At 62.0% G+C, this 56,953-nt stretch carries 51 protein-coding genes and 3 pseudogenes (1 of these 54 cut by a window edge); 18 read left to right on the top strand and 36 right to left on the bottom strand.

The features are described from left to right. Together ACQ4V8_RS11760 and ACQ4V8_RS11755 are read left to right on the top strand one after the other, a co-directional pair. Positions 1-726, top strand: partial view of a PHA/PHB synthase family protein gene (locus tag ACQ4V8_RS11760; protein WP_436571508.1) — the 3' end only. 1,092 nt of this gene lie to the left of the window's left edge; the window shows 726 of its 1,818 coding nt (coding positions 1,093-1,818); the start codon falls outside the window, past its left edge; its stop codon occupies positions 724-726. A gap of 31 nt (positions 727-757) precedes the next feature. Continuing rightward, complete coding sequence (locus tag ACQ4V8_RS11755) at positions 758-1,603, top strand: universal stress protein (RefSeq protein ID WP_010398629.1); 846 nt, start codon at positions 758-760, stop codon at positions 1,601-1,603. A 19-nt stretch (positions 1,604-1,622) separates the two neighbouring features. On the opposite strand, the gene ACQ4V8_RS11750 is transcribed toward ACQ4V8_RS11755, so the two are convergent. Both ACQ4V8_RS11750 and ACQ4V8_RS11745 read right to left on the bottom strand, forming a co-directional pair. Continuing rightward, positions 1,623-3,002 (bottom strand): ATP-binding protein, encoded by a 1,380-nt coding sequence (locus ACQ4V8_RS11750; protein ID WP_010398631.1) that lies wholly within the window; start codon positions 3,000-3,002, stop codon positions 1,623-1,625. Continuing rightward, positions 2,999-3,703 (bottom strand): response regulator, encoded by a 705-nt coding sequence (locus tag ACQ4V8_RS11745; RefSeq protein WP_436571507.1) that lies wholly within the window; start codon positions 3,701-3,703, stop codon positions 2,999-3,001. Before ACQ4V8_RS11745 ends, ACQ4V8_RS11750 begins: the two co-directional genes overlap by 4 nt. A gap of 172 nt (positions 3,704-3,875) precedes the next feature. Between ACQ4V8_RS11745 and ACQ4V8_RS11740 the strand changes: the two genes are divergently transcribed. The 5 genes from ACQ4V8_RS11740 to ACQ4V8_RS11720 are packed head-to-tail and all read left to right on the top strand — an operon-like array spanning position 3,876 to position 10,247. Then, positions 3,876-5,009 (top strand): efflux RND transporter periplasmic adaptor subunit, encoded by a 1,134-nt coding sequence (locus ACQ4V8_RS11740; protein WP_070347064.1) that lies wholly within the window; start codon positions 3,876-3,878, stop codon positions 5,007-5,009. After that, complete coding sequence (locus ACQ4V8_RS11735; RefSeq protein ID WP_010398636.1) at positions 5,009-8,113, top strand: efflux RND transporter permease subunit; 3,105 nt, start codon at positions 5,009-5,011, stop codon at positions 8,111-8,113. Before ACQ4V8_RS11740 ends, ACQ4V8_RS11735 begins: the two co-directional genes overlap by 1 nt. After that, positions 8,100-8,426, top strand: coding sequence for a DUF3240 family protein (locus ACQ4V8_RS11730; RefSeq protein WP_070347066.1), 327 nt, complete (start codon positions 8,100-8,102; stop codon positions 8,424-8,426). Before ACQ4V8_RS11735 ends, ACQ4V8_RS11730 begins: the two co-directional genes overlap by 14 nt. After that, entirely contained in the window at positions 8,423-9,655 is a 1,233-nt protein-coding gene (locus ACQ4V8_RS11725) for a TolC family protein (protein ID WP_436571506.1), read from the top strand. The genes ACQ4V8_RS11730 and ACQ4V8_RS11725 overlap by 4 nt, the downstream gene beginning before the upstream one ends. 49 nt (positions 9,656-9,704) lie before the next feature. Beyond that, complete coding sequence (locus ACQ4V8_RS11720; RefSeq protein WP_070347068.1) at positions 9,705-10,247, top strand: cytochrome b; 543 nt, start codon at positions 9,705-9,707, stop codon at positions 10,245-10,247. A gap of 9 nt (positions 10,248-10,256) precedes the next feature. Here the strand turns inward: ACQ4V8_RS11720 and ACQ4V8_RS11715 are convergent, their stop codons facing one another. From ACQ4V8_RS11715 to ACQ4V8_RS11700, 4 genes are all read right to left on the bottom strand, one after another. Continuing rightward, positions 10,257-11,243, bottom strand: coding sequence for a magnesium and cobalt transport protein CorA (locus ACQ4V8_RS11715; protein ID WP_436571505.1), 987 nt, complete (start codon positions 11,241-11,243; stop codon positions 10,257-10,259). A 106-nt stretch (positions 11,244-11,349) separates the two neighbouring features. Then, on the bottom strand, positions 11,350-13,875 hold the full coding sequence (locus ACQ4V8_RS11710; RefSeq protein ID WP_436571504.1) for an ATP-binding protein: 2,526 nt from the start codon (positions 13,873-13,875) through the stop codon (positions 11,350-11,352). Between the two features lie 10 nt (positions 13,876-13,885). Continuing rightward, entirely contained in the window at positions 13,886-14,914 is a 1,029-nt protein-coding gene (locus ACQ4V8_RS11705) for an ABC transporter substrate-binding protein (RefSeq protein ID WP_010398666.1), read from the bottom strand. Next, positions 14,911-16,548: a response regulator gene (locus ACQ4V8_RS11700; RefSeq protein ID WP_436571503.1), complete on the bottom strand. Its 1,638-nt coding sequence runs from the start codon at positions 16,546-16,548 to the stop codon at positions 14,911-14,913. Before ACQ4V8_RS11700 ends, ACQ4V8_RS11705 begins: the two co-directional genes overlap by 4 nt. A 244-nt stretch (positions 16,549-16,792) precedes the next feature. Here ACQ4V8_RS11700 and ACQ4V8_RS11695 point away from each other — a divergent pair, with 244 nt between their 5' ends. Together ACQ4V8_RS11695 and ACQ4V8_RS11690 are read left to right on the top strand one after the other, a co-directional pair. Then, positions 16,793-17,809: a M14 family zinc carboxypeptidase gene (locus ACQ4V8_RS11695; RefSeq protein ID WP_070347072.1), complete on the top strand. Its 1,017-nt coding sequence runs from the start codon at positions 16,793-16,795 to the stop codon at positions 17,807-17,809. Beyond that, positions 17,806-18,606, top strand: coding sequence for an alpha/beta fold hydrolase (locus tag ACQ4V8_RS11690; RefSeq protein WP_010398673.1), 801 nt, complete (start codon positions 17,806-17,808; stop codon positions 18,604-18,606). The genes ACQ4V8_RS11695 and ACQ4V8_RS11690 overlap by 4 nt, the downstream gene beginning before the upstream one ends. 152 nt (positions 18,607-18,758) lie before the next feature. Here ACQ4V8_RS11690 and ACQ4V8_RS11685 read toward each other — a convergent pair whose 3' ends face one another. The 5 genes from ACQ4V8_RS11685 to ACQ4V8_RS11665 all read right to left on the bottom strand — a co-directional run bounded on the left by ACQ4V8_RS11685 (position 18,759) and on the right by ACQ4V8_RS11665 (position 30,022). Further along, positions 18,759-20,453: a ShlB/FhaC/HecB family hemolysin secretion/activation protein gene (locus ACQ4V8_RS11685; RefSeq protein WP_436571502.1), complete on the bottom strand. Its 1,695-nt coding sequence runs from the start codon at positions 20,451-20,453 to the stop codon at positions 18,759-18,761. Between the two features lie 7 nt (positions 20,454-20,460). Then, positions 20,461-26,622, bottom strand: coding sequence for a YDG domain-containing protein (locus ACQ4V8_RS11680; RefSeq protein ID WP_436571501.1), 6,162 nt, complete (start codon positions 26,620-26,622; stop codon positions 20,461-20,463). A gap of 71 nt (positions 26,623-26,693) precedes the next feature. After that, positions 26,694-27,638, bottom strand: coding sequence for a tetratricopeptide repeat protein (locus tag ACQ4V8_RS11675; RefSeq protein WP_280720958.1), 945 nt, complete (start codon positions 27,636-27,638; stop codon positions 26,694-26,696). 165 nt (positions 27,639-27,803) lie between these two features. Next, positions 27,804-28,652 (bottom strand): phage tail protein, encoded by an 849-nt coding sequence (locus tag ACQ4V8_RS11670; protein WP_029496450.1) that lies wholly within the window; start codon positions 28,650-28,652, stop codon positions 27,804-27,806. Positions 28,653-29,119: 467 nt separating this feature from the next. Continuing rightward, on the bottom strand, positions 29,120-30,022 hold the full coding sequence (locus ACQ4V8_RS11665) for a LysR family transcriptional regulator (protein WP_436571567.1): 903 nt from the start codon (positions 30,020-30,022) through the stop codon (positions 29,120-29,122). 87 nt (positions 30,023-30,109) lie between these two features. On the opposite strand from ACQ4V8_RS11665, the gene ACQ4V8_RS11660 reads away from it, so the two are divergent. Next, positions 30,110-31,171: an NAD(P)H-dependent flavin oxidoreductase gene (locus tag ACQ4V8_RS11660; RefSeq protein ID WP_436571500.1), complete on the top strand. Its 1,062-nt coding sequence runs from the start codon at positions 30,110-30,112 to the stop codon at positions 31,169-31,171. A 54-nt stretch (positions 31,172-31,225) separates the two neighbouring features. On the opposite strand, the gene ACQ4V8_RS11655 is transcribed toward ACQ4V8_RS11660, so the two are convergent. The 7 genes and pseudogenes from ACQ4V8_RS11655 to ACQ4V8_RS11625 form a co-directional block, all read right to left on the bottom strand. Next, positions 31,226-31,744, bottom strand: coding sequence for a GNAT family N-acetyltransferase (locus ACQ4V8_RS11655; protein ID WP_436571499.1), 519 nt, complete (start codon positions 31,742-31,744; stop codon positions 31,226-31,228). Between the two features lie 10 nt (positions 31,745-31,754). Then, a pseudogene (locus ACQ4V8_RS11650) lies at positions 31,755-31,898 on the bottom strand (xylanase); the annotation flags it as partial. After that, positions 31,882-32,382, bottom strand: coding sequence for an alpha/beta hydrolase (locus tag ACQ4V8_RS11645; RefSeq protein ID WP_436571498.1), 501 nt, complete (start codon positions 32,380-32,382; stop codon positions 31,882-31,884). The gene ACQ4V8_RS11645 and the pseudogene ACQ4V8_RS11650, both read right to left, overlap by 17 nt. Before the next feature lie 57 nt (positions 32,383-32,439). Further along, the gene (locus tag ACQ4V8_RS11640; RefSeq protein ID WP_261981103.1) at positions 32,440-32,562 is read right to left on the bottom strand and encodes a hypothetical protein; all 123 of its coding nucleotides are present in this window, start codon (positions 32,560-32,562) and stop codon (positions 32,440-32,442) included. 213 nt (positions 32,563-32,775) lie between these two features. Then, on the bottom strand, positions 32,776-33,150 hold the full coding sequence (locus ACQ4V8_RS11635; protein ID WP_436571497.1) for a DUF1579 domain-containing protein: 375 nt from the start codon (positions 33,148-33,150) through the stop codon (positions 32,776-32,778). Positions 33,151-33,205: 55 nt separating this feature from the next. Beyond that, a complete protein-coding gene (locus ACQ4V8_RS11630; protein WP_436571496.1) occupies positions 33,206-34,000 on the bottom strand; it encodes a TOTE conflict system archaeo-eukaryotic primase domain-containing protein in 795 nt (264 codons plus the stop codon). Positions 34,001-34,485: 485 nt separating this feature from the next. Further along, positions 34,486-34,703: pseudogene (locus ACQ4V8_RS11625) on the bottom strand (3-methyl-2-oxobutanoate hydroxymethyltransferase); the annotation flags it as partial. Positions 34,704-34,820: 117 nt separating this feature from the next. On the opposite strand from ACQ4V8_RS11625, the gene ACQ4V8_RS11620 reads away from it, so the two are divergent. From ACQ4V8_RS11620 to ACQ4V8_RS11605, 4 genes are all read left to right on the top strand, one after another. Next, positions 34,821-35,918, top strand: coding sequence for an acyl-CoA dehydrogenase family protein (locus ACQ4V8_RS11620; RefSeq protein ID WP_010398705.1), 1,098 nt, complete (start codon positions 34,821-34,823; stop codon positions 35,916-35,918). A gap of 87 nt (positions 35,919-36,005) precedes the next feature. Then, the gene (locus ACQ4V8_RS11615) at positions 36,006-36,839 is read left to right on the top strand and encodes an HDOD domain-containing protein (RefSeq protein ID WP_436571495.1); all 834 of its coding nucleotides are present in this window, start codon (positions 36,006-36,008) and stop codon (positions 36,837-36,839) included. Between the two features lie 109 nt (positions 36,840-36,948). Continuing rightward, positions 36,949-37,380 carry a hypothetical protein gene (locus ACQ4V8_RS11610; protein WP_070347081.1) on the top strand — a complete coding sequence of 144 codons (432 nt, stop codon included), beginning with the start codon at positions 36,949-36,951 and terminating at the stop codon, positions 37,378-37,380. Positions 37,381-37,388: 8 nt separating this feature from the next. After that, positions 37,389-38,357: a DUF2145 domain-containing protein gene (locus ACQ4V8_RS11605; RefSeq protein WP_436571494.1), complete on the top strand. Its 969-nt coding sequence runs from the start codon at positions 37,389-37,391 to the stop codon at positions 38,355-38,357. A 24-nt stretch (positions 38,358-38,381) separates the two neighbouring features. Here the strand turns inward: ACQ4V8_RS11605 and ACQ4V8_RS11600 are convergent, their stop codons facing one another. Next, a complete protein-coding gene (locus ACQ4V8_RS11600; RefSeq protein ID WP_436571493.1) occupies positions 38,382-39,011 on the bottom strand; it encodes a Rossmann-fold NAD(P)-binding domain-containing protein in 630 nt (209 codons plus the stop codon). A gap of 45 nt (positions 39,012-39,056) precedes the next feature. Further along, positions 39,057-40,337: an arsenic transporter gene (locus ACQ4V8_RS11595; RefSeq protein ID WP_436571492.1), complete on the bottom strand. Its 1,281-nt coding sequence runs from the start codon at positions 40,335-40,337 to the stop codon at positions 39,057-39,059. 245 nt (positions 40,338-40,582) lie between these two features. Between ACQ4V8_RS11595 and ACQ4V8_RS11590 the strand changes: the two genes are divergently transcribed. Next, the gene (locus tag ACQ4V8_RS11590) at positions 40,583-41,221 is read left to right on the top strand and encodes an NAD(P)H-dependent oxidoreductase (RefSeq protein WP_010398712.1); all 639 of its coding nucleotides are present in this window, start codon (positions 40,583-40,585) and stop codon (positions 41,219-41,221) included. Between the two features lie 57 nt (positions 41,222-41,278). Here the strand turns inward: ACQ4V8_RS11590 and ACQ4V8_RS11585 are convergent, their stop codons facing one another. The 6 genes from ACQ4V8_RS11585 to ACQ4V8_RS11560 form a co-directional block, all read right to left on the bottom strand. After that, the gene (locus tag ACQ4V8_RS11585) at positions 41,279-42,346 is read right to left on the bottom strand and encodes an ATP-binding protein (RefSeq protein WP_436571491.1); all 1,068 of its coding nucleotides are present in this window, start codon (positions 42,344-42,346) and stop codon (positions 41,279-41,281) included. 42 nt (positions 42,347-42,388) lie between these two features. Next, a complete protein-coding gene (locus ACQ4V8_RS11580; protein ID WP_436571490.1) occupies positions 42,389-42,595 on the bottom strand; it encodes a hypothetical protein in 207 nt (68 codons plus the stop codon). Then, complete coding sequence (locus ACQ4V8_RS11575) at positions 42,592-43,254, bottom strand: response regulator transcription factor (protein ID WP_029496456.1); 663 nt, start codon at positions 43,252-43,254, stop codon at positions 42,592-42,594. The genes ACQ4V8_RS11580 and ACQ4V8_RS11575 overlap by 4 nt, the downstream gene beginning before the upstream one ends. A gap of 128 nt (positions 43,255-43,382) precedes the next feature. After that, entirely contained in the window at positions 43,383-44,045 is a 663-nt protein-coding gene (locus ACQ4V8_RS11570) for a DUF799 domain-containing protein (protein WP_010398720.1), read from the bottom strand. Beyond that, positions 44,042-44,413 carry a DUF4810 domain-containing protein gene (locus ACQ4V8_RS11565; RefSeq protein ID WP_196855096.1) on the bottom strand — a complete coding sequence of 124 codons (372 nt, stop codon included), beginning with the start codon at positions 44,411-44,413 and terminating at the stop codon, positions 44,042-44,044. The genes ACQ4V8_RS11570 and ACQ4V8_RS11565 overlap by 4 nt, the downstream gene beginning before the upstream one ends. An 8-nt stretch (positions 44,414-44,421) precedes the next feature. Next, positions 44,422-45,096 carry a CsgG/HfaB family protein gene (locus tag ACQ4V8_RS11560; RefSeq protein WP_010398724.1) on the bottom strand — a complete coding sequence of 225 codons (675 nt, stop codon included), beginning with the start codon at positions 45,094-45,096 and terminating at the stop codon, positions 44,422-44,424. A 360-nt stretch (positions 45,097-45,456) separates the two neighbouring features. Here ACQ4V8_RS11560 and ACQ4V8_RS11555 point away from each other — a divergent pair, with 360 nt between their 5' ends. Next, positions 45,457-46,656 (top strand): YbfB/YjiJ family MFS transporter, encoded by a 1,200-nt coding sequence (locus ACQ4V8_RS11555; RefSeq protein ID WP_010398726.1) that lies wholly within the window; start codon positions 45,457-45,459, stop codon positions 46,654-46,656. A 171-nt stretch (positions 46,657-46,827) separates the two neighbouring features. Here the strand turns inward: ACQ4V8_RS11555 and ACQ4V8_RS11550 are convergent, their stop codons facing one another. Then, the gene (locus tag ACQ4V8_RS11550) at positions 46,828-47,529 is read right to left on the bottom strand and encodes an aspartate/glutamate racemase family protein (protein ID WP_436571489.1); all 702 of its coding nucleotides are present in this window, start codon (positions 47,527-47,529) and stop codon (positions 46,828-46,830) included. A gap of 221 nt (positions 47,530-47,750) precedes the next feature. Between ACQ4V8_RS11550 and ACQ4V8_RS11545 the strand changes: the two genes are divergently transcribed. Continuing rightward, positions 47,751-48,437, top strand: coding sequence for a helix-turn-helix domain-containing protein (locus ACQ4V8_RS11545; protein WP_280720963.1), 687 nt, complete (start codon positions 47,751-47,753; stop codon positions 48,435-48,437). Positions 48,438-48,741: 304 nt separating this feature from the next. On the opposite strand, the gene ACQ4V8_RS11540 is transcribed toward ACQ4V8_RS11545, so the two are convergent. Then, positions 48,742-48,996, bottom strand: coding sequence for a TIGR03643 family protein (locus ACQ4V8_RS11540; protein WP_010398732.1), 255 nt, complete (start codon positions 48,994-48,996; stop codon positions 48,742-48,744). 130 nt (positions 48,997-49,126) lie between these two features. Further along, a complete protein-coding gene (locus ACQ4V8_RS11535) occupies positions 49,127-49,258 on the bottom strand; it encodes a hypothetical protein (protein WP_280721208.1) in 132 nt (43 codons plus the stop codon). 324 nt (positions 49,259-49,582) lie between these two features. Here ACQ4V8_RS11535 and ACQ4V8_RS11530 point away from each other — a divergent pair, with 324 nt between their 5' ends. After that, complete coding sequence (locus tag ACQ4V8_RS11530; RefSeq protein ID WP_436571488.1) at positions 49,583-50,566, top strand: IS5 family transposase; 984 nt, start codon at positions 49,583-49,585, stop codon at positions 50,564-50,566. A 105-nt stretch (positions 50,567-50,671) separates the two neighbouring features. On the opposite strand, the gene ACQ4V8_RS11525 is transcribed toward ACQ4V8_RS11530, so the two are convergent. From ACQ4V8_RS11525 to ACQ4V8_RS11495, 7 genes and pseudogenes are all read right to left on the bottom strand, one after another. Then, a complete protein-coding gene (locus tag ACQ4V8_RS11525) occupies positions 50,672-51,028 on the bottom strand; it encodes a flagellar hook-basal body complex protein (protein ID WP_010398749.1) in 357 nt (118 codons plus the stop codon). 558 nt (positions 51,029-51,586) lie between these two features. Further along, positions 51,587-52,749: pseudogene (locus tag ACQ4V8_RS11520) on the bottom strand (IS3 family transposase). A 144-nt stretch (positions 52,750-52,893) separates the two neighbouring features. Continuing rightward, complete coding sequence (locus ACQ4V8_RS11515; protein WP_010398758.1) at positions 52,894-53,199, bottom strand: hypothetical protein; 306 nt, start codon at positions 53,197-53,199, stop codon at positions 52,894-52,896. A gap of 10 nt (positions 53,200-53,209) precedes the next feature. Beyond that, positions 53,210-54,340 carry a zinc-binding metallopeptidase gene (locus ACQ4V8_RS11510; RefSeq protein WP_436571487.1) on the bottom strand — a complete coding sequence of 377 codons (1,131 nt, stop codon included), beginning with the start codon at positions 54,338-54,340 and terminating at the stop codon, positions 53,210-53,212. 15 nt (positions 54,341-54,355) lie between these two features. Beyond that, a complete protein-coding gene (locus ACQ4V8_RS11505) occupies positions 54,356-54,910 on the bottom strand; it encodes a hypothetical protein (RefSeq protein WP_010398773.1) in 555 nt (184 codons plus the stop codon). After that, positions 54,910-55,986: a hypothetical protein gene (locus ACQ4V8_RS11500; protein ID WP_436571486.1), complete on the bottom strand. Its 1,077-nt coding sequence runs from the start codon at positions 55,984-55,986 to the stop codon at positions 54,910-54,912. The genes ACQ4V8_RS11505 and ACQ4V8_RS11500 overlap by 1 nt, the downstream gene beginning before the upstream one ends. 15 nt (positions 55,987-56,001) lie before the next feature. Then, positions 56,002-56,556 (bottom strand): hypothetical protein, encoded by a 555-nt coding sequence (locus tag ACQ4V8_RS11495; protein ID WP_010398773.1) that lies wholly within the window; start codon positions 56,554-56,556, stop codon positions 56,002-56,004. Between the last annotated feature and the right edge of the window lie 397 nt (positions 56,557-56,953).

The raw sequence follows: 56,953 nt of genomic DNA, 5'->3' as shown, positions 1-56,953 counted from the left end.
GCCAGCCTCACCATGCTCGCCTCGCAGGTGGACTTCAAGGAACCGGGCGAACTGTCGCTATTCATCGACGAGAGCCAGGTGAGCTTTCTCGAAGCGTCCATGTGGAAACAAGGTTACCTCGATACGCGGCAGATGGCGGGCGCCTTCCAGCTGTTGCGCTCAAACGACCTGATCTGGTCGCGCCGGCTGCGCCATTACCTGCTGGGCATCGAGGAGCAGGACAGCGACCTGATGGCTTGGAATGCGGACGCCACGCGCATGCCCTGCAACATGCATGCGCAATACCTGCGCCGTTTGTTCTTGCACAATGACCTGGCCGAAGGCCGCTACCGCACTGCAGGGCGCCACATCGCCCTGCCCGACATCGATGCGCCCATCTTTGCCGTCGGCACGCTGACGGACCACGTGGCGCCATGGCGCTCGGTCTACAAACTGCAGTTGCTGACCGATACGGACGTCACTTTCCTGCTGACCTCGGGCGGCCATAACGCGGGCGTGGTCTCGCCACCAGGCCAGGCGCACCGCAGCTACCAATTGGCCACGCAGCGTCATGACGCGCCCTACCTCGACGCGGACAGCTGGCAACGCGACGTGCCGCGCCACGACGGTTCCTGGTGGCCCGCATGGCAAGCCTGGCTGGCAGAACGCTCGGGCACGCAGGTGGCGCCGCCGGCCATGGGGCCCGACCTGGCTGATGCGCCGGGCACGTATGTGCTGCAAACCTGATTACCGATACCTGACATCCGAGGAAAACACCATGCCCTACACTACCCTGCTGGTCCACGTAGACAATTCGCGCCACAGCGCCCAACGCATCCGCCTGGCCGTGCGCCTGGCCATCGCCGAAGGCGCCCACCTGATCGGCTCTGCCATGAGCGGCCTCTCGCGCTACGCGTACGGCGGCGGCGTCAACGCGCTGCAATTCGCGCCGGCGCAGATGCAGGTGCTGCGCACCCAGGCCAGCGAGGCCTTGCACGAGTTCGAACGCATCGCCTGCGAAGAGGGCCTCGGTAGCTACGAAACGCGCTTTGTCGACGATGATGCGCAAGGCGCGCTGCTGCTGCAGGCGCGCTATTGCGACTTGCTGATCCTGGGCCAGACCGACGCGCAAGATACGCCATCGCGCGTCATCGCCGGTACGCCCGAATACCTGATGCTCCATTGCGGCCGGCCTGTGCTGATGGTGCCGCATGCAGCCGATGCTGCGCCAGCGGGCACCGCGCAGCATCCGCTGCTGGCCTGGAACGGCAGCGCCGAAGCGCTGCGCGCCATCACCGATGCACTGCCGCTGCTGCAAGGCGCGCAGCAGGTGACCCTGGCGGTCGTCAATTCGCATGCCCAGCCCGACGCGCATGGCGAGCAGCCGGGCGCTGACCTGGCCCTGTACCTGGCACGCCACGGCGTCAACGTCGAGGTGTTGCAGCACGACACAGCGCCGGGCCAAGACGTGGGCACGGCCCTGCTGGCGATGGCGGCGCAGCGGCGCTGCGACCTGCTGGTGATGGGCTGCTATGGCCACATGCGGCTACGCGAAGCGCTGCTGGGCGGTGTCACGCGCAGCGTGCTGCAAGAGATGACCTTGCCGGTGCTGGTATCGCACTGACAAGGTCGGGCTAGCGTGGCTAACGTGGCGCGGGAAAGCGCAGCGTCACCACCAGGCCCGTGCCATCGGGCCCGGCGTCCAGCTGCACGCTGGCGCCATGCGTTTCGGCGATGCGCCGCACGATCGACAAACCCAGGCCGCTGCCTGGCTGGTGCGCACCAGCGGCGCGGAAAAAGCGTTCGAACACGCGCTCGCGCAAGTGCTCGGCGATGCCCGGTCCCGTGTCACTCACGCACAGCAGCACGCCATCGGCTTCGCTGCGGCAAGACAGCGCCAGCGTGCCACCGGCCGGGGTGTAGCGCATGGCATTGTCCATCAGGTTACGCGCCAGTATCAGGACATGGTCCTGCTGCAAACGACATGGCGCCGTAGCCAGGTCAGCCTGCAACAGCAACTCCTGGCGCTGCGCCTGCGCCATCCAGGCGGGCAGCTGTTCGGCCAGCACGACGGCCAGGTCCAGCACGGGCAGCTCGGGCGACGGCTGCGACTGCGGGTCGAGCCGGGACAGCGTCAGCAACTGTCCCACCAGGCGCGTGGCGCGGTCCACGCTCAGGCCCAGGCCCGTCACAGACTCGCTGCGTTGCGCATCGCTGCGGGCGCGCTGCAAGACCTGCAAATTGGTCTTGATAGCGGCCAGTGGCGTGCGCAATTCATGCGCGGCATCTGCCGTGAAGCGCTGCTCTTGCTCGCGCGTCTGGCGCACGCGCACGAACAGGCGGTTGATCGCCTGCAGCAGCGGCTGCACCTCCATGGGCGCGCCCCTTACGCTGACGTTGGCGAGATCGTCGGGCGTGCGCAGTGCCACTTCATCGGCGCAGCGACGCAAGGCGCGAAACACGCGGTTGATGCTCCACCAGATGGCCAGCGCCGCCATGGCCGCCATGGGCAGTCCGATGGCCAGCAGTTTGAGGGCGAAACGGCTGCTGATTTCCTGGCGATGGCTGGCCGGTTCGGCCACCTGGATCTGCAATTTCCCGCTGTGATTCCAGCTCGTGTAGATACGCCATTGGCCGCCTGCGTTGCTGCGCCAGCTGTAGCCAATCTCGGCTGGCGCGGCGAACGCCTGGTCTGGCGCCCCAGCGTTCTTGTACAGCAGACGGCGCTGCGTATCCCACACCTGGAACAGCAGATACTGGCGATGGTTGCGGTTTTGCGCTACCGGTATCACCAGCGCCGCGCTCACGCCATGTTCCTGCACCTCGTGCTCGGCCAAAGCGAGCAGCAAATGCCCCGTCTCGGCCAGCGACTGGTCGAACAATTCCTGGCTTTCGCGCCCCGCTTCCAGATACACGATGATGGCGCTGAAGCCCCACAGAGTGAATGTCAATCCCAGCAGCACGACCAGCAGGGTGCGCCGCAGCGACCATGCGCCCGCGATACCTGGGATGGCGGGGATCATGGACGCGCCTGCGTATCAGGCATAGCGGGCCTATCGGGCATATCGGGCTTGTCGATACTGTAGCCGATGGCATGCACGGTGCGAATCAGCGCCTTGCCCAGCTTGCGCCGTAAATGGTGGATATGCACCTGCAGCGCATTGCTGTCGATTTCCTCGCCCCAGCTGTAGATACCCTCTTCGAGCTGCACACGGCTCAGTACGCGCCCGCGCTGCTCGACCAGCATCAGCAAGATGCCCAATTCCTTGCCCGTCAGCGGCACCGCCACGCCCGCCCGCAGCACTTGACGTGCCGCGACATCGATGACGATATCGCCATGCACGATTTCTTCGCGCGTACGCCCGGCAGCGCGGCGGCAGGCGCTGCGGATGCGCGCCGCCAGTTCATCGAGGTCGAAGGGCTTGACGATGAAATCGTCCGCGCCCGCGTCCAGGCCGGCGACCCGGTCGGCGATCTGGTCGCGCGCCGTGACGATCAAAATCGCCCCGTCGTAAGCGCTGCGGCGCAGCGCCGCCAGCACCTGCATGCCATCTTCGCCGGGCAAGCCCAGGTCGAGCAGCACGCAAGCGTAGCGATGCAGGCGCACCGCCGTGCGCGCGCTTTCGCCCGACTGCACCCAGTCGACTGCATAGCCGCCCTGCTCCAGCCCCATCTGCGTGGCCCGCCCCAGCTGGGGGTCGTCTTCCGTCAGCAATATGCGCATCGTTTATCTGTCCTGTCGGCTGTCTTGTCTGGAGTTCATATTGGCAGCTTAAGCGCGGGTTGTTAAGAACTTCTTAATATCTGCCGCCCACCATCAGGCCACTCTTCACTTCCCGGAACGCCATCCCATGCATGCTAGCCCCCATCTTAACTGCTGCCGGCCCCACCGAACCATGCTGGCCGTGCTTTGCTGGCCGCTGCTGTCGGCCGCCGCGCCGGCGCCGCAGCAGCTGCACCTGAGCGCACAGCAAATCAGCCGCGCCGGCATCGCCACCGCGTCTGCCCTGAGCGCACTGGCCGCCGACGCGCCGCCGGCCGGCAACGATCAATACCTGTCGGGCACCGTAGTGACGCCGCCCGGCGCGAGTGCCCTGGTCAGCGCCATGCCGGGCGGCGTGGTGCAGGACGTGCATGTGGTCACCTTGCAGCAGGTACGGACCGGTACGCCACTGCTGACGCTATTCAGCCAGCCCTGGCTGGAATGGCAGCGCGACTATCTGGAAAAGTCCAGCGCGGCCAAGCTGGCCGCCGCCAGGCAGGCGCGCGACGAGGGACTGTACAGCGACGGCATCATCGCGCGTGCGCGCCTGGAAGAAAGCCGCGATGCGGCCCAGTTGGCAGCACTGGCGGCGCGCGAGCGCGAACAGGCGCTGCGCAGCGCCGGCCTCGATGGGACGGCGTTGCGACGCCTGCGCGACAGCCATGCGCCGTCGCCCTTGCTGACGGTGCGCGCCAGCCAGGCCGGCACGGTACTCGAATTGCCGGTCCAGCCAGGGCAGCGCGTCGAAGCCGGTGCGCTGCTGGCGCGCACCGCCGCCAGCGGCCCCCTGTGGGTGCAATTGCAAGCCTCGCGCACCCAACTGCCGCTGCTGCGCGTGGGCGACCTGCTGCAGGTGGAGGGCTGCGCCAAGCTGCGCGTGACGGCCATCTCTCCCGTCGTCGACAGCGCCACGCAAAGCGCACAACTACGCGCGCAGCAAGTGGGCCAGGACCCGTGCCTGAAGGTGAACGCCTTTGTCGAAGCGCGACTGCTGCGCGCGGCGCCGCCGTCGGACAGCGTGGCCGTGCCGGCAGCGGCGCTGGTGCAGCGCATGGGCGAGGCGCGGCAAGACTATGTGTTTGTCGCCAATGCCCACGGGTATGCGGCCGTACCCGTGCAAGCGACGCCGGCTGGCGGCGGCATGGTGTGGGTGCGCGGCGCTCTGGCGGCCGGCGACGCGGTGGCCGTGCGCGGCTTGGCGGCACTGAAGGGCAGCTGGAGCGGCCTCGGGCCTGCCTCGCTTTCCGCCAGCCAAGGAGGCAAGTGATGCTGGCCCGTCTGATCGCCTTGTCACTGTCGCAGCGCCTGCTGGTATTGGTGCTGGCCGCCCTGATGACGGCGGCCGGCGTGCAAGCGTTCCTCACGCTGCCGATTGACGCCTTTCCCGATGTCTCCGGCACCCAGGTCAAACTGATCCTGAAGGCGCCCGGCATGACGCCCGAAGAGGTCGAGGCGCGCATCGTCGCCCCCGTCGAGCAGGAACTGCTGGGCATACCACGCCAGGCCGTGCTGCGTTCGCAGTCAAAATATGCGATCGCCGACATCACGCTGGACTTCCAGGAAGGTACCGATGTCTTTTGGGCGCGCCAGCAGGTCAGTGAACGGCTGGCCGGTGTGCTGAAAGACTTGCCAGCGTCCGTCAGCGGCGGTCTGGCGCCCATCACCACGCCGCTTGGTGAAATCTTCATGTTTACCATCGAAGGACCACTGAGCCTGATGGAAAAACGCACGCTGCTGGAATGGACCATCCGTCCCCAGCTGCGCAATATCGCCGGCGTGGCCGACGTCAATTCCTTGGGCGGCATGGTGCGCAGCTTCGAGGTGGTGCCCGACTTGGCCGCCCTGGCCGCGCGCGGCCTGTCGCTGGCCCAGCTGCAGCAAGCGCTCGAAGCGAACAACCGCAGCGACGGCGCGGGTCGCCTGGGCAGCGGTGAAGAGGCGCTGCTGATCCGCAGCGACGCGAGCATCCGCACGCTAGCCGACGTACGCGCCATCGGTATCGATAGGCGCGGCGGCATGGCCGTCACCGTGGGCCAGGTGGCGACCGTGCGCATCGGCGAGTTGACGCGCTACGGCGCTGTGACCCAGGACGGGCGCGGCGAAGCCGTGCAGGCGCTGGTGCTGTCCATGCGCGGCGCGAACGCGCAGCAAGTGGTACGCCAAGTGCGGGCACGACTCGACGCACTCGGCCCAACCCTGCCCAAGGGGACCCGCATCAGCACCTTCTACGACCGCGGCAAGCTGGTGGAGCGGGCCGTGGCCAGCGTCACGGGCGCGCTGGCCGAGGCGACCGTGCTGGTGATCGTGCTGCTGTATGTCTTCCTAGGTAATCTGCGCTCGGCACTGGTGGTGGCCTGCATCCTGCCGCTGGCGGCGCTGGGCACCTTTCTACTCATGCAGGCGTATGGCCTGAGCGCCAACCTGATGTCGCTGGGCGGCCTGGCCATCGCCATCGGCATGCTGGTCGATGCGGCCGTGGTGGTGGTGGAAAACATCGAAGCCCATGGCGCCCACGCACAAGCGGGCGTGCCGCGCCTGCACCGCATCTACCGGGCAGTGCGCGAAGTGGCGCTGCCCGTCAGCGCCGGCATGCTGGTGATCATGATCGTCTTCCTGCCCCTGCTGACCCTGCAAGGCTTGGAAGGCAAGCTGTTCGCGCCCGTGGCGCTCACTATCCTCTTCGCGCTGGCCGCCTCGCTGCTGTTGTCGCTGACCGTCATTCCCGTGCTCGCCTCGCTGCTGCTGCCGGACAGGCACACAGGCGCACCGCGCCTGGTGCAAAAAATGGAAGCGGCCTACCTGGCCCTGCTCGAACGCGCGCTGGGCCGCGAACGCTTGATCGGCACCGTGGCAGTGGCGGCCCTGCTGCTGGCCGCCGGCGTCTTCCTGCAGGTGGGCAAATCGTTCATGCCCACGCTGGACGAAGGCGACATCATCATGCAGATCGAAAAACTGCCATCGGTCAACCTGCAAGAGTCGGCGCGCCTGGACCTGGCCATACAGCGGCGCATCCTGGAACAAGTGCCCGACGTGCGCCGCATCGTGGCGCGCCTGGGATCGGACGAACTGGGGCTCGATCCCATGGGTTTGAACGAAACCGATTCCTTCCTGGTGCTCAAGGCGCGCCAGCAATGGCAGAGTACGGACAAGGAAGCACTGATCAGTGCCCTGCGCGCGGCCACGGCAAGCTTTCCGGGCGTCAATATCAGCTTTACCCAGCCCATCGAGATGCGCACTGCCGAAATGCTGTCCGGCGTACGCGGCGACGTGGCCGTCAAGGTCTACGGTCCCGACAACAAGACACTGGGTGCGCTGGCCGCGCGCATCGTGACCCAGTTGCAAACGCTGGCCGGCAGCGAGGATGTACTGACGACGCAAAACTCGGGCGTGCTGTATCTGCAGGTCGACATCGACCGCGTGGCTGCCGCCCGCCTGGGCTTGTCCGTGGAACAGATTCAGGGCGACCTGCGCACCCTGATCGAGGGCCGTCAGGCCGGCATTGTGATCGAGGGCGGCAAGCGCCTGCCGCTGCTGCTGCGCGGCGGCGAACAGCTGCAGCTGTCGGCCGAGCTGTTGCGCCAGTTGCGCCTGCCGATGGCGAATGGCCCCGCCATCGCCCTGAGCCAGGTGGCCAGCCTGCGCACGGTCGACGGCCCGGTCAAGGTGGAGCGCGAAAACGCCTCGCGCCTGGTGGTGGTGCGCGCCAATGTGCGCGGGCGCGACCTGGTCGGCTTCGTCGATGAAGCGAAGGCGCTGGTGGCGCGGCAAGTGCCGCTGCCGCCCGGCTACCGCATCGCATGGGGTGGCCAGTTCGAGAACCAGCAGCGCGCCGCCGCGCGCCTTGCACTGGTCGTACCGGTCGCGCTGGCGCTGATCTTCCTGCTGCTGTTTTGCACCTTGCGCAGTATCCGGCAAACCCTGCTGGTACTGGTCAATATCCCCTTCGCGCTGACCGGCGGCGTGTATGCACTGGGCCTGACGGGCCAATACCTGTCCGTGCCCGCCTCGGTGGGTTTCATCGCGCTGATGGGCATCGCCGTACTCAATGGTCTGGTCATGATCACCTGCTTCAACGACCTGCACGCACGCGGCGTGCCTCTAGCCCAGTTGGTGCTGCAAGGCGCCGTGCGGCGTTTTCGCCCCGTCATGATGACGGCCTGCATCACCGGCCTGGGCCTGGTGCCGCTGCTGCTGGCCACGGGTCCCGGCTCGGAAATACAAAAGCCATTGGCCATCGTCGTCATCGGCGGCCTGCTCAGCGCCACCGTGCTGACCCTGGTACTGCTGCCCTTGCTGTTCCGCCGCTACGGCGTGGCGCAGCCAACGATCCTTATTGCCCCCCTGACTGGAGCCATCCATGCCGCACCCTAACCACGCACCCTGCGATGCCATGCTGACGCTGGCCATCCCCACGGCGCTCGAAGAAGACGTGCTCGATTTCCTGTTGCTGCACCCGGCCTGGGCGACCGGCTTTTCCGTGCTCGAGGCACAAGGCATGGGCCAAGGCGCGCCCTTCCCCTCCAGCATGGAACAAGTTCGGGGACGCGGACGGCGCAAGCTCGTCATGATCGCCGGCGTCGATGCCGACCTGCGCCTGCTCGTGCAAGCGCTGGCGGTGGCGTTGCCCCAACCCGACATCGCCTACTGGATCAGCCCCTTACTGTGCCACGGGAGACTGGCATGAGGGCGCGCGCCATGGCGCTGCTGCTCGTGGCGGCCGGTGCGCAGGCAGCGCCCGAGACACTCTACGCGCTGCCGCCCGAAGCGCAGGTGCGGCGCGTGCTGGCCAGCTTGCCGTCACTGCGGCAAGGAGCGCTCAATACGCAACTGGCCGGTGCCGAACGCGACAAGCTGATCGCCGGTCCCTATGAATGGACGCTGCGCGCGGGCGCCAGCGGCCGTCGCGCGCCCGGCGGCGAACGCTATCTGGAACAGGAAATGGCGCTGGAAAGGCCGCTGCGCTGGTTCGGCAAGGCGGGCCAGGACCAGGCGCTGGGCGAACAGGGCCTGGCCGTGGCGCGCGCGCTGTATGCGGACGCCTGGCATGAGGCGGGACGTGCCCTGCTGCGCGATTGGTTCGACGCGCTGGGCGAACTGGCCGGCGTGGCGCGCCTGGAAGAGCAACTGGCCGTGACGCAGCAGTTGCAAGCGGCGGCCGCGCGACGCCTGCGGGCCGGCGATGGCGCCGCCCTCGAACTGCTGCAAGCCGATACGGAACAGCAGCGCGTGCTGGCCCTGCTGCAGCAGGCGCGCCAGCGCAGCGAGCAAACGCTCACGCTGCTGGCTGTCAACTACCCCGGTTTGCCCCTCCCACAAGACGCTGCCCTGCCGCTGCCGCTGCCGCAGGCCAGCACCGGCAGCGTGCCGGCCTGGGTCGAGCGCATCGCGCACGACAACCACGAGTTGCAATTGGCCCAGGCAGAAGCCGATCTATACGCCATGCGCGCCAGCCGCCTGGCCAGCGACGCCATGCCCGATCCCACGCTGGCGCTGCGCGCAGCGCGCGAGCGCGATGGCCAGGAGCGGGTCTTCGGCGTCAGCCTGTCGTTTCCCCTGCCCGGCGCCGGACGCGCGGCCGACAAGTCGGGCGCCGCCATCAAGGCCTCGATGGCGCGCGAACGGCTGGCCCAGACGCAACTGCGCGTCACCCTGGCGGCCCGGCGTGCCGCCAGCGATAGCGTGCATAGCCACGCGATATGGGCTACATTGCAGCAGGTGCAACAACAAACCATCGGCCAGGCCGAGCTGATGCAGCGCGCCTACCAGGCGGGCGAAGGTACGCTGAGCGCCGCGCTGGCCGGTCGCCGCCTGGCGCTCGACGCGGCACTGGCGGCGCAAACGGCACAGATCGAGGCGCTGGCGGCCCAAGCGCGCCTGCAGCTCGACGCGCACGCCATCTGGTCCATAGACTGATGCGACGCCAACACGATTCATCCACGCGACTTACTGAGAAAGAAATACCATGCACATCGATAACTTAAGCACACCAGGCTGGCGCTATGCAGCTCCAGCCCGCATTCTGCACTGGCTGATGGCCGTGCTGATCCCTGCCATGCTGGCCCTGGGCTGGTATATGATGGAAATAGAAGACGAGCCGGGCAGCGAGGTGTATTTCAATCTACATAAATCGCTGGGACTGCTACTGTTGCTGCTGCTCGCAGCGCGCGCCGCCTGGCGCCTGGGCCACAGGCCGGCAAGCCTGCCTCCATGCGTGGCCGCGTGGCAAGCGCGCCTGTCGCGCCTGGGTCACGGCCTGCTGTATGCGGGCATGCTGCTGGTGCCGGCGACCGGCCTGGCGGGGGCGCTGCTAAGCCAGAGCGGCGTGGCCTTCTTCGGCCTGGCACTGCCACGCTGGTTTGCGCCCAACCACGCGCTGGCCGAACAATGCTTCGAACTGCATGAACTGGGCGCCTGGACCCTGGCCGGCCTGATCGGACTGCATGTGCTGGCGGGCCTCAAGCATCTGCTGCGCGACAAGGACGGTGTGTTCCAGCGCATGCTGTAGCGCGGCAAGCTACAGCCAGCGCTCGCGCTTCAGGCGCCGGTGTAGCCAGTAGCAGCCGACGATAATGACAACGATCACGGCCGGATAGCTGCCGCGCCACTTCAGTTCGGGCATGAATTCGAAGTTCATGCCATACAGGCTGAAGACCATGGTGGGTACGGCCAGGATGGCGGCCCAGGCGGCCAGGCGCTTGACTACCTCGTTTTGGCGGATCGAGATTTGCCCCAGCGCCACCTGCATGGCCGAATTGACCAGCTCGCGCATCTGCCCCGCCGTGTGCGTGACGCGTTTGACGTGGTCGAGAATGTCGCGGTAGTAGATGCGGTTTTCCTTGGGCACGATATCGCCATGGAAACGGATCAGCTGGGTGCAAATGTCATGCAGCGGGTTGACCGCCGCATCGAGCTTGAGCAGCTCTGTCTTGAGCTGGTAGAAATCCTGCAATTTGTCTTCGCTCAAACTGGGCTGGAACAATTGTGTTTCATAGTGCTGGAATCTGGCCTGCAAATGGTCGATGCAGGGTTGATACTGATCGACGATGAAGTCGATGATGGAATAGAGCACGTAGCCGGGACCGCTGGCCAGTTTTTCGGGTAGGCTTTCTTTGCGCTCACGCAACTTCGCATAGCCGGCCGAGGTGCCATGGCGCACGGTGATGATGAAGCGGGGGCCGAGAAAGACGTGGGTTTCGCCGTACACGATGGCGTCGCCGTCCAGGGTGGCCGTATGCATCACCATGAATAGGGTATCGCCGTACTCTTCCAGCTTGGGCCGCTCATGCGCGCCCTGCGCATCCTCGACGGCCAGCTCATGCAGCCCAAAGACGGACTCCAGCGCGTGCATGGCGATATCGTCGGGGCTGGCCAGGCCTATCCACACGAAACAATCGGGCTCGCCGAGGAAGTCGCCCACCTTGTCGATATCGAAATGGGCGATTTTCTTGCCATCGCGATAGGCTTCGCAATTGACGACGGCGGCGTGGGTGCTCAATTCCATGGTGATGTTCGAACAATGTTGACGATTTGGGGAGGCCAGTATAGCGGAAAGCACGATGCCCACCGCGCGCCGGGCCGGGACGAACATCAGAAGTCGCGGCATGGCCCTAGCCCGTCGACATGACCGCGTTCAAGGCGCGCCGTAATTCTTTCAGGCGGGGTGGCTTGCCCAGCACGCAACTGACGTGTTCGGGATAGTCGCTGTCGGCCGTCAGGCGCTGCCCCCATCCCGTCAGCATGATGATGGGCGTGCTTGGCGAACACTGGCGCACCGCGCTGGCCACCTTGCGCCCGTCCACATGGGGCATACCCAGATCCGTGACGACCACTGCAAAGTGCGCGTGCACATCGCGCGCATCATGCGCAGCCTGGAAGCAATCGATGCCGGCCTGGCCGCCATCGGCGCAGACCACCTCGTGGCCATCGATTCCCAAGATGTCGCGCAAGCACTTGAGCACCATCGGGTCGTCATCCACCACGAGGATACGCAGGCGCGGCGGCACGGCATGGGCCGTCTCAACCACTTCTTCCAGCACGCCAGCGGCGCAGGCGGGAAAAACCAGGCGCACCGTCGTGCCCAGCCCCGGTGCCGTGAGGATGTCGATGCTGGCGCCATGGCGTTCCATCATGCCATACACCATGGCCAGGCCCAGGCCCGTGCCGCGCTCGCCCTTGGTGGTGAAAAACGGTTCCAGGCAGCGCCGGCGCGTATTGTCATCCATGCCGATGCCCGTATCGCTCACCTCGATCTGCACCTGGCGCGCTGCCTGACCGGGCACACCGATGCAGCTGGTGCGCACAGTCAGGCTGCCGCCGTCCGGCATGGCGTCAACGGCATTGAAGACCAGGTTGGTCAGCGCTTCGCGGATTTCGCCCACGCTGCCGGGCAGCATGGGCAGCTCGTCCGCCAACGCCATGTGCAGGGTGATGACGATGCCGCGCTGCAGCGGCATGTCGCTCCAGCGGGCGCGCGTCAGGTCCAGCACCTGCTGCACCACCAGGTTGGCATTGATGGGCGACGGCGCCAGTTGCGGTTCGCGCTGGCGGTAGAATTCGCGCATGCGCGCAACAGTGGTGGCCACGTCGTCGATGGCGCGCTCGATGACTTCCAGGTAATGCCGGCCCTGCGCACTGAGATTGGTTTCCGTCTCCAGCAAGGACTCGGTGTACAGGGCAACGGGGGAAATGGCGTTATTGATGTCGTGCGCGATGCCGCTGGCCATCTGCCCCAGCGCGCGCAGGCGTTCCTGCTGCATCACCGACTGCTGCGTCTGGCGCAAATCGTCATAGGCGCGCTGCAGCGCGCAATAGAGCTGCGTCTGGTTGGCAGCCAGTGCCACGTGCTCGCTCAGCTGGCTGAGGAATTCGCATTCGCCGCTGGTGAAACTGTGGGCGGCATGGCGCGCCACGATGAGGATGCCGAAAACCGTATTTTCAGCCAGCAGCGGCGCCATGACGAGGGCACGCAAGCCCCCTTGCGCCAGCCGCTGCGGAAACGGAAACGCCACCTCGGCGATATCGGCTTCATACACGAGCTTACCGCGCACGCAGCTCGACAAGCCATTTTCGTCGATGGGGATGTGCGCCTGTTCGCCCATCATGAAGGCGTGCGCCAGCGCCTCGCTGCGCACGCCCACGCACGTCACCTGCAGCGCGTGCTGCGAAGGCTGGTACAGGCACATACAGCAGAAATCGACGGGCAGCTGCTCTTCCAGGCTGCGCACCACCACCTGGAAGATGCTGTGCAAGTCCTGCCGCTCGCCGATCGAACGCGTAATGTGCTGCAACAGGTTCAGGCGTTCGAGCTGTTCATGCACCTTGCGCTGGGCCAACTGGCGCTCGGCGATCTGCGTTTCCAGGGCGATATTCGTGTGCCTCAGCTCATCGCGCGAGACGGTGGTGCGGCGCAGCTTTTCCGTCATGCCGTCGAAGGCGCGCGCGAGGTCGCCGATTTCATTCCTGGTGTCGAGGCCGAGCACAAAATCGAGCTTGCCGGCGCCGACGATCAGCGTGCCCTGGCGCAGCCTTTCCAGCGGTCCCGTGACGCTGCTCATGGTGAAATAGATCAAGCCGGCCACCAAGGCGATGATCATGCCGCCACAGAGCATCACGGCGAAGTTGGCCCGCTGCTGCGCATCGAGCACGCCTTGGCGGCTCAGTTCGGACAGTCGCGTCGCATCGGCGATCATGCGCTGTACCTTGCCCATGATCTGGCCGGACAGGCGCGACTCCAGTTCGCCCAGCACCTCGCGCCGCTGCAGGTCCTGCCCCAGCTCGCGGTGATTCGCTACAAACAGTTCGAACAGAGCGCCAACGCCCGTCAGATCGAGCTGCAATTCGCCCAGCAGCGCACGCTCCTCGCCGGTATTGAAAGCGGGCGTGGCCAGCAGGCCCGTAGACAGCGATTCGCTGCGCAATTGCCACTGTGAGCGCGTGCGCGCGCCATGGTGCTGCGCATATTCTATCGACAGGTAACGCAGCGACGTCACCGCTTGCACGATATCGCCTGCGGCCTTGTTCTTCGCCAGTTCGCGCTGCATCGCCATGGTGGTGGAGAACAGCGTGGCGACGACGATGGCTACCAGCACCACGCAAAACAATTGGGCCATCTTGAAGCGGGTGACGATTTTCACGGTGGCTTTCTCAATGAATGACCGTCATGGCCGACGGCGCCACGTCTTCCAGGGCGTCCAGGTAGACGGCATCGAGGAAATTTGGCATGTCGCTGCGTTCGGCCAGCCGGTTCTTGATGGCCCAGCGCGCCTCGTCTTCCAGCGCCAGCAGCAAGCGTTGGTCGAGCACAATGGCAAACTGGTAGTCGTGCCAGGCCGCCTGCAGGCGCGCCGCCTCGCTGGCCGATGCGTTGGAAAACAGGGCGCGCGCGGCCTCAGGCTCGTCGCGGCAAAAGCGCGCACCGGCAAGCAGCGCGCGCAGCACCTTGCGCATCGTCGCCGGGTGATTGCGCACATAATCGCCGGCACCAGCGACGTTGAACAGGCCCGCATACACATCTTCGCCATAAAAGATGGCCGCGTTGCCCGCGATGGCATGGCTCATGCCTGCCAGGAAGGGCTCCCAGCCGGCCGCTGCGTCGACCTCGCCCCGGGCCAGCGCGCCAGCCAGCTGCTCCGGCGCATAGTTGCGCAAGGTAACTTCGCCGGGCAGCAGTTTCTGGCGGTTCAAAAAAGCGTCCAGCGTGAAGTGACCGGAGGTGCCCAGAGTGACGCCGATGCGCTTGCCTTTCAGGCTGGCCGGCGTCGACACGCCGCGGTCCAGCCGCCCCACGATGCCGTGATCGCGCTCGGCCTCGAAGATGCTGGCGATGATGACGACAGACTGCTGATTCAGGCTGGCCAGCACCACGGGAATGTCGGAAACGGTACTCAATTCGGCGCGGCCCTGTAACACGGCTTGCAGCGACGCCTTGCCCGACGAATACGGTTGCAGCAGCGCGTCGATGCCCTCGCGCGCAAAATAGCCGTGTGCGCGTGCGGCCAGCACGGGGCAGCTGCCCACGTACTCGACATTCACGGCCAGGCGCAGCACTTCCACCGGGCCGGACGGCGCGACGGCATGGGCCTTGAGCCGCCAGATGGCTGCGATGGCCAGCGCCAGCAACAGCGCGATGGCCGCCAGCCAGATCATCGGCCGCGCCGGCGCCATGCGGTTCATGCGCTGTGCTGCGCCGTGGCCGACTCCAGCGCGCTGTTGATGGCCTCGGAAAACGCCAGCACGTCGATCGGTTTGATGAGATAGCGGTAGAAACCGGCTGCCAGTCCCTGGCGGATATCGCCCGGCCTGGTCATGGCTGTCAGGGCGATGACGGGAATATGCGCGGTACGCGGATCGGCGCGCAGCAGCTGCATGACTTGCGTGCCGCTGATGTCGGGCAGGTCACTATCCATCAGTATCAGCTGCGGCAGGTGATGGCGCGCCATGTCCAGGCCCGTCTGGCCGTCGCCGGCCGACAGCAGGTCGAGGTCAGGACGAAAATGGATCAGGCCCGCCACCAGCGTCACATTCAGGGGATTGTCTTCCACGTACAGCAGTGTCTTGCGCTCCGGCAGGCACATCGGTTCCTCGACGCGGTGAAATACGGGCAGGCGAGCACTTTCCTGCAGCGGCTGGCGCGCCGGGCAACTGGCGATATCGATCCAGAAGGTGCTGCCACGTCCGGGCGTACTGGCCACGCCTATGCTGGCCTGCATGGCTTCGGCCAGGCGCTTGCTGACCACCAGCCCCAGCCCCGTGCCCTCTTCGTCGCGCACATCGCGCCCGAGGCGGTTATAGGGCTGGAACAGCGCCTCGAGCTGCGCGGCACTCAAGCCACCACCGGTGTCGCGCACGGACAGGCGCAGCTGGTGCGCATCGACGGGCTGGCAATCGACGTGGATCTGGCCCTGTTCGCAGTTGTACTTGACCGCATTCGACAGCAAATTGAGCAGCACCTGCTTGAGGCGCGTGCGGTCGGCCAGTACATGCAGGCCACCCGCTTCCACGAACGTCAGCGTAATGCCGCGCTTGTGCGCCAGCGGTTCCATCATTTTCCAGCATTCGTGGTAAATGTCGGTCAGGCCCACCGCTTCCATCGACAGCGACAGATTACCCGATTCGATCCTGGCGATATCGAGGATATCGTTAATCAGGGTCAACAGATGCCGGCCCGCGCCAAAGATGTGCGAGGCGAAGGTTTTCTTTTCCTGCGCCGTCGAAGGGATGGAATCGGACATCAGCATCTGCGAAAAGCCCAGGACGGCGTTGAGCGGCGTGCGCAGCTCGTGGCTCATGCTGGACAGAAAATTGGTCTTCTCCTGGTTCGCCCGCTCGGCCACTTCGCGGGCCAGCTGCAAATCCTTGTTCATGGCGTCAAGTTCGGCCGTGTGCTGGCGCAGCAGCAATTCCAGGCGCGCATTGGCGATGCGCAGCTGGCGCGTCTCCAGCGCCCGCGCCAGTATCAGCAGAATGCCCGACACCTTGAACGGCTTGACGACATAATCGAGCGCCCCCGCCTTCATGGCCTGCACGGCCGAGGCGATCGTGCCTTCGCCCGTCATGATGATGCAGGCCAAGTCAGGATCGATCTGCCGCGCCGCTTCCACGACGGCGATGCCGTTCATGCCCGGCATCATCAGGTCGACCAGCAGCAGGTCGAACGATTCGATGGCCAGCAACGATAGCACCGCCTCGCCTGAATCGAGCCCCGTCGTGTCATACGCCTGGCCGCGCAAGGTATCGCACAACGCGCGCACGTGCATCAGCTCGTCATCGACGATGAGTATCCGCGGCAGCATTGATGAGCTATTCATGCATTCTCCTGGCGGCATGGCCTTGCAAACCGGGCACTTGCTGCGCACCTACGTTTCGAGCATAGCACTTGAAAATTACTAAAAATACACGCTTTGTCACGTGCAAGGATGCGCGGCCTTCACTGCCAGGCGCTGCAGCAGCTGATCGAGCTGTACAGGGCCAGCAAAAATTTCGCCATGCGCGATGTCTGGCGCGCCAACTATTTCGGCTACACTGGCTATCACTTTCCCTTTCAGACGCCTGATGATCGAAAAGAATCTGCCCGAGCTGGTCATGCTGAAACGCCTCATCGACGAGGGCGGCAGCCATCTGGAAGTTGCCGCGCCCTGCAGCATCGCCATGGATGGGCGCGCGTTTCCCGTGTATTCGATTGCCATGGGCAATCCCAGTCCCGACGTGCCCGTGCTGGGCTTTTTTGGTGGTATCCACGGCCTCGAACGCATCGGCACGCAAGTGCTCCTGTCCTTCCTGGAAAGCCTGATCGCACGCCTGCGCTGGGATGCCACCCTGCACCGGCAGCTCGATACCATGCGCCTGGTATTCATGCCGCTCGTCAATCCGGGCGGCATGTGGCAAGCCACGCGCTGCAATCCACGCGGCGTGGACCTGATGCGCAACGCGCCGCTGAGCGCGCGCGAAACAGTGCCGTTCATGCTCGGTGGCCAGCGCTACAGCGCCCGCCTGCCCTGGTATCGGGGCGCAGCTAGCGGGCCGATGGAGCTGGAAAGCCAGGCCCTGTGTGACCTCGTCGAACGCGAACTGCTGTCGCGCCAGTTCAGCATCGCCCTCGATTGCCATTCCGGTTTCGGCTTGCGCGACCGCATCTGGTTTCCCCACGCGCATACCAAGGTGCCGATCGAACACTTGGCCGAGATCGGCGCGCTGGAAGAACTGTTCAGCCAGAGCTACCCCAACCACAACTATGTGTTCGAGCCGCAAAGCCGGCAATACCGCACGCATGGCGACCTGTGGGACTATCTGTACCTGAACGGCACCAGCTACAGCGGGCGCGTGTTCCTGCCGCTGACGCTGGAAATGGGCTCGTGGCTGTGGGTCAAGAAAAACCCGCGCCAATTGTTCAACCGGGTCAGCATCTTCAACCCCACGGCCGCGCACCGCTTGCAGCGCGTGCTGCGGCGGCACCTGGTGTGGTTCGATTTCCTCATGCGCGCAGCCAGCAGCCACGGCCGCTGGATACCGGAAGGCTTGTTGCGCAAGGCGCAGCGCCGGCGTGCGCTGGCGCAATGGTACGAATCATGACGCCGCCCGCCTGGATTTTATTGCGCGGCCTGATGCGCGAACAGCGCCACTGGGGCGGTTTTCCTGCCCGGCTGGCGCAATCGCTGCCCGGCGCGGCCATCGTCACGCCCGACTTGCCCGGCAATGGCGAGCGGCACGCCATGGACAGCGCCACGCGGGTGGCCGAGATGGTGGAATTTTGCCGCCAGGATTTGTCCGAACGGGGTATCGCGCCGCCCTACCGCCTGCTGGCCCTGTCGCTGGGCGGTATGGTGGCGGTCGAATGGGCGCAGCGCTATCCGCAGGAAGTCGCGTTATGCGTGCTGATCAACACCAGCATGCGCCCGCACAGCCCGTTCTACCGTCGCCTGCGCTGGCAAAACTACGGCGCGCTGCTGCGCCAACTGCTGCTGGGCGACAAAAGTAGCCAGGAAGCGCTGATATTGCGCCTGACGAGCCGCAGGCATGCCCATGGCAATGCCGCGCTGCTGGCCGATTGGCTCAGTTTTCAGCAGCAATACCCGGTCAGCCGCCGCAACGCGCTGCGCCAGCTACTGTCGGCCGCCCGCTACCGCGCCCCGGACCGCCGCCCCGCCATGCCCGTGCTGATCCTGGCCGGCGCGCGCGACCGCCTGGTCGACCACCGCTGCTCGCAGCAACTGGCGCAGGCATGGGACGCCGCCTGCATGCTCCACCCCGACGCCGGCCACGACTTGCCGCTCGACGATGGCGATTGGGTGGCGGACACGCTGGTGCAATGGCTGGGGAAAATGGCCCCACAGCCAGGGGACATCGCGCCCGCTGCTGACAACAACTGAGCGTTGCGCCTTGTATGACTCATGCATCAGAAAAATCCGTGCCAAAAGACATGCATCACGGCTTTTTTCACGCAGGCGCGCCTTCTGCTGGGCGATAGGCTCTCAGCCAAGGATGGCGGCCAAGTCATTTTCTGACCTGGCCGTTTGTCCGATCAGAATGCCTTGCTTACGAGCAGCCAGGCACGCGCCGACGACTGCCGGGACAACAGCACAGGCACCGCGCCCACGCGGGTTGCCACGGAAGCACTCGCGCGCCACAGGTCGGGGCCGACCCAGCTCAGACCGACACCGGCGCCGGACAAGGTCGCACTGTTCACAGTCACGGCCCAAGGCTGGCGGTTGACCTTGACATAAGCATTGTCGATAAACACCTGTGCCTGCCATGATCCTGACAACAGCCGTCCCAACTCATGGCGTATTTCCACACTGGCGGCATAGCCGGTGTCGCCTGAAAGCGCACCGATGTCATAAGCACGGACAGTATAAGGGCCGCCAATGGCCATCTTTTCGGCGGAATCCAGATTGCGGTCTGCCCATTGCCCGGCAAAACTGAGATACAGCGAGTCGCGCGGCGTCAGTCCCTGCAAGCGGGCGAGATTGACATTCCACTTCGAGAATGTACCGCTCGAACGCGCGGTCGCGGCATCCGATGCGGCGGCGGCGGCATCGTCAAAACTGGTACGTCCGCTAGTCCAACTCAGCGATCCTGTGCTCATGCCGCCTGCCAGCAGGCTGTCGCGATAATCAGCGTTGATACTGGCTATCCAGTTACTGAGCTGCCGGTCTGTACGGATGCCGGTGAGATCGACGCGATCATGCAGCGTCTTGGCTTCATATTGCAGTTGGGCATAGAGGTTATATTGCCTGGTACGAATCAATGGATGTCTTACCCACAGGCTGCCGACTGCCGCAGTGCCATTCGCATCAAGGGCGCGGGCAGTGCTGCCGAGCTTGTAACGCAGTGCAGAATATGCGGTGCCGATCCGGGTCCCCTGACCGTTGAGCAGCGTGTCATATGCCGCCCGGAGATAATTCATGCCTTCGCCGGTGGTGGTCATGTTGGCGCTCAGTATGTCACCGGCATGGAATGGATTGACAATATTGATATTGCCGCTCAAGCGCGTGCGGCCGATATAGCGGTTACCGTAGTTATCGAGCGACAAGTTAGCCAGCGTCGCCGGAATGTACCGCGTCTCGATATCGATGTCGGACGTACCGGTGGTCGCTCCCGGTTTGAGTACCGCATTCACGCCCACGCCTGGCACGTCCGACAGCAACAGCAAAGCATTGTTGAGTTCGTCATCGACAATTAACTTTCCTGTAGCGAGCGGCTTCAGAAAGGCCTGGAGTAAATCATCGCTCACCTCGCTTTGATTCTTGAGCCGGACGTTGTCATAGTGCGCCTCGACGACTTGGATAATAACGACGCCGTCGGTAATCGACTGCACCGGAATGATGGCCCGTGTAATTGGAAATCCATGCGCTTGATAGTATGCGGTAATGCGCCCGGCGAGCTCTTCGAGTTGCGCCAGCGTCAGATCTTTACCTTCCTGATCGGCAATCAATGCATGCAGCGTTGCTGTAGCAAACGCAGTGTTGCCTGTGATACGCAATTTGCTCACGTGGAACGGCTGCGAAGGCGGCATGCCGACATCGATTTTCGGCTGCACCTCAAGGATCGGCGCCATCGGTTGCGCCGCCTTGGGAATTGGTGGTTGCAATTGTTGCAGAATCGATCCGGCGTTGGGCGGCACTTGCTGACCAGCGGCTTGGGCCTCCAGCGACGCAAGCAACAACGCAGCGAACAAGGGTTTCATCAGGAAAGGCTGTTTGGATAGGGTATTCATATATTCTTCACTCTTTGCTGCTGGTAGCAACGAGCGGCAATTGCATGCCGCCATTTTGAATTTTCAGTAGCGGCGCGGGCGTGCCAAATCCTGTTGCAGTATTGATTAACGGCAGGCCCATCGTCTCTTTCGAGCGCTCATTACTGTCGCTGTTGCTGCTGCCGGAGTCAGTCATCTGCTGCACCACCAGCGTCGTGGACAGGTTCAATACTTGCGATTGCGCCAAGGCTTGCGGCGGCAGCAAGAACGACTGCATTTGCGTCACGGCGCTTTGAACTTGCTGCGTCGGCGTGTCGGGCACAACGACAGGCCCTCCCGTGATACTGGCGATTGCCTGTGCTTGTCCGGTAACGATGTAATTGCCGATATCGGCACCGCCATAAGTGCTGCTCAGATTGACCGTCTTGCCAACACCAGCGGCGGCGTCGGAAAACTGGCCGGTCGACGCGAGTGTGATGTCATCCGAGCCAAACTTGCCTGCCAGCGTCGCATTGGCGGTGCTGACCGTGGCGGCAGTGCTACCGTCGAAAGCTTTATCGGCTGCAGTGATGCCACTGACCGTCAGCGCTGCACGGGCAATGCTCGCCGTCAGGCCGCTCGGTTGCGTCACCACGTAGTTGCCGGCATCGAGCCCAGCCAGGGTGTAGCCGCTCACGGTCACCGCCTTGTTGGCGCCGGCGTTCTTGTCCGCAAAGCTGCCCACGCCCGCCCCCGTGACCGACACGCTGTCGCTGCCCAGGGCCGCCACGGCGGCCGTGCCGCTCAGGGCCGCGCCGGTGGTGGCGTCATAGGTTTTATCGATGGCGGCGATGCCCGATACGGCCAGGCTGGCCTTGTTGATGGTTGCCGTCAGGCCGCTCGGTTGCGTCACCACGTAGTTGCCGGCATCGAGCCCGGCCAGGGTGTAGCCGCTCACGCTGACCGCCTTGTTGGCGCCGGCGTTCTTGTCCGCAAAGCTGCCCGTTCCGCTGCCGGCCAGCGTCACCGAGTCACCACCGACCAGGCCCGAGTACGCCAAGTTGGTGGTGTTGAGCGTGGCCGTGGTAGTGGCGTCATAAATTTTATCGAGCGCGCTGATGCCGGTCAGCGTGATGCCTTTGGCAGTGACCGTATAGCTGCTGCCGGCCACGCCAATCGCGTTGTAGTTGCTGGCCAGGCCGCCGTTGCTGCTGCTGCCCAGGCTCAGGCCCGTGGCGCTGGCAAGCGCCGCACCGCTTTGCACATTCTTGCTGCTCAAATTCGAGGCGCCGCCGGCGCCCGTAACGCTGAACTGCTGCCCGGCCACGCCGGTCGCCGTCAAGGTGCTGCCCGCCACCGACGTGGCGCCGTCGTAGGTTTTGCTGCCGGACACGATGACATCAGCCTTGTTGATGGTGGCGCTCACGCCGGCCGGCTGCACCACGTCGTAATTGCCGGCGTCAGCGCCAGTGAGCGTATAGCCCGTCACGCTGACCGCCTTGTTGCTGTTGGCATTGGCGTCGGCAAAGCTGCCGGTGCCGGTGCCCGCCACCGACACGATGTCGCTGCCCAGTGCGCTCACGCTGGCCGCGCCGCTCAGGGTCGCGCCCGTGGTGGCGTCATAAGTTTTATTGGCGGCCGCAATGCCCGACACCACCAGGCTGGCCTTGCTGATGCTGGCCGTCAGGTCGGTCGGCTGGATGACCACGTAATTGCCGGCGTCGGCGCCCGACAGCGTATAGCCGCTCACCATCACGGTCTTGTTGACACCGGCGTTCTTGTCCGCAAAGCTGCCCGTGCCGCTGCCTGCCAGCGACACCGAGTCACCGCCGACCAGGCCCGAGTAGCCAACGCTGGCGGTGTTGAGCGCAGCCGTGGTAGTGGCGTCGTAAATTTTATCGAGCGCGCTGATGCCGGTCAGCGTGATGCCTTTGGCAGTGACCGTATAGCTGCTGCCGGCCACGCCAATCGCATTGTAGTTGCTGGCCAGGGCGCCGTTGCTGCTGCTGCCCAGGCTCAGGCCCGTGGCGCTGGCAAGCGCCGCACCGTTTTGCACATTCTTGCTGCTCAAATTCGAGGCGTCGCCGGCGCCCGTAACGCTGAACTGCTGCCCGGCCACGCCGGTCGCCGTCAAGGTGCTGCCCGCCACCGACGTGGCGCCGTCGTAGGTTTTGCTGCCGGACACGATGACATCGGCCTTGTGGATGGTGGCGCTCACCGCGTGCACCACGTTGTAGTTACCGGCATCAGCGCCAGTGAGCGTATAGCCGGTCACGCTGACCACCTTGTTGCTGCCGGCATTGGCGTCGGCAAAGCTGCCGGCACCGGTGCCCGCCACCGACACGATGTCGCTGCCCAGTGCGCTCACGCTGGCCGCGCCGCTCAGGGTCGCGCCGGTGGTGGCGTCATAGGTCTTGTTGGCGGCGGCGATGCCCGACACCACCAGGCCGGCCTTGCTGACGCTGGCCGTCAGGTCCGATGGTTGCGTCACCACGTAATTGCCGGCGTCGGCGCCCGACAGCGTATAGCCGCTCACGGTCACGGTCTTGTTGACACCGACATTCTTCGTCGCAAAGCTGCCGGTGCCGCTGCCTGCCAGCGACACCGAGTCACCACCGACCAGGCCCGAGTAGCCAACGCTGGCGGTGTTGAGCGCAGCCGTGGTAGTGGCGTCGTAAATTTTATTGAGCGCGCTGATGCCGGTCAGCGTGATGCCTTTGGCAGTGACCGTATAGCTGCTGCCGGCCACGCCAATCGCGTTGTAGTTGCTGGCCAGGCCGCCGTTGCTGCTGCTGCCCAGGTTCAGGCCCGTGGCGCTGGCAAGCGCCGCACCGCTTTGCACGTTCTTGCTGCTCAAATTCGAGGCGTCGCCGGCGCCCGTAACGCTGAACTGCTGCCCGGCTACGCCGGTCGCCGTCAAGGTGCTACCCGCCACCGACGTGGCGCCATCATAGGTTTTGCTGCCGGACACGATGACATCGGCTTTGTGGATGGTGGCGCTCACCGCGTTTGGCTGCACCACGTTGTAGTTACCGGCGTCAGCGCCAGTAAGCGTATAGCCGGTCACGCTGACCACTTTGTTGCTGCCGGCATTGGCGTCGGCAAAGCTGCCGGCACCGGTGCCCACCACCGACACGATGTCGCTGCCCAGTGCGCTCACGCTGGCCGCGCCGCTCAGGGTCGCGCCCGTGGTGGCGTTATAGGTTTTGTTGGCGGCGGCGATACCCGACACCACCAGGCTGGCCTTGCTGATGCTGGCCGTCAGGCCCGATGGTTGCGTCACCACGTAATTGCCGGCGTCGGCGCCCGACAGCGTATAGCCGCTCACGGTCACGGCCTTGTTGACACCGGCGTTCTTGTCCGCAAAGCTGCCCGTGCCGCTGCCTGCCAGCGACACCGAGTCACCGCCGACCAGGCCCGAGTAGCCAACGCTGGCGGTGTTGAGCGCAGCCGTGATAGTGGCGTCGTAAATTTTATTGAGCGCGCTGATGCCGGTCAGCGTGATGCCTTTGGCAGTGACCGTATAGCTGCTGCCGGCCACGCCAATCGCATTGTAGTTGCTGGCCAGGCCGCCGTTGCTGCTGCTGCCCAGGTTCAGGCCCGTGGCGCTGGCAAGCGCCGCACCGCTTTGCACATTCTTGCTGCTCAAGTTCGAGGCGTCACCGGCCCCGGTGACGCTGAAGGTCTGGCCGGCTACGCCGGTCGCCGTCAGGGTGCTGCCCGCCACCGACGTGGCGCCATCGTAGGTTTTGCTGCCCGCCAAGGTCAGATCAGCCTTGTTGATGTTGGCAGTCAGGCCGCTCGGCTGGGAGATCACGTAGTTGCCTGCATCGGTGCCGCTCAGCGCATAGCCTGTGACAGTGACGGCCTTGCCAACGTCGGCATTGGCGTCGGCAAAGGTGGCGCTACCGGCACCAAGCGTGACGCTGTCGCCGTTGACGATACCGGCGGCGACACTGGCGCTGCCCGACAGTGTGGCCGTAGTGGTGCCATCATAGGTTTTGCTGTTGGCTGTCAGGCCGGTGAGGTTGATGGTTTTGGCCGTGATCGTGGCGGTCTTGCTGTCGAGACCGCTGATGAAGTATTTATTGCTGTTATAGCTGATGACGGTGGCGCCATCGCTGTTGATGGTGGTGGCAGCACCGGTGCCGGTCGCGGTCACGCCGGTGATGGTGACGGTTTTGTTGGCGCCGACATTCTTGTTGGCAAAGGTGGCCTGCGCACTGGCGGTATTGAGCGACAGTCCGCCCGGCAGTGCCAATGCGGGGTTCAACCCTGACACGGACGTCGTAGTGGAACCATCGTAAATCTTTGAGGCAGCCGAGCCGCTCACATTGATGGCCATATAGGCCGTCAGCCGGCTGGGGTCACTGAGCATGTAAAGGCTATAGTCCGTCGGAGTGTTATAGCTGCTCGGATTGTAATAGATGGAGATGGTGCTTGAACTATCGCTCAAGATGACAAAATTTTGAGAAGCATCGTCAAAATTGACCGTGCCTGTGCCCTTGGCAGTATTGTCTGCCTTCAGTACAACATTCCCGGCGCCGTTAGCCAAGATGAGCCCGCCAAGCGTCCCGCCGGAGGGATCGCCTGGATAAACCACATTATTCGTTAATTTGAAATGAATGTCGCGATAAGCGCTTAGCGTGAGCGTGTTGTTACCGGCTGTCCAATTAATGGGGGTACTGCCATTATTATAGTCCGTCGCGGCGCCAATCGCATCGAGTACGATGATATCGCCATTGCCGGACGTTCCAGTACACGGCGTGCCCGTGCAACTGGCCGAAGAACCTGTGGTCTTGATGGTCACGTTGCCGTTATTGAGCGCATTCGTCAGAACGCGCGTGTCGACATTGATGCCGACCGAATTGCCCCATATACTGCCATTGCCTATCTTAATATCATCGGGGTCGAGCAGCCAGTTTCCTGCCGCGCCATGGGGCGCCGACGTATTGACAGAAGCGCTGGCGCTGATATTGAGGCGCTTGCCCGACGTTTCCACCTGGCCGCCGCTGCCGGCAGTGCTGCCCCCACGCGCCGTGATGCTGCCGTCGAATTGCGTGACCTTGTCGGACCATACCGCGACATTGCCGCCATTGCCGGTGTTGATGGCATCGGCCTTGATCGCCGCGCCCGCCTGGACCGTGGTGGTGTGCGCATTCTGCTCGGGGCCGGCGCCGAGGAAATTGCCGCCGATCAGCGCCGTACCGCCGCCGCCAGCGCCCGACACATCAATCAAACTGCCTGCCGCCAGCGTGACCGTGCCACCGAGCACTTTCACGGTGCCGCCAGTGGCGCCGGCGGCGTCGAGCGTGCCGCTGTTGGTGGCCGTGCCCGCGCTGCCCGCACCGAGCACAATGGTGCCGCCGACTTGCTCGACACTGCGCGCCTGAATAATACCCGTGTTGTTGACCACGCTGGCCAGCACGGTATCCCTGGCGCCGGCCGACAGCCAGACCGCGCCGCCGTCGGCATTGATCAGACCACCATTTTCAGCCAGGTTGTTCAGCGTGCCCTGGTTCACTTGCAGCTGAACCAGGCTATCGCCGGAAAACGACAGCGTGACGTCGCTGCCCGCGCCCAGCGCCACCGTCCCCGCCCTGGCGTTGATCGTCCCCGAATTACTGACCTGGTTGCCGATGAAGGCAACATAACCGCCGTTGCCGGTATTGATGGCGCCCTGGTTGATGATGCTGCCGGTGCCGCTGCCCATGAATCGGCGCGTGGCGCCGCCCAGGCCGGCGTCGCCGGTGTCGAGCGTCGACGCCACCAGGGCGCCGACGTTGACTTGCGATCCGCTGCCAAACAGCACGCCATTCGGATTGATCAGATAAACCTGGCCGTTGGCGTTGAGCGCGCCGTAGAATTGGGTGGCGCTATTGCCGCCGATGCGGTTGACGGCAATGGCGCTGGCCGACGGCTGGACAAAATTGACCGTCTCGCCGCTGCTGGTATTGAACGACTGCCAGTTCAATGACAGGTTCTGGCTCGCTTGCGTCACCGTGGTGGTGGCGCCGTTCTGGTTGATGGTGCCGTTGCCGGCGGTAACCTGGCCGCCGGTCGGCCCCGCCATGGCCGAATGTGAGGCCGCCAGCAACACGCTGGCGATGAGGCGGCGATTGGCCGACTTGCCCTTGCCCCTGGCGCGTTCGTGGACGGCCACCCAGGTTTGGTGGACATGACTCCAGACGAGTCGATAGATTCTGTTCATGGAAGCATGCATGGTGATTTTCCCTGGTGATAGGCGAACTGCATCAGCAACGGCGGCGCCTATGTTTGATTTTATTTAACAGTAAATTTATTCAGATGCTCGGCTACGCGGCGGTCGAGCTCGGGTTTCCACTGCGGTGGCATCACTTGCTGCAGCAGTTGTTCAATACCTTCGATTTCAGCGATGTCCGCCGCCTTGCTGGTGCTGGCTTTGGCCGCGCGGCTCCACATGTAAATCTTGGCCAGGCTGTCCGGCGTCAGCGCGCCGGTGGCAGGGTCCGGCGCGCTGTTGCCATATAAAATGGCCACCGGCAAATAAGCGGGCGCATACCCGTCGGAGGCCGCGTGCTCGAGCCAGAACAAGGCCAGGGCCAGGTTGGCGGCGCCGCCCTCGCCCTGTCCCAGCATCACGCCGAGGCGGTATTGGGCCACCACCAAACGGTGTTCCGCCGCCTGCTGATACCAGTAGCGCGCAGCCGCGAGGTCTTGCGGCACATCCTGATCGTCTTTGTAATAGTCGGCAAGACGCAACATGGCCGGCGCCGAGCCGGCCTGCGCCGCTTGCGCACACAGAGCCAGGCCGCGCGCGACATCCTTGTCGACGACCTGGCCACGAATATACAGTTCCCCGGCGGAGCAGTTCGCATACGCGATGCCTGATTGCGCCGCCTTCTGATACCACGCCACGGCAGCCTTGCCATCGGCGGCACGCCCGGTGCCGGCGGCCAGGCAATCGCCGAAAAACTGTTGCGCCGCCGGGGTCTTGCCTTGCGCCGCCTTGCCGAACCAGGCACAGGCTGCGACAGCATCGCGTGGGCGTCCCCAGCCCTCGCGTTCGATCAGTCCCAGGTTAAATTGCGCCAAAGGATTGCCGGCGGCAACGCGCGCATACTCCTTGTACGCCAGCCCATAATCGTGCGCTGCCAAGGCCTTGTTGGCGCGCGTCAACTCGGCAGAAAGGTCGCGCGCAGCGGCGCCCGCGTTCAGCGTGACCGCAAACAGCGCGGCAGTGATCATTGCATCAACATTACGCAAAGCAGCATCCCAGCTAAAATCGTTATTGGTGGCCTGCTCTGCCACTGCAGCATCTCCAGTGACGGACGCAGGCACCGTCCCGGCTGGCAATGAGGCGCTGCTGGCGCGCCTCGTTGCCGACCAGCACAGCATCAGCATTACTTAGTCTTAGTCGCGGCTCGGATACAGGGCATTTTGCGCCGCGATATAATACGTCAGTGCGATATACGGCGGCCTGATATCAATCGGCGCACCCGCCCCGACGACATTGGTGTTGCCGCTGGCGGTCGCAGTGCCGCCCAAGATTCCTGCCGCGACTGCGCCGCCTGGCACGCTAGCGGTTGCGGTACTGGAAGGCAGCGTTACCGACACCTTGCCGCCGCTGATGGCACCGGCATTGAGCGTGGCATCTGGCGTCGCGCTGGAATAGACGTTAACGAGAGGGCTGGTGCTCTTGCCGAGATAGTTGCCGGATGGCGAAGTGACACCGCCCGAACCACCGACCACGTTCAGTTTCAAGTCCGACACCGTGCCGGTGGCGACGCTGCTGGCGATATTGACCGTGCCACTCAGCGTAGGCAATACCGTGGAAACGGTCACCGCACTCAGGGCAACCGGAAGCGCGGTCACGGTGAACAAATGCGGCGGCAACTGGGCTGTCATCAGGGTGATGGCACTTTTCCCGCCTTTATCGCCCGTGTTGTAATTGACGCCGTCGGCAGCGATCACGAACCTGCCGCGCAGGTCGGGCAGTTTGAAGGTCACATTATTAGTTTGGCCGTAAGCGGTACCGATCAGGGAGTACAGCGCCGTATAGTTATTGATCGATAAATCCTGCCCGGCAGCGAGCACATACTGGCGATTAAAAGGACCGAACGTGTACGGCACGGCCATGACGCAAATACTCGCCAGCACCGGCGTATCGGAGCAGGCGAAACTGGCGGGACTCCAGGCCGCCGCAAGCACACCTGCGAACAGCGCGACGTTAGAAACACGATTCCTGACGAATGATTTCAACTTAATCTCCTTGGTATGACCTATAACAGGTTATTATAGCCAATTTAATAACTTTTTACACGCGAAATATTTGAGAAAGCAGTCAATTAACTGCTGCCAATAATAATTTAGAATCCACGGTCGTGCCTAAATATTTTTTGTCACTCATTACATTAAAACATCATTTCCGAGAAGTCTGCCTGCATAAACTTGAAAAAGCGCTGCGTATCGGAGCATTATCATGTGTTCAATTCATCATCGCGCCGGTCGACCGCCCGAACCGATAAACACATCTGGTGACAAGCAAGTCCTGGCGCTGCCCCGCTCGCGTCATTTGCCTCTATTCTGTTGAAACCTGCGAAAACGCGTGAATATGCTTACGGCTTCATTTATAACAACGCGCTGGAACGTGCCCACATGCGCAGGAATGGAACCCTCATTACAACTGGCACCGGCCGCATCAGGGCATTGCTGGCAAGGCACCGAGGTCACGACTCAGATCGAGTCCGTATAAGCTCTTGCAACTTCACATCTAGCTGTACCAGCAAATGCTGGAACGCGGGCACGTCGAATCCCGCGCGCCATACCAGCAAGGTGTCGGCTTGCCCAACCGAAAGTGTTTTCAGGGTGGCAGGCGCGTCCGACAGCGCCAGCACGCTGGCCGGCAACAAGGTCACGCACGCGCCGGCCGCCACGCAGGCGATCATGGCGTGATACGAACTGAGCTCCTGCACCCGCCACTGCGTGCTGCCGGCCATGCCCAGCACCTCTTCGGCGATGCTGCGGTAGGTGCAGCCCTGCGGAAACGCCGCCAGCGAGCGCGTGCGCACGTCCACAGCGCGGCGCACCGGCCCTTCGCTGGCTGGCAGCAGCAAACATAATTCCTCACGCCACACGGATGCCGATGCCAGGCCAAGTTCACCCAGCGCGGCCGCGCCGCCGAAGGCTGGCGGCAAGGCCACGAAGGCGCAATCGAGTAAACCCGTGCGCACTTGCTCGATCAGGGGGCGCGACGGCCCCGTGCTCAGCGCCAGGCGCGTCGCCGGATACCGGGCGTGATATGCGGCCAGCAGCGCCGGCAAGCGGCTGGCCGCCGTGCTTTCCATGCTGCCGACGCGCAAGGTGCCGCCCTCTCGCCCGCCCGTGACGACATGCCTGGCCTCTTCCGCCAGTGCCAGCAGACGCTGCGCGTACTCGAGAAAGCGCTCGCCCGCCGCCGTCAGTGCCATGCGTTTATTGGTGCGCACGAACAGCTGCGCGCCCATATCGGCTTCCAGCTGCTGGATGCGCGTGGTGACGCTGGACGGCGCGCGGCCCAGCCGCGCTGCGGCCTGGGTGACGCTCAACTCACTGGCCACGGCACAAAAAATCGTCAATGACTCCATTTCCATCATGTTCTTTCTTTCGGAATGATTATGCTATTATATTCTTAGAATAAGAATTGAATGCGGCATCCTCAACTTGATGAAGGAAACATCATGACCACGTCCCAGCACTTCCTCGACCGCCTCGGCTTGCAATTGCCCATCATCCAGGCGCCGATGGCGGGCGTCTCCACGCCGCGCCTGGCCGCCGCCGTCTCGCATGCGGGCGGCCTGGGGTCTCTGGGCATCGGCGCCGGCAGCGTGGCGCAGGCGCGCCAGATGATCATGGATACGCGCGCGCTGACGAATAAGCCCTTCAATGTGAATGTGTTTTGCCATGCGCCGGCGGTGAGGGATGCGCGGCGCGAAGCGGCCTGGCTGGCGCATCTGGCGCCCCTGTTTGTGGAGCTGGGCGCACCCGTGCCAACGCAACTCGATGAAATCTATCCAACGTTTGTCGGCGATGAAGCGGGATTCGCCCTGTTGCTGGAGCAGCGCCCCGCCGTCGTCAGCTTTCATTTCGGCTTGCCTGCGACGGAGAAAATCGCCGCCCTGCGCCAGGCCGGCATCTACACCATGGCCACGGCCACCAGCGTGCGCGAGGCGATGCTGATCGAACAGGCGGGGGTCGACGCCATCGTGGCGCAAGGCGTGGAGGCGGGCGGGCATCGCGGCGTCTTCGATCCGCAAGCGCCGGACGAGCGCCACAGCACCAGCGTACTGCTGCGCCTGCTGGCAGGCCGCACCACGCTACCCCTGATCGCCGCGGGCGGCATCATGGATGGACGAGGCATCCGCGCCGCGCTGGACCTGGGCGCCGTGGCCGCCCAGCTGGGCACGGCGTTCGTGCTGTGCCCGGAATCGTCGGCCAATGCCAGCTACCGCGCCAACCTGCGCAGCGCGCGGGCAGCATCCACGCGCCTGACGAGCGTGCTCTCGGGCCGCCTGGCACGCGGCATGGTGAACCGCCTGATCGAGCATGGCGCAGCGCCGGGCAGCCCGCCGCCAGCCGATTACCCCGTCGCCTACGATGCTGCAAAACAATTGAACGCGGCAGCTAGCCAGCACGGCGACAGCGAATTTGCCGCCCAATGGGCCGGCCAGGGCGCCCCGCTGGCGCGGGAAATGGGGGCGCAGGAACTGGTGTTGACCTTGGCCAGGGAAATGGCGGCTTGATTTCAGCATGCCGGCCAGAGAGATATCTGGCTCGACGCTGCGGGCGCAGTGTACTCAGGTGGCTGCCTTCAATTGCATGCCGGGCGCATCTTCCGGCCGCGAGGAAAATCCCAGTTTTTCATAGAATATCGACTTGCCTTTGGCGCTGAAAAGCTGAACATCTGCAATGCCAGCGTCGCGATAACCGTCAAGAATGGAACTGAGTAAAGCCGCACCGATTCCCCGATGCTGAAATTCGGGGTGAACAATCATCTCGGTGACAAACGCGTGCAAGCGGCCATCCGAAATGACACGCACAAAACCAACAAGTTGGCCGCCCAAATAAGCGGATCGCGAACACCAGGAGCCGACAAGTGCATCTTGATAGAACGCAGTCCCGCGTGATACCGGCCCCCAGCCAGTCGTGTCGTACAGTGCCTTGAACGCCTCGGCGCATGGCTGATCGGATGTGTAGTTGATATTTGTCCAGCCACGTTTCGACCAACATGGGCCACTTCGTGATTGGAAGCTGCGTAGGACGGAGCCCAAACGCGTGCCCTCCCTCAGCGAACAAATGCATCTCCACGGGTACATTTGCATTCTTCAGGGCCGCATAATAGAGAAGAGAAAACTCTACCGGGTCTACCGGATCGTCTTGCGCATGCAGCAGGAAAGTGGGAGGTGTTTGACTGGTCACTTCAATGCTTGGGTTCAACTTTGAAAGGTCATTTTTATAGTTGACCGACATGATGGCGAACGAGGCCCAACGTTCTCTGTGCATCTTGCAACGCCGTATGCGTCTTGGGAATGACACGGACATTACGGATTTTATCCCAGTGGGGACCTGATCCGGGGACACGATACTTCAACAGCACGCCCGTAACACCAATCGATGTCAGCCAGTCACAAACTTCCGTTCCTTCCAGGTCGATGACCAGCGCCGAATAGCCTCCGCCGGGAAAAACGATAACGGCAGCGCCCGTGCTCCTTCCCTGTGGCGAGTAAATTGTCATCGTAGGCCGCGTAACGTTGTCCAGTTCCAGCCAGGGCCGTCCTGCGATGAGCCGATCTTCCCGTAACGTCACCTCGTCTTCCGGTCCAGCGGCTGATTTCGCGTCAGGTATCGCGCCAGGCCAGATCGGCAATTGCTGCTGTCCGCTGGCAGGCTGCCATGCAGCAGCGTGCACATTCGTACAAGCAAGCACCGCAATAGTACTGAGAAGATATTTCACAGAATTTCATTCCAGACATGGTGAGCCGACAAAATTTGATGCCGAAATCAGAGTCAGTCATTCAATCTGACTGACTGCTTCTGCGCGCTTGCCGTCGTTGACAACCTCAGCCTTCAAGGCGGAATGGCTGCCATTGCCTGTGTGGCGCGCACGAAATCCATCATCCAGTTCGTTTCCCATGTTCTTCCTTGGTCCTTGGAAAAAGCCTGATCCCAGCGGTAATGCCGTTCAGTTAGTGTGTTAGTGGTGCTATTTTTAGCCCAAGAACCAGGACAGGGGTCGGACCCTGAGGGTCCGACCCCAGCTCTTTGCCTCTGGGGTTAGCGAATTTACTGGCGCTCATAAATCACGCCAAAACCCTTAACTGAACGGCATTAGATCCCAGCGGGGATTTTACCCAAGTGTGGCAGTGCAGGTAAAGCGTACTTTGATTGCCTGGCCATCGAGTAGGTCATCTGCAAAAAATACGCCGATGTGATTGGAGAATTTTCCAACGACAGGGACATCGAGCGTCGTCGGATTGCGTGCATCGAGCCACCAGATCGACCAGGCGCCGGATTTCACACAAAACGAGCGCAGGGCAAGGGCCCGGAAGCTACCTTCCGGGAAGTAGAGAACGTTGTCCTCCAGGTTTCCAAAGCCACCCAGTGTCTTGACGGTCGAAGAGAGCCCGTCAAACTCCGTCCATTGCTTGCAATTGGTGAATCTGGAATTGAGCCGGCGATGTGTCACCAGCCAATCGCCGATGATGAAATCAAAATTTGTCACATCCGTGAAAATGTCCGCTACTGGCCGCCTGCCGCCAACATCTGCAATCGCCCCATTAAGGCAACCTGTGCCGCAAAGTCGGCTCGATATTGCGCGCATGCAGCCAGCGCACGATGTCTTCCAGCGTGGCGTCCTGCAGCAGCAAGCCCGGCGCACTGGCGGACGTTGCCACTGGCAATGCGGCGACGACGGGAGCGGGCACGACGACAGCCAGCCCCGCATGTCCCTGCAATTTCGCCAGCGCCTGCGCGAACTGGGTCGGGTTGATGCTGCGCAAGCTTTCCAGGAAGCCCAGCTGGGCGGCTGGCGGCGGCGGCATGTCCAGGCCCGGTTCGTCGACGAAGGCGGCGCCCATGCTGGGGTGGATGAAGGCGGCCCACTTGCCCGACGGCTGCAAACATGGCGGCAGCGCCACCTGCTCCACGTCGTCTGGCGGCGCGGTGGCGAGGATGTCGGTCGAGGCAGGTAAAAAGGTCGAGCGCAGCAACTGCACGAACTGGCGCGCCTGGGCGACGGGCACGGGCGCGGCCAGCGACAGCCACAGCTGGAACGCCGTACCCGAGATGCTGACGGCGGGCGCCGGCAAGTCCAGCTCATGCTGCACGGCATTGGCGATCGTGCACAGCGCGCTCCAGTGCGCTTCGCCGCCGCCCTTGCCGCCAAACTCCAGCACCAGCGCGCGCGTCAGGCCGCTACTGGTCACGAGTTGTACGGCCACCGTCTGTTCGCCCGACAGATGGCGCGCCAGCAGGGCCGGCATCAAAGGCTGCGCGCCGCCCTGCGCATCGACATAGTGCTGCTGTTCCTCGAACAGGTACAGGCGGGTGAGTTCGGAAATCAGTTTATGCATGGGCGGCCTCGTAATGACGTTGAGCAACACTTGCCAACGTGCCCAGATTATAGCCGCCCCGCCCCAAGCGCAGCGTCCCGCCCGGCACCAAACACCAGCGCGCTGGCCACGGCGAACAGGCAGGCGGCTATGCCGCCATACAGCATCACGGCCCCAAATCCCTGTGCCAGCGCCAGCTTCGCCACGCCGGCCAGCAGCGCGCCGGCACCCTTGCCTGCCGACAAGCCTTCCGCCATGGCGTGCAGCGCCGCCGCATCCTCCATCCCGGCAGGCACATGCTGGCGCAAGGCGGACTGGATGCCTGCAACGAGAATAAAGCCCAGCAGCGCGATATTGATGGAAAGGCTGACCATGCGCGCACTGATGTCGATGCTGGACGCCATGCCGGCCCGTTCGCCGGGCACGGCGCCCGTCGTCGTGTTGGTGACGGACGTGTTGGTCAGCCCGAGGCCCGTGCCCGCCAGCAGGCAGCCGGGCAAGATCGTCAGCCAGCTGGCGCCCTTCAGCTTGACCATATGCGCTCCCGCCCGCAGCAGCTGAACGGCATGTCGGTCGCCAGGCTGGCCGGGTGGCAGGCGATGTCGGCGACGCTGACGGGCAAGGTCGTGCCCTGCCCTTGCACCACATTGCCAAGCGCGGCGCCGACCAGCAGCTTTTCCACGCCACAGGTATTCATCAGGGTGGCGAAACGGGCGTCATAGCAAACAGGCGAGACGCTGGACGAGCACCGTCGGCGCAGCGCCTAGCGGAAATCACCTTGCCCCCGCAACCGTGCACGCTGTGCGAAAATGCCCGCCTTTGCCATTGCCGGACTTTACGCATGCCGCACGCTGCCATTGCTACCCTTTCCGAGCGCGACGCGCGCCGCATCGCGCGCCATGCGCCGGCGGCCGACGCCGCCCGCTTTTTGCATCCGGCGCAGCAAGCCTTGCTGCACCGGCGCGGCTGGCTGACGATGCTGGCGCCGCGCAGCGCGGGCGGCACCGAGCTGCCCCTGCCGCAAGTGGTGCGCCTGGAAGAAGCCGTGGCCGCCGTCGACGGCAGCATGGGCTGGGTACTGACCCTGTGCGCGGGCGCGGGCTGGTTCGCGGGGTTCTTGGAACCTGAGCTGGCGCAGGCCATTATCGGCACGCCGCGCGTTTGCCTCGGTGGCAGCGGCGCGGCCACCGGTTTTGCCGAGGAAGAAGGCGACGGCTACCGCATCACAGGTAGCTGGGACTACGCCAGCGGCGCGCCCATGGCGACCCACTTTACCCTGAACGCCCGCCTGCAGCGCGATGGCCAGCCCCTGCTCGATGCGCAAGGCCAGCCGCGCATCCGCGCCTTCCTCGTGCCCGCCGCGCTGGTGCAGCTGGTGCCCTCATGGAACAGCCTGGGCATGCGCGCCAGCGCCTCGCACAGCTACCGCATCGACGCAGAATGGCTTGCCAAGGAACACGGTTTCACCATCGATGCGACCACCGCGACGGCCGACGGCCCGCTGTACCGCTACCCATTCTATTCACTGGCCTACGTGACCCTGGCCGCCAACGTGGCCGGCATGGCCGGGCATTTCATGCAACTGGCCGAGGAATGCATGCGCCACCGCCGTCATGCGCGGGCCGGCTTGCCGCTGCTGGAGGTGCCGGAAGTGGCCGCCATGCTGCAAGGCAAGAAAGACACCTGCGCCGCCGCGCGCGCGCGTTTTTACGCCGTGCTCGATGACAGCTGGGCAACGGTGGCAGGCGGCGCGGTGCTGGACGACAACACCATGCAAGCCGTGCAGGCCGCTTCGCTGGCCCTGGTGGCCGCCGCGCGCTCAGCCGTCGATGGCGCGTATCCGTACTGCGGCCTGTACGCGGCCCGCGAAGACAGCAGCATCAACCGCGTGTGGCGCGATTTTCACACGGCCAGCCAGCATGCATTGCTGCTGCCCTGACAGGCGCATGACTGAAAAGGCCGCCGGACGCCATGCGGGCCGGATTGCCTGATACTATGAGGCATTGCAATTTCGCGGCCCCTACCCATGCACGTCAACACGCTCAGCAGCCTGGCACAACTCCTGGCCAGTGCCGAAACGGAAACCCTGGCGTTTCCCACCAGCATCAACACGGCCCTGCTGCTGCAAAAGGAACTGGCCAATCCCGATTGCCACTCGTCCGACATCAGCCGTCTGCTGCTGTGCGAACCGACCTTGTCGGCGCGCGCCGTGGCGCTGGCCAATTCGGCCCTGTTCGCGCCCGGCCAGGCGAGCGCCATCACCAGCGTGCGCGCCGCCGTCAAGCGGCTGGGGCACCGCAACCTGTATGCGCTGGCGACGGCGGCCGTCATCCGCCAGCTGAACGCGGGCATCCGCGACGAAGCCTTGCGCGCCCGCGCCGCCCAGCTGTGGGCACACACCGTGCACGTGGCGGCGCTGGCGCATGCGCTGGCCGGCGCCGTCACGCATACGGATGCCGATACGGCCCTGTTCGCCGGCATCGTGCATGAAGTGGCCGGCTTTTATTTGCTGGCCCAGGCCGACAAGACCCCGGGCCTGTACGCCCACCTGGAAACGCAGATGGCGTCCGCCCTGGAAGTGATCGGCCGCTCGCTGATGCGCCAGCTGGGCGTGCCGCTGTCGGTGGCCGATGCCGTCAACGCCTTGCCCGGCTCGACCATCATGCTGCCGCCCGAGGGCTTGCGCGACACCCTGCTGCTGGCCAAGGCGCTGGCGCCCGTGCCTTCGCCGCTGCCGCAGGCCAGCGTCACCGTCAGCGCGTCGCTGCAAGCCTACCTGGAGCACGATCCCGTGCTGCAAGTGCTGCGCACGCAGCCGTCAGCCGAAGCGCAGAGCCTAATCAAGGTCCTGCTCAGCTAAACCACGATCTGCTATGATCATGTCGGCCGGGATGGGCCCGGCTTGCTCTCATGCGGTTGCTATTGCGATATTAGTACACTGGAGAACTGCCTTGACTACCTCCTTACGCATGCTCGGCCTGGCCGCAGCGCTGAGCTTAGCTTGCAATGCCAACGCCGACAGCGTCGTTTCCTCGGCCTCCAGCGCCGGTTCCCAGTCGAGCGGCAGCATTTCCGATTCGCTCAACGGTTCGAGCAACAGCTCCTCGCGCGACAACAAGGTGGCCAATGGCCCTTACCGCATCATCGACGTGGCCGCCCTGCCGGGCCGCGACGGCATGACGCGTTTGACCATGCAAGCCGACGCCACGGCATCGCCGCTGGTGCTGGACTTGCCCCAGGCGGCGCTCGACAAGCAGCAGTTGGCGCAGGGCGACGTGGTGCATGCGCAAAACCGCGCCTACGGCATCGAATTTTCGCGCAACGACACGCGAGCCGCCTTCTTCCTGGTGCTGGCCGACGACTGGTATGGCGAAATGGCCACGCGTCCCGTCAGCCTTTGATTCCAGGTGTGACCCTGCGCAAACTGGCGCGACTGCTGGCCGGCTGCGCCGCGCTAGCCGTGGCCGGCGCCGCCCAGGCAGGTACTTCGCTCGCCTCCTCACGTTTTTGCGACCGCGCCCAGGAACTCACAGCAACCGAGCACGATCGCCTGTTGCGCTTTGCCGCCGTGGTGCGCGAGGAACTGGCCGCCAGTGTAGGCAGCGTGGCCCTGATCAGCCGCTCCGGCCTGGACCTGGCGCGCTTCGGCATCCGCTATTCGCATGCGGCGCTGGCCTGGCGCCACGACAATGACAATGGCTGGTCCGCGCGCCAGCTGTATTACGCCTGCGACGAAGGCCGCCCGCGCATCTTCGACCAGGGCACGGCCGGTTTCACCATGGGCACGGATAATCCATCGCTGGGCTACATCTCTGTCGTGAAACTGCCGGCGGAAAGCGTGCCGCCCCTGCGCCGCGCCCTGCTCGACCCCTTGCGCGTGCAGCAATTGCTGGCGGGCCGCTACAGCGCCAACGCCTACGCATTCAGCCTAAAATACCAGAATTGCAATCAATGGGTGGTGGAATTGCTGGCCTCGGCCTGGGGCGAGCTGGCGGCCGGCAGCGACTTGCGCGCGCGCGCCCAGGACTGGCTGCGCGCCGCGCCCTATGCGCCCGCTGCCGTCGACGTGGGCGCGCGCTGGCTGATGTTGGGATCGATCTTCGTGCCGCTGGTGCACATGGACGACCATCCGCCGGCAGCCATCGGCACGATGCGGCTGGCAGTGAGCCTGCCGGCCAGCCTGGAAGCGTTCGCGCGCCAGCGCCTGCCCGCCAGCGAGCGCGTGGAAATCTGCCACGATGGCAGGCAGGTGGTGGTGCACCGGGGCTGGGAAGCGATCGCCGACGGCTGCGTGCCCGGCGCGAACGACCGGGTTATCGCCCTCGACGACGACGCGCCCCAGCCGCTGCAAGACGGCCTGCACTTTCAGCAACGGTAAGCACTGTCATATTGGGGGCGCCCTTCACAACAGGTGTTCCGACGTCACGACATGCACCCCGGGCGCAGCCGTCATCGCCGCTTCGAGCAAGGCGCGGGCGATGCGCGGCGCGGGATTGATGCGCCAGCGGCGCGGCAGCACGGGCCCCAGCACGCGCAGCAGGCGCAAGGCGGCGCCCTCGCCCGCGCGCGCCACGTCGCGCTCGCCGCCGATCAGGCCCGGCCGCACGTGCGTGAGCGAGGCAAAACCCAGCTGCTCCAGGTCGCGTTCCAGCTGGCCCTTGACGCGGTTGTAGAAGATGCGCGAAGCGGCGTTGGCGCCGGCGGCCGAATTGAGCGCATACGTGCGCGTGCCCGCCGCCAGCGCCAGGCGCGCCGCGGCCAGCGGATAGTCGTGGTCCACGCGCAAGAACGCCTGCCGCGTGCCGGCCACCTTCATGGTCGTGCCCAGGGTGCAGATGACGGCGTCTGCCTGCCACCAGGGTGCATCGGGCGGCAATTGATCAAAATCAACGAGGGGCGCGTGCAGTTTCGCATGGGGCGGCAAGGCCTTGCGCACCGGCGCCACCACCGTGCTGACGCGCGCGTCGGCGAGCGCCAGGCGCAGCACTTCGCGGCCCACCAGGCCGGTGGCACCCACAAGCAGTAATTTCATGGCTTTCCAGTTAAAGTTGCTGTCAGCCAGCACCATACACGGAACTCAGGACAAGCGCAGCGCCAGTGCGGCCAGGGTCAGCAGCAGCACGGGCACGGTCAGCACGATGCCGACACGGAAATAGTAGCCCCAGGAAATGTGGATATTCTTGCTGTCGAGCACATGCAGCCACAGCAAGGTAGCCAGGCTGCCGATAGGCGTGATCTTCGGCCCCAGGTCGCTGCCGATGACGTTGGCGTAAATCATCGCTTCGCGCACGGCGCCTTGCGCCGTCGCCGGGTCGATGGCCAGCGCGCCCACCAGTACCGTCGGCATATTGTTCATCACGCACGATAGCAAGGCCGTCAACACGCCTGTACCCATGGCCGCGCCCCATACGCCATATTGCGCAAAGTGATTGAGCATACCCGTCAGGTAAGCCGTCAAGCCCGCACTGCGCAAGCCGTACACGACCAAGTACATGCCCAGCGAAAAGACGACGATATGCCACGGTGCATGGCGGATCACGTCGCGCGTGGAAATCACCTCGCCCTTGCCGGCCACGCCCAGCAGCAGCGCGGCGCCCACGGCGGCGATCAGGCTGATGGGTACGCCGAGGTGCTCCTGGGAGAAAAAGCCCACCAGCAGCAGCGCCAGCACCAGCCAGCCGGCGCGGAAGGTGGCCAGGTCGCGGATCGCGGCACCTGGGCGCTTGAGTTGCGAGGCATCGTAATTGCGCGGAATATCCTGGCGGAAAAAGAGCAGCAAGACGCTCAGCGTGGCACTCACGGCGACGACGTTGACGGGCAACATCACGGACGCGTACTGGGCAAAGCCGATCTTGAAAAAATCGGCCGAGACGATATTGACCAGGTTCGACACCACCAGTGGCAAGCTGGCCGTGTCGGCGATGAAACCGGCCGCCATCACATAGGCCAGCGTGGCTTTGGCGGAAAACTTCAAGGCCCGCAACATGGCGATAACGATGGGCGTCAAAATCAACGCGGCGCCGTCGTTGGCGAACACGGCCGATACCGCCGCGCCCAGCAAGACCAGCAGCACGAACAGCTTGCGCCCGCTACCACCACCCCAGCGCGCCACGTGCAAGGCGGCCCACTCGAAGAACCCGGCCGCGTCCAGCAGCAGGCTGATGATGATCACGGCGATGAAAGTCGCGGTGGCATTCCACACGATATGCCAGACGACAGGGATGTCGGCCCATTGGATCACGCCGGCCAGCAAGGCCACACAAGCGCCGATGGCGGCGCTCCAGCCGATGCCCAGGCCGCGCGGTTGCCAGATAACGAGGGTCAAGGTGGCGAGAAAGATCAGGAAAGCGATCAGCATGGTCTGAGTTCCGGTAAATGGTGTGTTTAATTATTCCATAATACTGGAAATATGGAATTACGCCAATAACCTACACCGTGCTGTCGCATCCTGGCGTGCCGGCTGCGCGGGAAAGAAGGCGGCGGCAAGGACGGGCCTGCAACGCCTGGCGTAGTGCGCGAGGCAAGTTCTTTGGCCCTTCGCACTTGAAATGCCTGAATCGGCTATTATTTCCCACCTGACCTATTCATTTTAAAGGGATTTACATGTCCGATTTGCTTGAAACACTGCAATGGCGCTACGCCACCAAGAAGATGAACCCGGCGAAAACGGTGCCGCAAGACAAGCTCGATCGCATCTTGGAAGCCGTGCGACTGACGGCCAGCTCCAGCGGCCTGCACCCGTATGAAGTATTCGTGGTGACCAATCCGGCCCTGCGCGAGCAAATCAAGGCGCATGCATGGAACCAGTCGCAAGTGACGGACGCTTCGCACGTGCTGGTGTTTGCCGCCTGGGATAATTACACGGTCGAGCGCATCAACACGATGTTTGACCTGGTCAACACCGTGCGCGGCTTCAAGAATGAAGGCTGGGAAGCGTATCGTCAGCAAATCCTGGGCACGTATCCGCAGCGCGACGCGGAAACCAACTACCAGCATGCAGCACGCCAGGCATATATCGGCGTGGGCACGGCCCTGATCGCGGCGGCAGAAGAAAAAGTCGATTCGACGCCGATGGAAGGTTTTGATCCGGCCAAGGTCGACGAGATCCTAGGCTTGCGCGAAAAAGGTCTGCGCTCCGTCGTCATGTTGCCGCTCGGCTATCGCGCCGACGAAGGCGACTGGCTGGTGGACTTGAAAAAAGTGCGCCCCGCGCGCGAGCAGTTCATCACCGAAGTGGCATAAGCGCCTCGCCCATCATTGAAAAGCGGATGCTGGCGACGGCATCCGCTTTTTTTGCTTTCAGGCTCGCTGCGGGAAGCGTACCGTCACCTGCAAGCCGCGCCCCGCTTGCGCATCGGATAGCGCGATATCGGCCTGGTGGTGTTCGGCGATATGGCGCACGATGGACAGGCCCAGGCCGCAGCCCCAGGCGTCGTTGCCGTCAGGGCGGAAGAAGCGGTCGAACAGGCGCGCATGGTGCTGGTGCGGCACGCCGGGACCGTTGTCCGATACGCGCAGCACGGGCCTGCCCTCTTCCAGCGCGGCCTGCAAATCGACCCTGCCGCCCTGCTGCGTGTAGCGCAAGGCGTTGTCGATCAAGTTATTGAGCAACACTTGCAAGCCGTCGGGATCGGCCTGCACCTGCACCGGCCTCGACGCCGACGCCGATTCCAGCACGCCCAGGTCGATCGCGCGGCTATCGGCCAGCGCGCTGTGATCGGCCACGGCCGCTTCCAGCAGTTGCCTCAGATCAACTATTTGCAACTGACTGGGCACCAGCGCCGTTTCATGGCGCGCCAAGCTCAATAGCTGGCGCACCAGGTGCGTGCTGCGGTCCAGCCGTTCATGCAGCCGCGCCAGGGCGACGCGGCGTTCTTCCTCGCTGCCGGCCCGCTCGGCCACCTGCAACTGCAGTTTCAGCGCCGTCAGCGGCGAACGCAATTCATGCGCCGCATCGGCGACGAAGCTGCGCTGCGCCGTCAACGCCGCTTCGAACTGACCCATCAAGCCATTCAACGCCAGCGCCACCGGGCGCAGCTCAGGTAGCATGTCGTGCGCCGCCAGCGGCGTCAGGGCCGAAGGCGAACGGCCCGCCACCGATTCGGCCAGCCGGTGCAGGGGCGCCAGCGCGCGCTCCACTACGACGACGATCAGCAGCGCCAGGATCAGCGCGAACACCAGCAACGGTACGCCGGCGCGCATGGTCATTTGCCAGGCCAGTTGATTACGCACGGCCTGCGCCTGCGCCACCTGTACGTAACGGTTGCGCCGCGTCTCGCCATACAGGCGCCATTGCTCGCCGCGCAGGCTGACATCGGCAAAGCCATCGAGCCCATAGCGTGGCAGTGCCGGCTGCTGCGGCAACACCGATAGCGCCTGGCCACCCTCGTCCCACGCCTGCAGAACGAATCATTCTTCCGGGTCGTGCACGGCAAACAATCCCGTCGGCGGCGCAAATTCATCGGGCAAGGCTACGGCCAGCTGGCGCAGCTGCAAATCGGCCAGTTCATTGCTTTCCTCCAGCAGCGAGCGGAACAGCGAAATGCCGGCACCGAGCACGCACAGCAAGGTAACGGCCAGCAAGCCCAGCAGCAACTGGCGGCGGATGGTCATCAAGATGCTAGCCGCATCTTGTAGCCCACGCCACGCACGGTCTGGATAGCATCGGCGCCAAACTTCTTGCGCAACTGGTACACGTACACGTCGACGGTATTGCTTTCCACTTCGCTATCCCAGCCATACAGTTTTTCGCTCAGTTGCCGCTTAGAAACAACCTTGCCCGGATGGTCGAGCAAGGCGCGCAGCACGGAAAACTCGCGCGGCGGCAGCCTGATCTGCGCACCTGCGTAGCTGACTTCGTGGCTGGCCAGGTCCAGCATCAATGCGCCATGCTCGATGACGGAGCGCGAACGGCTGACGCGGCGGCGCAGCAGCGCACGTATGCGCGCCAGTAATTCATCGAGGTCAAACGGTTTTACCAGGTAATCGTCGGCACCGCTGTCGAGTCCTTCGACGCGGGCCCGCGTGCCATCGCGCGCCGTGATGATCAGCACCGGCAGCTCGGCACCGCGCGCACGCGTGGCACGCAGCACCTCCATGCCCTCCTTGCCGGGCAAACCCAGATCCAGCAACATCAGATCGTAGGCGAAGCCGGCCAGCGCCAGCTCCGCATCGTGACCATCGCGCACCCAGTCCACGGCATAGCACTCGCCGCGCAAGCCCGCGACCAGACTTTCACCGATCATCGGATCGTCTTCCACCAGCAACACGCGCACGCAAACCCTCACAATCGCAAAAAATAGCGACATCTTACCTTGGCTGGGGCAAGCCGGTTTGGCACTGACCACGCCGGCAAGCACCTGCCCTGGCGTATGCAGGACAGGTGTGCGGTGCTAACGGCTGATTACTGCGCCAGGTAACGTTCCGAACGGGGGCCGTACAACAGGCCGTTCGGCACGCCCGCCGACAACATACGCGCATTGGCCGTGCCAGCGAGGGGGTGGCTGGCATCGGTGCTGCTGTTGATGATCTGCTTGACAGCCGCCGTCACCAGCATGCCGACCAGGCCGCCGCCACTGCTATTATTGCCTTCGTTGCTCGATGCGCTGGCTGCGCCCTGCCACAACAGCGTGCCTGTCTTCAAGTCGACCAGTTTGGCATCGACCGACACCACCGTGTAGCTGTCGATCACGGCATACGTCGTGCCGTACTTGGAGATCGTCACGTACAGGCCCGCGTCAGCGCCAAAGATATCGTTGAGCTTCTTGGCATCGACAGCGTGGATATCGGCGGCATTCGTCAAGCCGTTTTGCTTGAAGGTTTCACCGACCACGGCCACCGGCAGCACATAGTAGCCCGCTTCGGCCAGCGGATAGGTCACTTGCGCGTAGACGCTGTTGCCGGCATTGACTTCCGGCGAGTTGTTCAATGGTGGCAAGACCACGATCGAACGCGGCTTGGCCGCCTTGAAGGCCGTGTAGTCATAAGCGGCCTGTTTGGTAGCGCAACCGACCATGACGATGGCGGGACCCAGGCACAGGGCGATTTTCAATATGCGCGAGATCATAATTTTTCGCCTTTTTTCAATTTACCCAACAGAAAGTCCATATACGGCGTCGACTCCGGGAAGAGTTTTTTCTCATCTTCGAATTGCGCGACGACCTGCTCGGGCTTGCCCGCGATCGAGTACAGCATGCCCAGGTGGGCATGGAAACCCGGCGGCGCACGGTTGCCCTTCGCGGCGATCACTTGCAGGTCTTTTTCCATGGCAGCCATCTGCTGCTCCGGACTTTCGCCCTTCAGGTATTCGTACACTTGCGGCTGATAGCCTTCCCATTGGTACAGGGTCTTCGATTGCGTGGCGCAACCGGTCAGTGCGGCACAGGCGAGCAGTGCCAGCAGGGCAGCGCCCTTGTTCATCATTGTCTGTTTCATCGGATACCTTATTGTTTGCGCATTGCGCCCGCTTCGACGCCAGCGACCAGGCGCTCTACCGCTTCGCGCATGGCCAGGTCGAGGACTTTGCCGTTGAGGGTAGCGTCATAGCTGGCGGTGCCGCCAAAACCCAGCACTTCGCGGTTCGACAGGCTGTATTCACCGGCGCCGGCCGCCGAATACACGACTTCCGAGGTGGCGATATTGACGACGTTCAGCGTCACTTTGGCATACGCCACTTGCGTCTTGCCACGGCCCATGATGCCAAACAATTGCTTGTCGCCTACTTCCTTGCGGCCAAACTCGGTCACGTCGCCGGTCACGACGAAGTCAGCGCCCTTGATGTTCTGGCCCTGCTTCTTGAATTCGGCTTCTTGCTTGAGCTCGGCCATGTTATCGCGGTCGAGCACATTGAAACGATTCGACGTTTGCAGGTGCGCAATCAGGATCGTTTTTGACTGGCTGCCCAGGCGATCGACGCCATCGGAAAAGATGCCGCGCATAAAGTTCGAGCGGTTGTCGAATTTACCGACCGCGATCAGGGTTCGTGGCCCTACGTAAGGGCGATCTGCGCTGGCGACCGTAGGGACAGCCAAGGCTTGTGACGATTCGGAAGCGCAGCCAGCCAATGCCGAGCCGATCAGCGCTGCCATCAACAACGCGCCAGGTTTATTCTTGTTCATAGTGCCTTTATGGTGTGGAGGAACAGGAGCAACCTGCAAGTGAATTTCGGCAAGTTAATTTCCTATTTGCAATTATATGGGACTGCATGCATGACAATACTCTCCAAAAGTAACGATAGCGACGATTGCATTGTTGTCAGCCATGTTGCAGCGCGGCAACGGCTTGACTTAGCGCCGCCGATTCATTAACTTAGCAGCCAATAGGTAGAAAATCACTACTGAATGAGTAGTCAATGCGTGGCAAAAAAGCATCAGCGTGCCATCAGCGCCGTAGTCACTGCCGCCACAGACCTTGCCCGCCGACCGGCCTACCCGGACGCCAACGCCACTGCACGCTTTCCTCTGGATGAGTCTCAGGCCATGCCGACACACGATCATTGCCCCTCCCATCCGCTGGCCACGGCGCTGGCGCTCTCGCTGGGCGCCGCCGTCGCCCTGGGCATGTCGCGCTTTTCCTATGGCTTGCTGCTGCCGTCCATGCGCGCCGACCTGGACTGGTCTTACCTGCTGGCCGGAGCCATGAACACCTTCAATGCACTCGGCTATTTTATCGGCGCCCTGGCGACGCCAGCGCTGATGCGCCGCCTGGGCGTGTGGCGCTTGCTGCTCACCGCTTGCGTGCTGGCCAGCATCTTCATGCTGATGTCGGGTCTGGTCAGCGATACGCCTACCCTGTTCCTGCAGCGCGTGTGCGCGGGCGTCGCCAGCGCCTTCATTTTTATCGCCGGTGGTGTGCTGGCGGCGCGCCTCGGTTCCATGCACAGCCAGCGGGCCGGCTTCTACATCGGCCTGTATTACGGCGGTACGGGTTTCGGCATCGCGCTGTCGGCCCTGTTGGTGCCGGCCGCGTTGACGTCGGCCCATGAGCACGGCGCCGCGCATGCCTGGCAATGGCCATGGCTGGCGTTGGGCATCGCCTGCCTGCTCGCCACCGCCATCATGGCCTTGCCGGCGAAAGCCATCGGCGAGTCGCCGCGCGCCCTCGACACGCCACGCCGCTTCGCCTGGCGCGATTTCGCCCCCAGCCTGGCCGGCTATTTCATGTTTGGCGTCGGCTACATCGGCTACATGACCTTCGTCATCGCCCTGCTCAATGAGCAAAGCATGCCGCCCACCTTGATCACCGTGTTCTACACCTTGCTGGGTTTGGCGGTAGTGGCATCGTCGCGTATTTGGGCGCGCATGCTCGACCGCTACAAGGGCGGCGAGTCGCTGGCAATATTGAATGGCGTGCTGGGCCTGGCCACCATCGTGCCCGCGTTGACCAGCTTTGTGCCCCTCGTATTCCTGTCCGGCTTGCTCTTTGGCGCCGTATTCCTGTCGGTGGTGGCCTCGACGACGGCCCTGGTGCGGCATAACCTGCCGCAGCAATCCTGGACGGCCGGCATCAGCGCCTACACGACGGTATTCGCGCTGGGCCAGATCATCGGCCCCATCGCGGTCGGCTGGGTCGCCGATGGCCCGGCCGGACTGGAGCGGGGCTTGATCGCCTCGTCCATCGCCCTCTTCATCGGCGCAGCGCTGGCCGCCCGGCAAAAAGCGCTGGCGCCGGCCATTTAGCACACTGCAAGATGGCCTGCCTTCGCAGCAAGAACACAATGCACACCGATGCAAAAAAAATCCCGGCAACGATACATGCCGACACGCGGCAATTCATGCAGGGCCTGTCCGCCCGGGTGCGCGCAGGCGATGCGCAGCCACTGGGCGCCGTGCCCGCGCAAGGCGTGGCGCTCAACTTGCGTGACTGTCCAGGACGAAGTCGACGGCTGCTTGTGCATGTAGCCGGGTGCTGTCGAGCAGGGGCAGGTCGCTGTGCTCCTGCTGCAGCAGCAGGCTGATTTCTGTGCAGCCGAGGACGACGGCTTGTGCACCGCGCGCGGCCAGCGCATCAATTGCGCGCAGGAACACGGCACGTGAGCAAGCTCGCACAATACCGGCGCACAGTTCGGCATAAATGATGTCGTGCAAGGCAGTTTGCTGAGCGTCGGGAGGCAGCAGGACTTCCAGGCCATGCAGCGCCAAGCGGTCGCGCAGAAAGCGTTGCTGCATGGTAAACGAGGTGCCGAGCAAGCCCACCGTATGCAGTCCCAGTGCCTGTGCCGCAGTGCCCACGGGATCGGCGATGTGCAGGAAAGGCAATGGCGTGGCCGATGCAATGTCGTCGGCGAGCACATGCATTGTGTTGGTGCACAGCACGATGCCGTCGGCGCCTCCTGCCTGCAGACGTACGGCCGCATCGCGCAGGATGGCGCCGGCATCTTGCCAGCGACCTGCATGTTGCGCTTGCGCGACGGGGCCGAAATCGACGCTGTAGAGCAGCACGGGCGCAGAGCGTAGCGGCCCACAACGGACGCGTACGCCCTGATTGATGATGCGATAATATTGTGCACTCGATTCCCAGCTCATACCGCCGATCAAGCCTATTGTTCGCATATACTTTCCTGTCTTAAGTGGTAGATGTACTGCTGTGAGCTCGGCTAGTATCTCCATGACCAACATTTTGATCTATCAGGAAATTTCACATGGCACGGCCACTTATCGAGGACATTAAAGGCGGCGCAATGCCTGTGGTAACGCGCGCTGCAGGCGGACTGTGCCTGCAGCTTTTGCCGGGCGTGCCTTACAGCGCGCGCGACCCCTTGCAGTCACAGAGCATGGGCGTGTCGCTGCAACGTCAGCGGGGCGTGCATGCGATAGGCTCCGACCGGCGCGTCGATTTCGATACATGGCCCGGCGTCCTCGCTTGCACGCCTGCCGGAATTGATATTTTTTCCGAATCTGAGCACGGTGGCGAATATCTGGTACTGCGCTGGCGTGACGCCGCGTTGAGCGACGTGCCGCAGGACGCTAGGCAGCAGAGGCGCGTAGAAATGGCCGGGCACCGGCAGGCTCTCGCTCTGGCGCTACGCCTGCGGCGGCTAATGCTGGCGACCCAGGCCGATCCACTGGCTTTGGAACACGCAGCCTTGGCATTGCTGTCGCTGCGGCAGGTATATCAAGAGGCACCCCGACGCGTGGCGCGGGCTAACATGGCGCGGGTGCTGGAGCGCATCGCTTGCCAATTTGACCAAGGACTGACCCTGCAACGGCTGGCTGCAGACGAAGGCTTGCCACTCCTGCGCTTCCTGCGCGACTTTACTCGGGCGACAGGCATGACACCGCATGCCTACATCGTAGAAACGCGCGTGCAGGCGGCGCGGAACATGCTACTGGAGGTGGACAGGCCTCTGGCAGACATCGCTTATGCCAGCGGTTTCGCTCATCAATCGCACATGGGCAGTGCCATGCGCGCCGCCCTGGGCTTGACGCCAGGCCAGTATCGCCAGTTGCTGGTGACTTAAATCGTGGGTGGCAGACAAAGCGAAAAGGCCGGTCGACCGAATGAGAACACCTGCTAGACCGGCCAGATGCATAAGCAACAAACGGTCGGCATCGATGTCGGACAGTATCGACAGGCAAGCATGGCGGCAGCGCTGACAACACAAAAGCCTGCCGCCATGCCAATTCATGAAACATTCAGGCTAGAGCCATGCGTAGGCCCGACCCAAGCTTGGCCCCATGACTGATAGCGGGCGCGTTGCGGTGCGCGACACCGTGCGCTGACACCCGAGCATTACCGGGAAAGCATGTTTTGGTGGACGTGCGCTATTGGCGCCGACTAGAGCATTTGAAACGGGTAATGTCAGCACTTCTGAGTGCGGCATGCTTGCTGCTTCTGCCATGCGTGCGCTGGCGCCACATACGAAAGCTTGATGCTTTCATTTCCGTGCGCATCAGTTCGATCACCGCTTGCTGGTTCAAGCCAAATTGCATCTCGATGGCATCGAAGGTAGTGCGGTCCTCCCACGCCATTTCAACAATACGATCAATTTCTTGGTCGCTTAAAACACGCTTTTGCATAATTCTCCTTTTTCGTCCAAGCACCATAGATAGGACCTTTTGATGACACAAGCGCGTCATCGCTTTGACCGGCGTCCATAGGCTAACTGCAATGGCGCTGGCACCAGCATCATCAAAGTGGCCCCCAGTGTCAAGGCAGGAATGAATTTAGTTTAGGCTGTGCTTGAATCATCGCGCCGCCGCCGATACCCGTACGGTACACATTGCTTGGCGTGTCGTTGCCCAGCGCCTGGTGGAACCGTTCCTCGTTATAAAGCATCATGTACGCCGCCAAGCCCATAAAGTTTCTTAAGTAATGCACCGATCGCTTGAAATGGCACATCGCTACCTTGGTCGAACGGCGATCCCGCTATCTGATACTGGTAAAGCTCGAGGGGAAGGACACCGTACAGGCCAATTACACAGGCACAAAAAAAGCCGATCACGTCATGTGTCGGCTTTAATGTAAGTACTTGATTTTGTTACGAATTCTTGGTGGGAAGTGCAAGTTTCGAATTAGGGAGGCACTGATTTATTCATCTGGTACCGTTCCCTACGGCTGTCCGACCTGAGACAATATCGGTATCGCCACCGTCCGCCATCGACCATGCAAAAGAGCTTCTCCGACCTCGAATACGCCGCCAAGAAGAAACTAACGCGGCGCGACCGCTTCCTGGCCGAAATCGACAGCGTGACGCCGTGGGGCAAGCTGCACAAGCTGATCGAGCCGTTCTATCCGAAGGTCGAGGGCGCCGGTCGCCCGCCGATCGGATTAGCGCGCATGCTGCGCATGTATGTGGCCCAGCAATGCTTTGGATTGTCTGACGAAGGCATCGAAGACGCGATCTACGACAGCCAATCGATTCGCGCCTTTGTCGGCATCGATCTGGGCCGCGAGTCGGCGCCAGACGCGACGACCTTGCTGAAGTTCCGCCACCTTCTGGAAGCCAACGCGCTGACGCGCCAGATTTTCGACACGATCAACGGGCACTTGGCCGAGAAGGGTCTGATGATGCGCGAAGGCACCATCGTCGACGCCACGCTGATCGCCGCGCCGCCGTCCACCAAAAACAAGGACGGCAAGCGTGATCCGGAGATGCACCAGTCGAAAAAGGGCAATGACTGGCACTTTGGCATGAAGGCCCACGTCGGCGTGGACGCCGCGTCTGGCCTGGTGCATACCGTCATCGGCACGGCCGGCAATGTTGCCGACGTGACGCAGGCGCACGCGCTGCTGCATGGTGACGAGAGCTCCGCGCTCGGCGACGCCGGCTACCAGGGCGTGGAAAAGCGGCCCGAAAACATCGGCAAGTCGGTGACATGGCACGTGGCCATGAAGCGCTCCAAACGCAAGGTGCTGCCCAACAATAAACTTGGGCGCCTGACGGAAAAGTTGGAGCATCTGAAAGCCAGCGTGCGGGCGAAAGTCGAGCATCCGTTTCATGTCATCAAGAACCTGTTCCGTCATCGTAAGACGCGCTATCGCGGCTTGGCCAAGAACACTGCACAGCTTTTTACCTTGTTTGCCTTTGCCAACTTGGTACTTGCCGGAAGACGTTTTACGATCACCGAATCCCGTAGTCCGTCTTGATTGCAGGAAGACGCGCAGCATCACGTTAAATTGAACGATAAACGGGCTTGAACGGCTCGCCGGTCGGGCATTTGGCGCGCTAGCCTCGTCAGAAAACCGAATTGATCAGCACTTCCCTAGGCGGCCATTCACATCGACGCGCAACGCGCCCTGCCGCGTGTACTGCGGGCCAGAACGGCTTTCCACTTCAAAAAAGGCAGCGCCTTCTATCGCCACATCCTGCGTATTGGCGGTGTAGCGCAAGGAACCGGCGGAAGGGTCGATAGTCAGGGAAGGCGGAAGAATAGATGGACCGGCAGCGCCTTGCTCCAAGGCACCCTGCATGTGCGCAGCAAACGAGGGGCCGACCACTACCTGCTTTTTATATGCAGGCGTGAGTACATTCGCCACGTTCTGGCTGATCGTTTCCAGCCGCTGCAAGTCGTGTTGCATGCCGTTGCCGGCGATAGCCATCAAGTCCATACGTGCGCAATCACAACCCACGCACAGATGCACGAAGGAAAATTAAGTAGATTTAAAGAATATCATACCTGGCAACAAAAATGTTGCCGCTTACAATTCTTAAAACGTTAACATGCTTGGCTTCACCAGCTAAAAGATTTTCAAAATAACAAAAATAGCTCGTTAATACTCACGCAATAGACGATCACCTACTCACTCGGCCCTGCGGTTGGCATAGCAATCGCAAACATCAGGTGGCGTACCCCCACACTTTCCCATCTTGGCTGGCACCTTTTTAAAATTTTACAGATAAACTCATCAAAACGAGGGGCGAGGTTGCGTATGGCGTAGAACGAATCTGGGCAGCCGAAACCACCTTGCGTCCAACACTTGATGCTCCCGCCAACCCTCATGGGAGCCGCTAAAAGCGTATCGAGCCATCGTTTTTCGCTCGATCTGAAATCCCTGAAATTTGGCGCAACCATCTGCTACATGTTAGATTGCACTGAACTCTGACCCGGAATTTGCATCGAATTCAGACCCTTTCATGTGTCGAGCGCTCAGGTCGATCTGTAGTGGTCAACCCATCCCGGACACTACGTTAAGTTTTTCTTCGGTGACGGCCGGTGCCAATCCGTGATTAAACTGATGTGGCCGTATCCAGTTATACCGGTGCATCAGGTAATGGCTGATGTCCCGTTGTGCTTCCTGTGCCGTCATGTAACCAATTGACGGCAGCCATTCAGTTTTGAAGCTGCGGAACAGCCGTTCCATCGGGGGGGTTATCCCAACAATTTCCCCTACGGCTCATACTCTGTCGTATCCGATAGCGCCACAAGCGCTGACGGAATTTTCGACTGGCGTACTGGCTACCTTGATCCGAATGAAACAGCAGCCCCTGCGGTCGACCTCGCTGTTCGTACGCCATTTCCAGCGCTTGCACAACAAGGTCCGCGTCGGGTCGTAGCGAGAATGCCCAGTCCACCGCTCGGCGAGCGAACAAATCCAACACCACTGCAAGTAATACCATCGGCCTTGCGCCCAGACATAGGTGATGTCCCCGCACCAGACCTGATTTGGCGCCTCGACTGTGAATTCACGATTGAGGTGGTTCGGAATATCGACCCGCTCCACCGTAGCCTGCTTATAGGCATGGCTGCCAGGCTGTTTGCAGACCAGCCCTAGCTCTTCCATCAAACGACTGACTTTGAAGCGGCCAATTGCCGTGCCTTCCTCGCGCATCATGCCCATGATGCTGCGGCTTCCCGCCGAACTGCGACTCTCGACGAACAGCTCGTGCACGCGGCTACGCAATGCCATGCGCTCAACATCAATGTGCCGGGCGCGCTCCCGATGCGCATACAGGCATGACCGCGCTACGTCGAACACCGCGCAGATCAACTCGATTGATTCGTTACCACAAATCTGATCGATTATCTCGTACGTTCTACTCCTTCCGACATCAAGAGCGCGGTAGCCTTTTTAAAAATGGACTTCTCCCGCTCGAGACGCTCAATGCGTGCTTCGAGTGCCTGTATTCGCTGCTGATCAGGCGTCATTGCCTTACTCTGTGGCGTGATGCCTTGCCGCTCCAACTGAAGCTGCTGCACCCAGCGGCGCAGCACTGATTCGCCGATGCCCACCGACCGGCTTGCCTCCGTATGGCTATATCCTTGATCTAGTACCAGGCATGCCGCCTGCTGTTTAAACTCAGGGGAAAACGTACGTCTTTGCTTGCTCATCAAACACCTCTCCATGGCGAGCATTCTCGCCTAAATCAGTGTCCGGGTACATTAAACCACTACAGAACTGCGCCAGCAGCATGGCTGACGCTGCTCACACTCTCAATGCCCGAACTGACGCCGGCGCTGGACTCTGGCGCGCTGCTAATCTTTAGCCATGCGCACCACTTCCAAGACATTCCCATCCTTGTCTAAATACTCAATTAAGACGCTTGTAGCTTTGCCTTTTTCAACAAGTTGGCCAGTCTTGTCAACAGTCGATAATTGAATCTCCGCCACAGGTACTTGGATAGTTTTTTCTACGTTATCGCAAGTCACTAGGCGAGGTTTGTATTTCATGTCATTCGGTAATCCTGCAAATTGTTCAATTTTGCGGGTCTTGGCATACCTATCAAAGATCACAACTTCAAGCTGACTGGTATCGTATATTTCGTTGCACATCGCATCCATAATATTTCTCTTAAAAATTAAACCAGCTTCTCGTTGGAACCAGAGGCGTCGAGGTGGTTCTAGTTGAATAAAGGCTGTCTAAAACGCGATACCTTTCCGGGAAAAGTGCACGTGCTGACGGCTCATAAATTTGCCCCTTGCTTAAGCGATACATCACAATCGATTCGGCAAAGTCCTCTACGGCTGCACTACGGGCGTAGGTTGATGGATATCTTGCATCACTTAAGCTTGCTGTGGCCCATGTCTGTTTTACAGCACTATCAAGCCAAAGTTTTTGGCTCCACAGGTGCGCTGTTTCATGGATTAACGTAGCATCAACCACGCTCTGATCACCATTCGAACGAGTCGGATAGAAGTTAACTACGCCAGCTCCGGCGGTTGCCTGACTTCTAAAACCTGGAATGCCGTACTCCGTTTCCCAGCGAGCATCCAGAGGATTCCTATTAGGGTTAAGTACCACGGATCTGGTTTCTGCAAGCTGTTGGTCATCGACAATCCCAAGGGCTCTTGCTACGCTATCGACACTTGGCAGTAAGATATCAGAATCTTGGGCCGTAGAAACTCTAGGGTAAATCACACGAACAGTCCTCGTGCCAATTTGTACTTCCTGTGAACGCGCGTCAATATCCGCATCCGAACCCACGAAGCGATAAGACAAATCTTCGACGGCACCCAGCGTAACCGGGCGACGAATTCTATTGAAGTCATCTGGCTGACCCAGCACTCGGGTCTCAGTGCCGCTCTCATAGGTCTGGGTTTTGCGGATGTCGCCGATAGATACCAGCTTGTTTAGGTCTGGCTGATCCAATGCCAAAGGACTAAGTTCGAAAGGTTTTAACTCAGACGATTGCGAGCGGAGAAGCCGACCTTTTGCCGCTGGAGCAGGAAACTGATCGTCAGCTATGTTCGCAAGATAAGGACTTTGCTCAGCGTTAATTTCCGGAAGTCCCGCCAGCAACCCTGGAATATCGACCTGAGGACCGGAAGAATCGACCGGCCCGATGCTGGTGAAATCGCTGATCGGACGAGCTGACAGGGTACGGCCGCCGCTGTTGATGCTGTCGGCCAGGCTGCTACCGAGCGCATTACCGAACGCATCTGTAGCGATCTGTTGAAGTGTAAAGTTTTGCAGAGCGGGCACAGCACCTAAACAGGTCTATTTTTTTGGGTCCTTCGCAGGCTTGCTTTTAATGAAGTACCTGAACTTGGTCAGCCCAATCAATTTGTCATCAATGAATAGACGAACGTAATATTCTTCTTCATTCTTCAAAGACATCTTTTGGCCCGGAACAATGGCATCTACGGCCGGATTTAAGCCGAGGCTTGTCTCCATATAACCAGATTTACCATCCAAATACTTGGTTTCCGTAAGATCATGGATTTCTCGAGTGGTCGTATTGCCAATCACAAGTTGCCCTGATGAGTCAATAAATTCCAATCTCAGTTCGAACTTGTTTTTACCAGGATTGATCACGCGTATGGCTGCGAAATAGAACGCTATCTTGTCATTGCTTGATACAGTTCTGGTGACGGTTCCGGGAAAACCTTTTCCGTACAGCATAGTGGGGTCTGTGCTGAGCGCCATAGTCTCGATCACCGGGATAGGTGAAGTCTTCTCCTGATCATCACTCGCCGCAGCGGTGTTGGTTTGCAGGGCGAAGAATATGAACAGATAGCATGCCGCCCATTGGGAAAATTTCAGAAATTTCATTATGGTTTAAATCCATTAACGAGGTTGACCCAAGCGTCGTAAGGTCTGCTATTTTGCGGCGCAAAGTAGGTAAATGGGGTGTATTTTAACCGAGCATACTCTGAGCTCGTTCGTGCCGTGTATTGGAAACCTTGGTGTAGTTGAGCAGCGTCATCTGGATGAGCCAACTGCCAAGCTTCCAGCCCATTCCGCCCGACAACTGCGGTTTGTTCTTTATCTCGTGGATCGAAGTTAATCTTCATGTTGAGTTTTCGCGGATCGGCGTCGGCTTCATCGAAATATCTGCGGTAGGTCTTAGCTGCTTTATCAATCGACTCTTCAATCGACAGGGCAGCCGGATTCCCTCCACCGCCCGCGTCAATTCCAAACAACTTAGATAGCTTGCCGTTCAAACCCCAGCTCTGTTCTTGTGCCATCGAAGCCAGCAGCACTTTCGGATTCAATTCGTATTTTTGCGCTGCATCGTACAACAAATCAGATGCACCTGCCTTCACCAACAAGGGATTATGCGACTCAATGATTTCTGTGACCCTGCTTCGGCTCAAGGACTTCGAGTTCGTAAAGTCCGCGTCGCTGATCGGCGCGGAAAGCGGATAAAGGCTTTTGCTTACCGGTTCCGGCGCGGCTTTTTTCTTGGTTTGTCCAACCCCTCCAGATATTCTTATCATGGACAAGCGAATTTGATCCTTCGCCTGATTTTCATACTCTGCACGCTCTTGAGAAGTAGGCCGCTTTCCGGTAATGACAACTCGCTGCATGGTCGGGTCGGCATCTTGTTGCGTGCTGTCGAACGCAATATCAGAACGATTGTCGTAAGCGTAGTCGTCTTTGAACAGCCTTTGGTTAGGATCGAAGTCCTGCATCATTTCGCCATCGCCGCTCCACGAGCGCAAGGAACCATTGGTTGGATTATTCGCGGCGAAACGTTGGCTTGATTTCATGTCTTCGCCGGCTTGACGCAGCAATGCGTCGTCCCGGCTCGACTGACTATATTGTTCAGCCAGGCTGCTGCCCAGCGCATTGCCGAACGCGTCTGTAGCGATCTGTTGAAGTGTAAAGTTTTGCAGAGCGGGCACAGCACCTAAACAGGTCTATTTTTTTGGGTCCTTCGCAGGCTTGCTTTTAATGAAGTACCTGAACTTGGTCAGCCCAATCAATTTGTCATCAATGAATAGACGAACGTAATATTCTTCTTCATTCTTCAAAGACATCTTTTGGCCCGGAACAATGGCATCTACGGCCGGATTTAAGCCGAGGCTTGTCTCCATATAACCAGATTTACCATCCAAATACTTGGTTTCCGTAAGATCATGGATTTCTCGAGTGGTCGTATTGCCAATCACAAGTTGCCCTGATGAGTCAATAAATTCCAATCTCAGTTCGAACTTGTTTTTACCAGGATTGATCACGCGTATGGCTGCGAAATAGAACGCTATCTTGTCATTGCTTGATACAGTTCTGGTGACGGTTCCGGGAAAACCTTTTCCGTACAGCATAGTGGGGTCTGTGCTGAGCGCCATAGTCTCGATCACCGGGATAGGTGAAGTCTTCTCCTGATCATCACTCGCCGCAGCGGTGTTGGTTTGCAGGGCGAAGAATATGAACAGATAGCATGCCGCCCATTGGGAAAATTTCAGAAATTTCATTATGGTTTAAATCCATTAACGAGGTTGACCCAAGCGTCGTAAGGTCTGCTATTTTGCGGCGCAAAGTAGGTAAATGGGGTGTATTTTAACCGAGCATACTCTGAGCTCGTTCGTGCCGTGTATTGGAAACCTTGGTGTAGTTGAGCAGCGTCATGGTAATCCCCCCATTTTTAGAGCGCGCTAAAAGTAGAGGTTAAGTGTTTAGTTTCGTGCGATCATATTCCTCGTCGCAGCATGGCCCTGTTCCGAGCCAAAGCTGTGCTTGACGAGTTGATCGGCAGTTTGCCACCGAGATCGTCCCACCGGTTACAGCACATCGCATAAACTTCAGTCCATGAGCTCACGCATTCATCCCCAAGCCCGCACCACCCCGAAGATCCGGCAGGAAATCAAGGAC

The organism is Janthinobacterium paucivorans (assembly GCF_051380805.1).
Classification (GTDB): Bacteria; Pseudomonadota; Gammaproteobacteria; order Burkholderiales; family Burkholderiaceae_D; genus Janthinobacterium; species Janthinobacterium lividum_D.
Note: the sequence above shows the minus strand (reverse complement) of the source record. Positions and strands in the feature narration are given on the sequence as shown.

Excerpts from the sequence above, each read along its gene's own strand:
- ACQ4V8_RS11655 (WP_436571499.1), bottom strand. The coding sequence starts at position 31,744 with ATGTACCCGTGGAGATGCATTTGTTCGCTGAGGGAGGGCACGCGTTTG.
- ACQ4V8_RS11745 (WP_436571507.1), bottom strand. The coding sequence starts at position 3,703 with ATGCGCATATTGCTGACGGAAGACGACCCCCAGCTGGGGCGGGCCACG.
- ACQ4V8_RS11590 (WP_010398712.1), top strand. The coding sequence starts at position 40,583 with ATGTCCGATTTGCTTGAAACACTGCAATGGCGCTACGCCACCAAGAAG.
- ACQ4V8_RS11610 (WP_070347081.1), top strand. The coding sequence starts at position 36,949 with ATGCTCGGCCTGGCCGCAGCGCTGAGCTTAGCTTGCAATGCCAACGCC.
- ACQ4V8_RS11615 (WP_436571495.1), top strand. The coding sequence starts at position 36,006 with ATGCACGTCAACACGCTCAGCAGCCTGGCACAACTCCTGGCCAGTGCC.
- ACQ4V8_RS11705 (WP_010398666.1), bottom strand. The coding sequence starts at position 14,914 with ATGAACCGCATGGCGCCGGCGCGGCCGATGATCTGGCTGGCGGCCATC.
- ACQ4V8_RS11540 (WP_010398732.1), bottom strand. The coding sequence starts at position 48,996 with ATGCAAAAGCGTGTTTTAAGCGACCAAGAAATTGATCGTATTGTTGAA.
- ACQ4V8_RS11660 (WP_436571500.1), top strand. The coding sequence starts at position 30,110 with ATGACCACGTCCCAGCACTTCCTCGACCGCCTCGGCTTGCAATTGCCC.
- ACQ4V8_RS11640 (WP_261981103.1), bottom strand. The coding sequence starts at position 32,562 with ATGGGAAACGAACTGGATGATGGATTTCGTGCGCGCCACACAGGCAAT.
- ACQ4V8_RS11700 (WP_436571503.1), bottom strand. The coding sequence starts at position 16,548 with ATGAATAGCTCATCAATGCTGCCGCGGATACTCATCGTCGATGACGAG.
- ACQ4V8_RS11565 (WP_196855096.1), bottom strand. The coding sequence starts at position 44,413 with ATGAAACAGACAATGATGAACAAGGGCGCTGCCCTGCTGGCACTGCTC.
- ACQ4V8_RS11570 (WP_010398720.1), bottom strand. The coding sequence starts at position 44,045 with ATGATCTCGCGCATATTGAAAATCGCCCTGTGCCTGGGTCCCGCCATC.
- ACQ4V8_RS11530 (WP_436571488.1), top strand. The coding sequence starts at position 49,583 with ATGCAAAAGAGCTTCTCCGACCTCGAATACGCCGCCAAGAAGAAACTA.
- ACQ4V8_RS11720 (WP_070347068.1), top strand. The coding sequence starts at position 9,705 with ATGCACATCGATAACTTAAGCACACCAGGCTGGCGCTATGCAGCTCCA.
- ACQ4V8_RS11665 (WP_436571567.1), bottom strand. The coding sequence starts at position 30,022 with ATGGAAATGGAGTCATTGACGATTTTTTGTGCCGTGGCCAGTGAGTTG.
- ACQ4V8_RS11600 (WP_436571493.1), bottom strand. The coding sequence starts at position 39,011 with ATGAAATTACTGCTTGTGGGTGCCACCGGCCTGGTGGGCCGCGAAGTG.
- ACQ4V8_RS11535 (WP_280721208.1), bottom strand. The coding sequence starts at position 49,258 with ATGATGCTTTATAACGAGGAACGGTTCCACCAGGCGCTGGGCAACGAC.
- ACQ4V8_RS11545 (WP_280720963.1), top strand. The coding sequence starts at position 47,751 with ATGGGCGTGTCGCTGCAACGTCAGCGGGGCGTGCATGCGATAGGCTCC.
- ACQ4V8_RS11685 (WP_436571502.1), bottom strand. The coding sequence starts at position 20,453 with ATGAATACCCTATCCAAACAGCCTTTCCTGATGAAACCCTTGTTCGCT.
- ACQ4V8_RS11505 (WP_010398773.1), bottom strand. The coding sequence starts at position 54,910 with ATGAAATTTCTGAAATTTTCCCAATGGGCGGCATGCTATCTGTTCATA.
- ACQ4V8_RS11730 (WP_070347066.1), top strand. The coding sequence starts at position 8,100 with ATGCCGCACCCTAACCACGCACCCTGCGATGCCATGCTGACGCTGGCC.
- ACQ4V8_RS11715 (WP_436571505.1), bottom strand. The coding sequence starts at position 11,243 with ATGGAATTGAGCACCCACGCCGCCGTCGTCAATTGCGAAGCCTATCGC.
- ACQ4V8_RS11595 (WP_436571492.1), bottom strand. The coding sequence starts at position 40,337 with ATGCTGATCGCTTTCCTGATCTTTCTCGCCACCTTGACCCTCGTTATC.
- ACQ4V8_RS11495 (WP_010398773.1), bottom strand. The coding sequence starts at position 56,556 with ATGAAATTTCTGAAATTTTCCCAATGGGCGGCATGCTATCTGTTCATA.
- ACQ4V8_RS11725 (WP_436571506.1), top strand. The coding sequence starts at position 8,423 with ATGAGGGCGCGCGCCATGGCGCTGCTGCTCGTGGCGGCCGGTGCGCAG.
- ACQ4V8_RS11750 (WP_010398631.1), bottom strand. The coding sequence starts at position 3,002 with ATGATCCCCGCCATCCCAGGTATCGCGGGCGCATGGTCGCTGCGGCGC.
- ACQ4V8_RS11560 (WP_010398724.1), bottom strand. The coding sequence starts at position 45,096 with ATGAACAAGAATAAACCTGGCGCGTTGTTGATGGCAGCGCTGATCGGC.
- ACQ4V8_RS11525 (WP_010398749.1), bottom strand. The coding sequence starts at position 51,028 with ATGGACTTGATGGCTATCGCCGGCAACGGCATGCAACACGACTTGCAG.
- ACQ4V8_RS11630 (WP_436571496.1), bottom strand. The coding sequence starts at position 34,000 with ATGCATAAACTGATTTCCGAACTCACCCGCCTGTACCTGTTCGAGGAA.
- ACQ4V8_RS11690 (WP_010398673.1), top strand. The coding sequence starts at position 17,806 with ATGACGCCGCCCGCCTGGATTTTATTGCGCGGCCTGATGCGCGAACAG.
- ACQ4V8_RS11740 (WP_070347064.1), top strand. The coding sequence starts at position 3,876 with ATGCTGGCCGTGCTTTGCTGGCCGCTGCTGTCGGCCGCCGCGCCGGCG.
- ACQ4V8_RS11695 (WP_070347072.1), top strand. The coding sequence starts at position 16,793 with ATGATCGAAAAGAATCTGCCCGAGCTGGTCATGCTGAAACGCCTCATC.
- ACQ4V8_RS11755 (WP_010398629.1), top strand. The coding sequence starts at position 758 with ATGCCCTACACTACCCTGCTGGTCCACGTAGACAATTCGCGCCACAGC.
- ACQ4V8_RS11620 (WP_010398705.1), top strand. The coding sequence starts at position 34,821 with ATGCCGCACGCTGCCATTGCTACCCTTTCCGAGCGCGACGCGCGCCGC.
- ACQ4V8_RS11675 (WP_280720958.1), bottom strand. The coding sequence starts at position 27,638 with ATGATCACTGCCGCGCTGTTTGCGGTCACGCTGAACGCGGGCGCCGCT.
- ACQ4V8_RS11735 (WP_010398636.1), top strand. The coding sequence starts at position 5,009 with ATGCTGGCCCGTCTGATCGCCTTGTCACTGTCGCAGCGCCTGCTGGTA.
- ACQ4V8_RS11550 (WP_436571489.1), bottom strand. The coding sequence starts at position 47,529 with ATGCGAACAATAGGCTTGATCGGCGGTATGAGCTGGGAATCGAGTGCA.
- ACQ4V8_RS11555 (WP_010398726.1), top strand. The coding sequence starts at position 45,457 with ATGCCGACACACGATCATTGCCCCTCCCATCCGCTGGCCACGGCGCTG.
- ACQ4V8_RS11680 (WP_436571501.1), bottom strand. The coding sequence starts at position 26,622 with ATGAACAGAATCTATCGACTCGTCTGGAGTCATGTCCACCAAACCTGG.
- ACQ4V8_RS11515 (WP_010398758.1), bottom strand. The coding sequence starts at position 53,199 with ATGGATGCGATGTGCAACGAAATATACGATACCAGTCAGCTTGAAGTT.